Source organism: Nonomuraea sp. NPDC051298 (genome assembly GCF_055586305.1).
This window is the reverse complement of the sequence record NZ_JBVJIM010000028.1, coordinates 1-56,161: the sequence shown is the minus strand read 5'-3', so window position 1 is coordinate 56,161 and position 56,161 is coordinate 1. Positions and strand designations below refer to the sequence as shown.

Genomic DNA, 56,161 nt, shown 5'->3' with positions numbered 1-56,161 from the left:
CGTCGGCGGCCGGGAGCCGTGCCATCCGGGGGCGTGACGAGCACGTCCTCTTGTGGCGGGCGGGTGCGTCAGCGGGATGGGTACGTCCCTCCGGGCGGGTGTTCAGCGTGACGGGCGCGGGGTGGTGGGCGTGTCTTGTTCAGGCCGTGGTGAGGACGTGTCCGGGGGACGGCCGGACGACAGGAGCGACTCGGCGGTCGCCGTACGGGCGTAGAGCACGTATCGGCCCGTGCGGTGCGCTGTGCAGAGCCCTGCCTTGCGCAGTGCGGTGAGGTGTTGGTTGACGCCGGGCTCGGAGAGCCCGGAGCGCTGGGCCAGGTCGCGGGTGGAGGCGGGCTGGTCCAGCTCGGCGAGCAGCCGCGCGCGCGTCCTGCCCAGTACGGCGGCCAGCGCCGCGGGCGGGTCCAGGTCGCGGCGCTCCCAGAGCGTGGCGATCCCGCGCGGCGGGTAGCGGACCGTCGGCTGGTACGGCGGCGTGGTGACGGAGAAGATCCGGGGCGAGACGAACACGCACGGCACCAGCAGCAGCCCGAGGCCCCGCAGCGAACGGCGTCCCGACACCGAGCGGTGCCTGATCCGCAGGGTCCCGTCCTGCCAGGTGACGGCGTCGTCGAGGTCGGTCAGCATGCGCTGGACGCCGCCCCCGGCCAGCAGCCGCGCCCGGTAGAGGATCTCCCCTTCCAGCAGGGCGCGCAGCCGCGGCCAGTACGGGGCCACGGCGGCCTCCCAGTAGGCCCCGACCTCCGCCGCCAGCCGTTCGAGCCCCCGCTCCGGATCGTCGTAGAGCGCTTGGACGCGTTTCGTACGGGGACCGGGGATCTCGTCCAGATCCGCGCGGACCCGGCCGGCGGCGGCGCGCATCGTGGCCAGTTCGAGATCGAGGTCTGGCAGGGACGTCGACGGCGGCGTGCAGGTGAAACCCGCGATGACGGCGGTGGGCACCGGGACGAGGTCGGACAGCAGCCGCCAGTCCACGTCCTGGAGGCGGCGGCGGACCCGTTCGGCCCAGGGGCGCAGGAGCGGGTGCGCCTGCGGATTCTTCACCACCCGGACGCTGGCCACGACCTCGCCGAGCGGGGAGATCGCGAAGCGGGTGTTGGCGACGTCGTGCGCCGTGAACGCCAGGTCGAGGCTCATCGGATCGAGCTTCCCACTCGGAGGGTCATTGGATTAGCTTCTCACTTAATCGATGGCGCTCTGGAGTGATGCCCGGGGACGCTGGCGGACATGTTGGCACCTGTCATGGAAGAGCCGCTCCTGCGCTCGCCCGGATTCCGGAACCTCTTCGTCGCGAACGCGGTCAGCCAGCTCGGCAGCCAGATCAGCTACGTCGCCCTGCCCCTGCTCGCGGTGACCGCACTGGGAGCGGGCGCGGGCGAGATCGGTCTGCTGGCCGCGCTCGGCACGATCACGGTGCTGGTGCTCGGGCTGCCCGCCGGGGCCTGGGTGGACCGGGTACGGCGGCGGCCCGTGATGATCGCCGCCGACCTCGCGCGGGCCGGGGCGCTGCTGTCCGTGCCGGGGGCGTGGTGGGGCGGGTCGCTGTCCATGGGACACCTCTACGCGGTGGCGGTGCTGGTCGGCGCGGGGACGCTGCTGTTCGACGTGGCCTCGCTGAGCCTGGTGCCGGGGTTGGTGGGTCGCGGGCGGCTGACGTCCGCGAACTCGCTGCTGGTGGGCACCAGCTCGGCGATGGACATCGCGGGCCGCAGCGCCGCCGGGGTGCTGGTGCAGGTGGCGGGCGCGCCGCTGGCCGTGCTGGCGGACGCGCTGAGCTACCTGTGGTCGGCGGCCTGGCTGCGCGGCGTTCCCGAGCCGGGTTCGACGGCGCCACCCCGCCAAGACGCGGCCGCACGGGAGCCGACCGTCCCGGTCGTGCGGGAGGTGGTGGTGCGGGAGTCGCTCGGGCGGCAGATCTCGGCCGGGGTGCGGTTCCTGTTCGGCGAGCCGGTGCTGGTGGCGGCCCTCGTCCAGGGCGCGATGGCCAACCTGGCCTTCCCGCTCTGCTCGGTGCTGCTGCCCGTGCTCATCGTCGACCAGCTCGGCTACCCGGAGTGGGTGCTCGGGGCGTACCTGGCCGTGGGCGGGCTGGGGGCGCTGGCGGGCTCGGCGAGTGCCCACCTCATCGGCCGCCGTCTCGGCACGGGCCGGGCCACCTGGCTCGTGAGCCTGGCCACGGCGCCGGCCTCGCTGCTGATCCCGTTCCTGGACCGCGGGCCGTGGCTGTGGGGCGCGGCGGCGGCCTGGTTCGTGCTGACGTTCCGCACGGGGGTGAACAACGTGCTGCTGGTCAGCCTGCGGCAACGGGTGACGCCCGACGACCTGCTCGGGCGGATGACGGCCACGATGCGGCTGCTGCTCATGGGCGCGGTCGGCCTGGGCGGGCTGCTGGCCGGGGCGTTGGGTGAGATCTGGGGCGTACGCTCCGCGCTCGTGACGGGAGCGCTGATCATGGCGGTGAGCTGGGTCCCGATCCTCCTGTCGCCGCTGCGCCGCCAGCCCTGAGCCCACTGGTGGCGGCCGGCGGCGATCCCGGTCACGTCGCCCGGCTCGGCGGCGGCAGGGGAGTGGAGCAGGTGGCGTGCCGTACGAAGGCGAGCCCGTCGAACTGCTCGGCCAGCACCGCCGGCATGAACGCGAACTTCGCGGCGAACCGCCCCGCCACCGCGCCGAAGCCGCGGACGTGGTTGGTCGCCGCCAGCCACCCGGCCACGGCCTCCGTACGGTCGCCGCCCCGCAGGTCCACCAGGTAGTCGCCGGGCCGGGCGGCGGCCAGCCGCGCCTCCACGAAACGCGGAGCCCTGACGAGCGGGACGCTGAACCGACCCGGCCGCCCGCTTCTGACCAGCCTGCCGAACCGCGACCGGCGGGCACGGAACCCGCCCGCGCCGAACAGCGCCCCGAGCGCGTAGTACGCCGCGCCGTGCTCCACGGCCAGGTGCCGTCCCATGGTCGGGACGGCGCCGTAGCCGGGGCCGCCCTGCCTGTCCCTCATGACGTGGCCGTTGTGCGCCCACAGCGCGATGCGGCCGCCGGGCTCGGCCGCGAGGAGGTGGTTCACGTTCTCGGCCATGTGCTGGTCGCGGGCGAAGCCGAGCGTCCGCTCGGGGTCGGCGTGCCGCCACGGCCGGGTGGACAGCTCGGCGAACTGCCGGACGATCCTGGCCGGCTCGCGGGCCTCTTCCGGGCCGTGGGCCGCCACGTGGTCCTCCAGGCGGCGCGCGGCCTCCTCGGCCCGCGGGCCGGGTGGCTCCCGGCGCCGGTCCCACGGCTCGTTCCAGCGCCACTGGGTGAGTTCGCCGAGCGGGGTGAGCAGTTCGGCGGCGTCCCCGTCGAGGTGGGACCGCAGGGCTCGCAGCGCCGCGGCCGGGTGCTGCGGGTCGATTCCTGCGAAGCGTACGCGGTGGGCGGCGGTGCGGTTGTGCTCGCGGAGCCGTTCGAGCACGGTCAGCATCTCGGCGGTGTCCAGCGTCCAGAACCCCAGCCCCGCCAGGGCCTCGCGCGGGTCGCCCGTCCCGTCGCGTACGTAGTCGTCCACGGCCCGCGCGGCGGCGGCGCTGGCCTCGATCGCCAGCGTCGTGAAGCCGAGGTCCCGGATGAGGAACTCCGTCACCCGCCACCTGAGCTGGAAGAACTCGGCGCTGCCGTGCGTCGCCTCGCCCAGCCCGACCACGCGCACCCCGTCGAGTACGTCGCGCAGCGGGCGCAGGCCGGCCGTCCCCGAGCCGGGCTCGCGGCCGTCGAGCGGGATCGCCCGCCCGGCCAGCCACTCGGTCACCTCGTCGGTCATCGCGAATCCCTCATCCTCCCGTGGCCGTGCGACCCCCGATCAGCGTGGTGGTCGGCCTTCCGCCGGTCAAGCGGATCCCCCTCGGCCCCTGGCGGTGGCCGCCCAATGTTCTATGCTTTACCTACTTGGAGACTGGGTTTAGCGGCAGAACAGGATGGCACACCGATGAGCCTGCAGTTCCTCTGGTACGTCCCGAACCAGGTCCAGCCCGGGCACCGTGGCGACGACGTCGTGACCGGCCACAACAGCCTGGACACCCTCACCAGCCACGCCCTGGCCCTGGAGGAGCACGGATGGGGCGGGGCACTCATCGGCACCGGCTGGGGGCGGCCCGACACGTTCACGGTCGCCACCGCGCTGGCGGCGCGGACCACGACGTTCCAGCCGCTGATCGCGGTGCGGCCCGGCTACTGGCGACCGGCCCACTTCGCCTCCGCCGCGGCGACCCTCGACCACCTCACCGGCGGCCGGGTGCTGATCAACATCGTGTCGGGCAAGGACGCCCTGGCGGCGTACGGCGACAGCGAGGGCGACCAGGGCCACCGCTACGCCCGTACCAAGGAGTTCCTCCAGATCGTGCGCAGGCTGTGGACCGAGGAGGACGTCACCTACCGCGGCGACCACTTCGGCGTCACCGGCTCCACACTGGAGATCCGCCCCGTCGTCCGCGGTGAGCGCCGGCATCCCCTGCTCTACTTCGGCGGCGCCTCCGAGGCCGCGGAACGGGTGGCCGCCACCGAGGCCGACGTCCAGCTCTTCTGGGGTGAGCCGCTCGACGGCGTGGCCGCGCGCATCGAACGGCTGAAGGACCTGAGCGAGAGGCTCGGCCGGGAGCACCCGCCGCTGGAGTTCGGGCTCCGGGTCACCACGCTGATCAGGGACACCACCGAACAAGCCTGGGCCGACGCCGAGGCCAAGGTCGAGCGGATGGCCGAGGGCCGGCTCTCACGCGACGTGAACTGGGGGGCCGCCGTCGGCCAGCGGCGGCTGCTCGACCTGGCGGCGCGGGGGGACGTGCTCGACGACAACCTCTACACGGCCCCCGGCAAGTACGGCGGCGGCGGCGCGGGCACCACCTGGCTGGTCGGCTCGGCCGAGGACGTGGCCAAGTCGCTGCGCAACTACCAGGCCCTCGGGATCACCCATTTCGTCCTGTCCGACACGCCGTACCTGCCGGAGATCAAGCGCCAGGGCGACCAGCTCCTCCCGCTGCTACGCGGCTGACGGCGGCGCCGGGCCGCGGCCTCAGGGCTTACCTCGTGGTAACCACGCACTTCAAAGTGCGTTCTTGTGGCTGGTCAGGGGCCCGATGGACAGTGGTCCGCATGAACACGAACACGAATACGACTACCGAACGCGTCACCGTCCTCGGTCTGGGAGCCATGGGGCGCGCGCTGGCGGGCACGCTGCTCGCCGCCGGTCACGACGTGACGGTGTGGAACCGCACTCCGGGGAAGGCGGACGGCCTCGTCGCGCGCGGCGCGCGGTCGGCGGCGAGCGTGGCGGAGGCGGTCGGGGCCAGCCCCCTGACGGTCGTGTGCCTGCTGAACAACGTCAGCGTCCACGAGACGCTCGAACCGGTCGCGGGGAAGCTGGCCGGCCGCACGCTGGTCAACCTCACCAGCGGCTCCGCCCAGCAGGCCCGTGAGCTGGCGGGCCGGCTCGGGGAGCACGGCGTGCGATCCCTCGCCGGTGGGATCATGGCGGTGCCCCCGATGGTGGGGACGGAGGGGGCCGTCATCCTCTACAGCGGCGACCGTGACCTGTTCGACCAGGTCGCCCCCGTGCTCAGCCCGCTCGCGCGTCCCCATTGGGTGGGCGAGGACCCCGGCTTCGCCGCCCTGTACGACATGGCGGCGCTGAGCGGCATGTACGGCATGGCCGCCGGGGCCATCCACGCCGTGAAGCTGATCCACGCCGAAGGCGGCGACGTGGAGACGTTCAAGCGAGAGGTGCTGGCCCCCTGGATGGAGCTGACGCTCCCGCTCATGGTGGCCGGGGCCACCGTGAGCGAGGAGGTGCCGGAGGAGTACAACGCCGACATGCAGGCGGTCGGCCTGGAGACCATGCTCGCCGCCTCCGCCACGGCGGGCGTGCCCGACGAGCTGGCCGGCCACCTGCGCGCCTCGCTGTGGGCCATGCGCCGCGCCGCCCTCGCGGCCGGCTGAGGCCGGAACACCACGTCCGGCCTGGCCGGGCTCGCGCCCCCCGCGCGCCGGGTGGCCCACCGTGGTGTGGCGGGCCACCCGGCGCGGTCAGGTGGCGTAGTCGGGGGTCATGGTGGCGGCCAGGGCGAGGTGGGTGGCGGCCTCCTCGTGCCTGCCCTGCCGCTGGAGCGTACGGCCCAGCAGGTGGCGGGCGTAGGAGTCGTCGGGGGACTCCGCCACCAGCGACTCCAGCGCCGTGCGCGCCCGGTTGAGCTGGGCCGACCCGAAGTACGCCCGCGCCGCCAGCATCCGCACCCCCCGGTCGTCGCCGTGCTCCCGCATGAGGGGGCGCAGCAGCGTCAGGGCCCCGAGCGGGTCGCGCCGGCCGAGCAGCGACTCGGCGTGGCGCAGCCGCTCCACCTCGGCGGGCAGCCGCCGCGGGGTCTGCGCGCTCGCCTCCTCCAGGAACGCCCTGATCGCCTCGGGCGGCTGCGCGCCCTCCAGCGCGAGGTCGCCCACGACGATGGTCGGCGAGGTGTGCACGCCCTTGGCCTTGCCGATGAGCAGCAGCTCCCGCGTCAGCTCCGCGCCGGGCGGCATCGGGAGGGCCGCGCCGGAGCCGGTGTGGCCCGCGGTGTGCCCCGCCTCCTCGCCCAGGCCCGCCTCCTCGGCCAGGCCCGCCTCCGTGGCGATCTCGGTCAGGACGGCGGGGTCGCTAATGTCGCGTACCTCGACGAAGTGCGCGTGCAGCACCCGCTCCACGACCCGCTCCTGCAGCCCGGCGCCGCCCTTCTCGTACGCCAGCGCGATCAGCCGGTGCGCCTCCAGCGTGCCGGCGGGCGCCGACGGGTCGACCTGGTACGGCCGCCAGACCACCTCGACCGCCTCCCCCTGCCATCCGGCGAGCGCCTTCTCCAGCCGCCGCCTGCCGACGTGGGCCCAACCGCTGACGACGTCCGCCCAGATCTCGATTCGCATGCCGGGCACTGTATGCGACAACTGTCTATTAGTCAACAGGTGTCGCATAGTCGATGAATGTCGTATAGTTGCCGCCGTGAACCCGGATGATCCACGCGCGCAGCGCACCAGGGCCCGGCTCAAGGCGGCCGTGCTCGACCTGGCCGCGCAGCAGGAGCTGGCCACCATCACCGTGTCCGCGCTGGCCAAGCGCGCCGAGGTGAACCGGGCGACGGTCTACCTGCACTACCCCGACGTCGACGCGCTGATCACCGACGCCATGGAGGACGCCGTCGCCGCCGTCGCCAGGGCCGCCGCGCTGTGCCCGCTCGACGCGCCCCGCGACCGGGCGCCCGAGCCGCTGGGGGAGCTGTTCGGCCACGTGACGGCCAACGCCACCCTGTACGCCCGCATGCTCGGCCCCCAGGGCAGCGCCCGGTTCGCCGCCCGCATGCGCGAACGCCTCACCGGCGAGCTGACCGGCCGCTTCGCCGACGGCCGGCGTCCCACGGGATGGGGCGACGTGCCGGTGGACGTGCACGCCGCCTACCTGGCCGGGGCCCTCGTCGGCGTGATCGCCCACTGGGTGGCGGAGGATCGGCGGGGCGGCGCCGAGGGTGCGGCGCTGGCGTTCTGGCGGCTGTTCCGCACCGGCTCGCAGGCCGTTCCCGGAGATCGCTGAGCCCTCCGGAGGGCGTGCGGGCCCGGTCTGGACGAGTGCCGCGCCACCCCGGACGTGCGCGGGGCGGTGACCGGGTGCTCCGGCGGATGGCCGATAATGGCTGCGGTCGAACATCACCGAGAACTCGTGCGAGACGGAGCGCGAGGGATGGGGGTCCGTATGCGTGTCACCCCGTGCCTTCGGGCACGTCCGAGCCTCGGGTGAGTTCCGCCATGCTGCCCGATGACCTCAGGGCCGCTCTCGACCAGGCCGTGGCCCGCTTCTCGCCGCAGGAGCTGTCCGGGTCCGTGGCCCGGCTCACCGAGCGCTACCGCGTGGACGGCGTCTCCACCGGCGGCAACCACCTCCGCTCCCCGGCCGACGTCGCCGCCTACGCCGCCTACCGCATGCCCGCCACCTACGCCGCCGCGGCCACGGCCATGCGCGCGGCGGCGGCGCTGACACCCGGCTTCGAGCCGCGTACGCACCTCGACGCCGGCGGCGGCACCGGGGCGGCGATCTGGGCGGCGGGCCAGGTGTGGCCGTCCCTGGAGAAGGTGACGGTCATCGAGCACGACCCGGACGTCATCGAGCTGGGCCGCCGCCTGGCCGCCCGCGGACCGCAGGCGCTGCGCGGCACGACCTGGACGCGGGCGTCCCTGGGCCCCGGCCTCGACCGGCCCGCCGCCGACCTGGTCACCATGTCGTACGCGCTGGGCGAGCTTCCCGAGGCCGACCGCCCCGCCGTGGTGCGCGGGCTGGCGGACGCCGCCGCCATGGTGATCATCATCGAGCCCGGCACCCCCGTGGGCTACGCCACCGTCGCCGCCGCCCGGGAGGCGCTGGTCGCCGGCGGCCTGACCATCGTCGCCCCCTGCCCCCACGACGGCCCGTGCCCGATCCGGCAGGGGCGCGACTGGTGCCACTTCTCCGTCCGCCTGCCCAGGAGCGCCCTGCACCGCCGCATGAAGTCGGGCACCCTCGGCTTCGAGGACGAGAAGTTCTCCTACGTGGCCGCCACCGCCGCCCCGTGGCCGCGCCCCGCCGCCCGGGTCGTACGCCATCCGCAGAAACGCAAGGGCGTGGTCTCCCTGCGCCTGTGCGACGACGGCGACGCCCTGCGCGACGAGATCGTCTCCAAGCGGCAGGGCGACCTCTACCGCCAGGCCAGGGACGCCGACTGGGGCGACCCCTGGCCGCTCGCGGACTGACGGCCCCCCGGAGCGGGTGCGCGCGGCGCCCGGTCCGCCACCGGCCGTAATCGTCCCGTCCGCTCCGGCAGGGAATTCCGGAAAGATCAGATTCCGGCGCCCGGCCGGGGCCATCCTGGAGGGGTGCAGATGACTGACCTCCTTCACTCCCTCTATGCCCGGCGCCTGCGCCGACAGGTGACGGCGGGCCCCCTGCCCCGCCACGTCGGGCTCATCATGGACGGCAACCGGCGCTGGGCCAGGCAGATGGGCATGGCCAACCTCAGCATCGGCCACAAATACGGCGCCGAGCACATCGCGGACGTGCTGTCGTGGTGCGAGACGATCGGCATTCAGCACCTGACCGTGTTCCTGTGCTCGACGGAGAACCTCCAGCGCCGCGGCGACGAGGAGGTGGCCTACCTGCTGCGGGTGATCGAGCAGATGGTCGCCGACCGCTTCGACCGCCCCGACGCCCGCTGGCGGGTCCACGTCGCCGGGATGCTCGACATCCTGCCCGACACCACCGCCCGCGCGCTCAAGAGCGCCGTCGAGGCCACCCGCACCTGCTCGACCGGCTTCCACCTCACCCTGGCCATCGGGTACGGCGGCCGCCAGGAGGTCATCGAGGCCCTGCGCGAGCTGCTGTACGAGCGGGCCGAGGCCGGGCAGTCGATGGTGGAGCTGGCCTCGTCCCTGACCGTGGACGACATCGCCCCCCACCTCTACACGGCCGGGCAGCCCGACCCCGACCTGGTCATCAGGACCAGCGGCGAGCAGCGCATGTCCAACTTCCTGCTCTGGCAGTCCGCCTACTCCGAGCTGTACTTCTGCGAGGCGTTCTGGCCGGCCTTCCGCGAGATCGACTTCCTGCGCGCGCTGCGCAGCTTCGCCGCCCGTCAGCGGCGCTACGGCGGCTGAGCCGGCGTGAGCGCCCGCCCGCCTTTATTCGGTTGCCAGGCGGGCCGCTCCGCTGATGAGGTGTCCCGGTGAACGATGCTGAGGTGCTCGCGGCCTTCGACGGCGAGTTGCGGCGGGAGGCCATCCCCGACGGTCCAGGCAGCGTGGTCGAGCGTGACGGTCCCGTGGTCCGCCAGGTCGGTCCCGAGCTGGGCTGGAACGGCGTCCTCTGGTCCGATCTGGGCCCCGGCGACGCCGACGCGGCCATCGCCGCGCAGGTGCGCCGTTTCGGGGCGCTCGGCCGCTCGTTCGAGTGGAAGCTGTACGGCCACGACCGGCCCGCCGACCTCGACCGCCGCCTCCTGGCCGCGGGCTTCGAGCCCGAACCGGCCGAGACGGTCATGGTCGCCGAGGCCGCCGGGATCGCCGTCCCGCCCGTGCTCCCCGACGGGGTGGCGCTCGTCCCGGTGACCGGCGCGCGCGAGGTGGCGCTGCTGGCCGACGTGCACGACCTGGCCTTCGGCACCACCCACGCCGCCGTCAGGGAGCACCTGCCCGGCCAGATCGCCGCGGGCGCGGTCGTGGCGGTCCTGGCCATGGCCGGTGACGTGCCCGTCAGCGCGGCGCGGATGGACCTGCGTCCCGGCACCGGGTTCGCGAGCCTGTGGGGCGGCGGCACGGTGCCGCGGTGGCGGGGCCGCGGCGTCTACCGGGCGCTGGTGGCCCACCGGGCCCGCGAGGCCGTCGCGCGCGGCTACCGGTATCTGCAGGTCGACGCGTCCGAGGAGAGCCGTCCCATCCTGGCGCGGCTGGGCTTCACGGCGCTCACCACGACGACGCCGTACGTCCATCCCTGACTATTCTGGACCGGTCCGCACCTCCGCCTCCGCGACGAGGAGACCCACACCTTGCCGGGAACGAACCCGCGCGACCTCGGCCTGCTGGCCGACTGTTCGAGCTGCTTCGGGCTGTGCTGCGTGGCGCTGCCGTTCTCGGCGTCGGCCGACTTCGCGATCGACAAGGACGCCGGGCGGCCCTGCCCCAACCTCGACGACGGCTTCCGCTGCTCGATCCACGCCCAGCTCAGGGGGCGCGGGTTCGCGGGGTGCACGGTGTTCGACTGCTTCGGGGCCGGGCAGAAGGTCTCGCGGGTCACGTACGAGGGGCGGAGCTGGCGGGAGGCCCCGGGCACGGCCCGGCAGATGTACGCGGTCTTCCCCGTCATGCGGCAGCTCCACGAGCTGCTGTGGTACCTGGCCGAGGCGCTCGAGCTGGAGGCCGCCCGGCCGGTGCACGGCCCGCTGCGCCGGGCACTGGAGGAGACCGACCGGCTCACCCGGGAGGGCGCCGACGCGCTGGAGAAGCTCGACGTGGCCGCCCACCGGGCCGGGGTCAACGAGCTGCTGCTGAAGACGAGCGAGCTGGCGCGGGCCGGGCTGGGCGGCAGGGAGCGCCGGGGCGCCGACCTGATCGGGGCCCGGCTGAAGGGCGCCGGGCTGCGCGGCGCCAACCTGCGGGGGGCCTATCTGATCGGCGCCGACCTGCGCGGCGCGGATCTGCGGCGGGCCGACCTGATCGGCGCCGACCTCAGAGGGGCCGACCTGTCCCGCGCCGACCTCACGGGCGCCATCTTCCTCACCCAGGCCCAGGTCAACGCCGCGAAGGGCGATCCGGCCACCCGCCTGCCCGCCGCGCTCACCCGCCCCGGCCACTGGACGGCCGCGCCGGGGGGACGTCCCCGGCCAGCTCGGCGGCCAGGCGGGTGATCTGGCGGCGCATCTCCTCGTTCTGCCCGTAGCCGGTGTGGGCGCCGATCGCGGGCAGCGGCTGGCCATAGAGGAAGCGGCTGGTCGGCGGGTCGGGGAGCCGTACGTCCACCTCGCCGCCCGTCTCTCCCGGCACGCCGACCGGGCCGCCGATGTAGTCGGTGTCGCACCAGAAGTTGCGCCAGCGGGCCACCTTGATCCCGGGCCCGTGCGCGAGCCGCCGGAACAACGCGTCGTCGAAGTAGGCGGGGAAGCCCCACGCGTACAGGGCGCGCAGGGGTGAGCCGAAGGTGACCAAGGCCACTCTGTCGCCCACGGGACGGGAACGGGGCTGGGCCAGCGCGGCGACGGCCAGGATCGTGCCCTGGCTGTGCGCGGTCACGAGCGGGACGCCGCCGTTGTCGTGCAGCCACCACAGCCGCCGCTGCAGCTCGGGGACCGCGCGCTCGGCGTACGAGGGCGGCGCGAGCGGATGGGTGTGCCGGGGCCAGAACGTGGCCACGTCCCACAGGACGCCGATGACGCGGCGGTGGCTCTCGTCCTTCCAGCCCAGGCGCAGCACCGCGAGCAGCAGGGCGGGCAGCAGCATGGCGGCTCCCGCGCAGACGCTGGTGAGCCAGTTGGCGTTGGTGGGCGTCTCGCCCCACCACCACATCCGCGACTGGATCCACACGAGCACCATGGCGCCGACCACCGTGATCGCCGTGAGCAGCAGGTCGACGTCGCGCGGCACCCTGGCCAGCAGCCGCGCCCCGGCCACGCCGCCGGGCCAGCGGCGCACCAGCCGCCGCTGCCACTCGGGCGCCTCGTCGCCGGCGACCGCCGAGACCCACCACTCGGGGTGCGCCCCGGGCGCGGCGTCGCGCAGGGAGTACTCGTCCACGACGGCCCGCCTGCCGGTCCGTGCGCTGATCCACCAGCGGATGCCCTGGTAGAGCAGGAAGCAGGCCAGCAGGAGCAGGGGGATGGCGATCAGGTACGGCGTGGCGTTCCTGATCATCGGGAACACCGCGATCGGCGTCTCGGGGCCGGCGGCCGCCGGGACGTTGAGACAGCCGCCCTGGCGGGGGTCGTGGCAGGGGCGCAGCGTGCCCAGCCACTCGGCGACGATCAGCAGCGTCGCCAGCAGGACCGTGTTGAGCAGCGCGACGGCCAGCCCCATCACCACGAACGGCGCCGCCCACCGGAAGCGCCCGCCCGGGTCCGTCGCCGTGCGGTTCTCGGTGCGGTTCGCGGTGCGGATGCCGACGGCGCCGACGACCAGGCCCAGAGCGACGCCGGTCCAGATCCAGGCGTAGTCGGTCTCCCAGACCGACAGCAGGGCGACCCCGCCGGCGAAGGCGACGGGCGCCAGGACCGTGCGCGCCGCGGCGCCCGGCCAGTCCTTCCTGGTCCAGACCGCGGCGGCGAGCGTGGCGGGGACGAGGAAGAGCGTGACGAAGACGCCCGCGTACACCCAGCCCAGGAACGCCTGGAGGCCGGGCAGCTCGTGCGGTACCGTCCCGAACGGGTTGCCGGGCGGCCGTCCGGCGGCCAGCAGCGCGGCCCCCGCCAGCGCCGCGACCGCGACGCCCAGCAGCACCCAGGAGAGCCGTCGCCCGAACGCGGCGGCCCTGTCGGCGCACCCGGTCACGGCGCACCCGCCGACGACCGCCGCGGGGACGGCCAGGGCGGGGGCCAGCCACGGGCCCTCCACCGGGCTGACGTTGTGCACGGTCCAGGTGACCAGGGCGGCGACGAGGGCGATCGACCCGGCGACGTGCAGGCGGGTGAGGGCGCGGGCGTGGTCGACGCCGTTCCAGAACCCGGGGTCCGACAGCCCCAGGAACTCGCCGCCCGCGTCTTCTGGCGGACGCGCGTCCTCCTCCGGGGCGGGTGGTTTGACCTGGTCGTAGCGGTTCTGCGAGGTGTGCGCGAGGACGTACAGGACGGCGATCACCAGCAGCGGCACCACCGCGCCCACCAGGATCCGCACCGCGGGCAGCTCCGGCGGCAGCACCCAGGACGGCCACCGCGCGCACTCCCGTGAGCCGCCGCACTGGTAGGCCACGTAGTCGATGGGGATGGCGGCGGCCAGCACCACCAGGTTGAGCGTCAGCCCGAAGGACGCCAGCCAGGTCGCCCACCGGAAGAGACGGAAGCGCACCGGGCGGCCGGGCAGCCACGGCGGGAACATCCAGGCGGCCATGTTGGCCATCGCGAACGGCAGCAGCACCAGCCACAGCACCCGCCAGGAGCTGCCGGACGTCAGCCCGCCCCACGAGTACGCCTCCACGTGCCGCCCCTCGCGGTCGGCCGTGCGGTAGAAACCGGCGATGCGGTCACCCGCCACCTGCATGGGAGTGGGGTCGTCGAGCAGCGACTGCGGCGACGTGCCGCCCACGCCGTGCAGGCGCAGCTCGGTGACTCCGGACAACCCGTCGGGACGCCGTCCCAGTCCTTCCACGGCCATGATCGCGCCACCTCTTCCTCGGCGGGTCCTCTCATGATGAGACCGCCGGGCGCGTCGCGCACGAGTAATGTTCGCTGATCGTTCAGTAGGCCGTCGGCGAGGGGTCACCGTGATCGCCGCGCGGGCCTACACGATCGGTATCGGACCAGTCCATAATCCTTGATCAAGACTGGCCACAATGCTGGAGGAATTTCGCATGCCGAGCAAATCCCTGTCCCTCCTGACCGCCGGCGCCGTCGTGGCCGCCGCCGCGATCGCCGGCACCGGTACGGCCGCCGCCCAGGCATCCACCTGCGCCGACGCCCCCACCCGGCCGGCGACGACCGGAGCGGTGTTCAGCGAGCCCGTGGGCGGGGACCCGACCGCCATCGTGCGCACCCTGTGCGGCCTCGTCCGGCAGACGCCCGCGGGGGCGAGCATCCAGATCGCGCACTTCGTGATGTCGGGCACGGCCGGCACCGAGTTCGCCGCCGAACTGGTCAAGGCCCACGAGCGCGGCGTCAGGGTGCGCGTCGTGCTGGACGGCGACCAGCGCGGCGCCGCCGTGGCCGGCCAGCTCGCGGCCGGGCTCGGCACCGACCTCGCCGCCCGTTCGTGGCTGCACGTGTGCACCGGCCCGATGTCGGGCGGCACCGCGGCCTGCATCGGGAACAAGGGCCAGCACAACAAGTTCTACCTGTTCTCGCGGGCCGGGCACGCCTCCAACGTGGTGGTGCAGTCGTCGGCCAACCTTACCGACCTGAACTCCACCACGTACTGGAACAACGCGCTCGTCCTCACCGGTGACAAGCGCCTGTACCGGGCGTACGACGGCTACTTCGCCGACCTGGCCGCCGAGCGCAAGAACCTCGACTACTACCGCGAGGTCCAGGCGCGCGGCGTGCGGGCGCACTTCTTCCCGAAGGCGGCGGGCGACCCCGTCGTCGACTACCTGGACAAGGTCTCCTGCGAGGGCGGGACGAAGATCAGGGTGGGCATGTCCGAATGGGACACCTACCGGATCGCCATCGCCGAACGCCTGCGCGACCTGGCGGGCGCGGGGTGCGGCGTCCAGATCGTGTACGGGATCATCGACGACGAGGTGAAGGCCGTGCTGGCGGCGCAGCCGTCGCTCGAACTGCGCGAGCTGGGCTCGGGCAGCGCGCTGCCGGGGCGCATCCACTCCAAGTACCTGCTGGTCGAGGGCTCGTACGACGGTGACAAGAACGCGCGCTGGGTCTTCACGGGCAGCCACAACTACAACGAGACCTCGCTGCGCCGCAACGACGAGACGCTGCTCAAGCTGAACGACAAGCGCGTCTACGACCAGTACGTGGCCAACTTCGAGCGGATGCGCGCCGCGGCGACCGCCGCCTGACCGCCCGGTCCGGGCGGGTTTGGCGCTCTCCTGGAGGGAAGCTCGCCCCCACGGGGCCGTCATCGGCTGGGGGCGTCATGGTCACTTCGCGCGGCGTGTTCCGGCGCAAGCCGGTGGAACAGATCGTGGCCGAGCACGAGGGGGAGCTGTCCAGGTCGCTCGGGCTCTGGCAGCTCACCGCCATCGGGGTGGGCGGCATCATCGGGGCCGGCATCTTCGCCCTGGCGGGCGCGGTCGCCAGGGAGAGCGCCGGGCCCGCCGTGCTGGTGTCGTTCCTCGTCGCCGGGGTGGCCAGCGCCGCGGCGGCCCTGTCGTACGCCGAGTTCGCCGGGCTGATCCCGAAGGCCGGCTCCGCCTACACCTACGGGTACGCGGTGCTGGGGGAGATCGTCGGCTGGTTCATCGGCTGGGATCTGCTGCTGGAGTACACCGCGATCGTCGCGGTCGTGGCCATCGGCATCTCCGGCTACTTCGGCTTCCTGGTGCGGCAGCTCGGGATCACGCTGCCCGGCTGGATGCTCGGCGCTCCGGGCACCGGCGCGGGGCACGTGGTGGACCTCTTCGCCGTGGCGCTGTGCCTGTTCATCGCGTTCCTGCTGAACCTCGGGATCCGCGCGGCGGCCAGGTTCGAGACGTTCGTGGTGGCGGTCAAGGTGGCCGTCGTGCTGCTGGTGATCGTGGTCGGGTTCTTCCACGTGAACACGGCCAACTACACGCCGTTCTTCCCGTACGGGGTCGGCGGGGCCATCACCGGGGCCGCCACCATGTTCTTCGCCGTGTTCGGCTACGACGCCATGAGCACCGCCGCCGAGGAGTCGCGCGACGCGCGGCGCCACCTGCCCAAGGCGATCATCTACTCCCTGCTCATCTCCATGGTGCTGTACGTGCTGGCCACGCTCGTGCTGACCGGCATGCAGCACTACCGGGAGATCGACCCGGAGAGCGGCTTCTCCTCGGCGTTCGCCTCGGTCGGGCTGCCGGGGCTGGCGACGGTGATCGCGGTGGGCGCGATCGTGGGCATCCTCACCGTCATGTTCACGTTCATGCTCGGCGTCACCCGCGTGTGGTTCGCGATGAGCAGGGACGGGCTGCTGCCCGGCTGGTTCGCCAGGCTGCACCCGGTGCGGCGGGTGCCCTCGCGCGTCACCTGGATCGTGGGGATCGCCTCGGCGGTGATCGCCGGGTTCCTGCCCATCCGGGAGGCGGCCGAGCTGACCAACATCGGGATCCTGCTGGCGTTCGTGGTGGTGTGCGTGGCGGTGATCGTGCTGCGCCGCCGGCAGCCGGACCTGCCGCGGTCGTTCCGTACGCCGTGGATGCCGGTGACGCCGGCCGTCGGCGTGGTCTTCTCCGTCTGGCTGATCACCTTTCTCGACCCGGTGACGTGGCTGCGCTTCGCCGTCTGGTTCGCGATCGGGCTGGTCGTCTACTTCGCCTACAGCCGCCGCCACTCCGCCCTCGCCTGAGCCGCGGGAGCGTGGGACTGACGGGGGCGGATCCCCGGGGCCCGCGCGTCACATCCGGCCGGTCCTGAACGTCACAGCAGTGACGGACGGAGACGACGAGGTGGAGCCCGATGACCGAGCACGAATTCCTGGCCACCCGCTTCGAGGCGCACAGGGGGCACCTGAAGGCGGTGGCGTACCGCATGCTGGGCTCGCTCAGCGAGGCGGAGGACGCGGTGCAGGAGGCGTGGCTGCGGCTGAGCCGTGCCGAGGCCGGTGAGGTGGAGAACCTGGGCGGCTGGCTGACCACCGTCGTCGGCCGGGTGTGCCTCGACATGCTGCGTACCCGTACCTCGCGGCGGGAGGAGCCGCTGGAGTTGCGCCTGCCCGACCCGGTGGTGAGCCCGGCCGGCGGGCCCGACCCGGAGCAGGCGGCGCTGGTGGCCGACTCCGTCGGGCTCGCGCTGCTGGTGGTGCTGGAGTCGCTCAACCCGGCCGAGCGGCTGGCGTTCGTGCTGCACGACATGTTCGCGGTGCCGTTCGAGGAGATCGCGCCGCTGGTGGGGCGTTCGCCGGCCGCGGCCAGGCAGCTCGCCAGCCGGGCGCGGCGGCGGGTGCGCGGGGCGGCGCCGGTGCCCGATCCCGATCTGGCGCGGCAGCGGGAGGTCGTCGAGGCGTTCGTGGCCGCCGCGCACCGGGGCGACTTCGAGGCGCTGCTGGCCGTGCTCGACCCCGACGTGGTGCTGCGGGCCGACGCCGGAGCGCGCCTGGAGGGCGGCTACGCCGAACTGCGCGGGGCGGCGAGGGTGGCCGGGCAGGCGCTCACGTTCCGCCGCTACTCGCCGTCGACCGCGCATCCGGCGCTGGTCAACGGGCTGGCCGGGGTGGTCAACACGGTGGACGGGCGGCCGTCGGCGGTGATGAGCTTCACGATCACGGGCGGGCGCATCGTGGCCATCGACATCCTGGCCGACCCGGTCCGGCTGGCCACGCTCGACCTGGCCGTGCTCGGGGACGCCTGAGCGGTCACTTGGCGGCGGGGCGGGCGCGTACGTGCATGCGCTCGCCCTGCGGGCCGAACAGGGCCAGCACCTCGGCGGGCTCGTCGCCGGGGTTGATGAACGCGTGCGGCGTACGCGTGTCGAACTCGGCCACCTCGCCCGCCGTCAGCTCCACGTCGTGCCGCCCGAGCAGCACGCGCAGCCGCCCGGACAGCACGTAGAGCCACTCGTAGCCCTCGTGGACCTGCTGCTCGGGCTCGTAGCCCGGCCAGCGCGGCGGGTAGATCTGCTTGAACGCCTGCAGCCCGCCCGGCCGCCGGCTCAGCGGGATGTACGTCATGCCGAAGCGCCGCTGCGGTCGCAGGTGCACCCGCGGGTCACCGGTCACCGGGGCGTCGATCAGCTCGTCGAGCTGCACCTGGTAGGCCCTGGCCAGCAGCAGCAGGAGCTCGAGCGTGGGCTTGCGCCCGCCCGACTCCAGCCGTGACAGCGTGCTGACCGAGATGCCGGTGCTCTTGGCCAGCTCCGCCAGCGTCGTGCCGCGCTCCTGGCGCATCGCGCGCAGTCGCGGGCCCACCGCCTGGAGCACCTCGTCGAGTTCCATGCGGACAAGCTTGCCATTTCGGCAACGAAGTTTGTCAATCCGGCCCGGTGTCGCCGAAGGTGTCGCAGTGCCCGACGGGCGCTGGAGCCGGACGATGGAGAGGAGACGCGGACATGGACGCGACGTACGACGTGGTGGTGATCGGGGGCGGGGCCGCCGGGCTGAGCGGGGCGCTCGCGCTCGGCCGGGCGCGGCGCAGGGTGCTGGTGATCGACTCGGGCCGGCCGCGCAACGCCCCCGCCGAGGGGGTGCACGTCTACCTGGGGCGTGAGGGCCTGTCGCCGCAAGAGCTGCTGGCGGAGGGGCGGCGGGAGGTGGCGGCGTACGGGGTGGAGGTCGTGACGGGCACCGTCACGGCGGCGAAGCGGCTCGCCGGGGGACCGTTCCGCGTGGACCTGGCCGACGGATCGGCCGTCGAGGCCGCCCGGCTGCTGGTGGCCACCGGCCTGACCGACGAGCTGCCCCCGATCGAGGGGCTGGCCGAGCGATGGGGCCGCGAGGTGCTGCACTGCCCGTACTGCCACGGCTGGGAGGTACGCGACCAGGCCATCGGCGTGGTGGGCGGCAACCCGCTGGCCGCGCACCAGGCCCTGCTGTGGCGGCAGTGGAGCGACGAGGTGACCCTCTTACTGCACACGGGGCCGGAGCCGGGGGAGGAGGAGCGTGAGCAGCTCGCCGCCAGGGGCGTCACCGTGGTGGAGGGCGAGGTGAGCGGCCTGACGGTGACCGGTGACCGGCTCGGCGGCGTGCGGCTGGCCGACGGGCGCGAGTTCCCCGTGCGGGCGGTCGCCGTCGGCACCCGGCTCACCGCCCGTATCCGGGGGCTGGAGGGGCTCGGGCTGGAGACGGCCGAGCAGGAGATGGGCGGCCACGTCATCGGCACGTACCTCCCGGCCGATCCCATGGGGAGGACCTCCGTGCCGGGCGTGTACGTGGCAGGCAACGTCACCAACGTGATCGACCAGGTCGTCTCCGCCGCGGCGGCCGGGGTGCGGGCGGGCGCCGCCGTCAACGCCGACCTGGTCGCCGAGGAGGCCCGCGCCGCCGTCGCCCGCAGCCGCGCCACGGGCGGGCAGGCCACGGCCGGGCAGGCCACGGCCGGGCAGGTCACGAGCGGGCAGGTCACGGAGGAGCAGTTCTGGGACGCCCGCTACGCCGAGAGCGCGCGCATCTGGAGCGGGAAGCCGAACGCCGTCCTCGTCCGCGAGGCGGCCGACCTGCCGCCGGGCCGCGCGCTGGACCTGGGCTGCGGGGAGGGCGACGACGCGATCTGGCTCGCGGGCCTGGGCTGGCGGGTCACCGCCGCCGACATCTCGGGCGTCGCCCTGCGCCGGGCCGCCCGGCACGCCGAGGAGTCGGGCGTGGCGGAGCGCATCGACTGGCAGCGGCACGACTTCGGTACGTCGTTCCCCGAGGGCTCCTACGACCTCGTCACGGCCTGCTACCTGCACTCGCCCCGCGAGATGCCCCGCGAGAAGATCCTGCGGGCCGCCGCGGCGGCGGTCGCCCCCGGCGGCGTGCTGCTGGTGGCCGGGCACGCGGGCCGGCCGTCCTGGGAACACGACGCCGAACACGAGGGCACGCACGACGGCGCCCACCACGACGCCCACGGACGGGATCGCGGTCACGGCCCGCACCCGGACGTGCACTTCCCGACGACCCAGGAGGTGCTCGAGAGCCTGGAGCTCGCGGAGGGCGAGTGGGAGGTGCTGCGCAGCGAGGAGTTCGAACGCACCCAGAACGGCCCCGACGGACGTCCGGGCACCCGCGCGGACAACGTGCTCAAACTCCGCCGGACGGGCGCGTAGCCCCTTTGGCCGCACCCTCTCCGGGGGGGTGCGGCCAAACAGATCTACTGAGTAAAGGCACCGGGCCGGGCGCGGTACGCCACGCCCTTGCCGGAAAGCCTCGTCGAGGGAACGGCCGCCGGGACGAAGGCCGACTCGCCCGGCCGCAGCGCCAGGTCGTCGCCGAGGCGGGCCTCGCCCTCGACGCAGAGCACGATCTGCGGCACCCCGCCGGGCAGGGTGTGCGCGCCCTCGCCGGTCAGCTCGTGGCGGGTGAGGGCGAACTCGGGTGCGGGCGGGCGGTAGTCGTACGCGCCGGAGCCGTCGTCCGCCGGCTCGACGAGGTACGGGTCGGACGGGTCGAAGCCGACCACCCGCAGCAACTCGGGCACGTCCACGTGCTTGGTGGTGAGCCCGCAGCGCAGCACGTTGTCGGAGCTGGCCATGATCTCGACGCCGATGCCGCCGAGGTAGGCGTGGGGGACGCCGGCGCCCAGATAGAGGGCCTGCCCAGGGCGCAGCCGGACGTGGTGCAGCAGGAGGGCGGCCACGACGCCGGGGTCGCCGGGGCAGGCGCGGGCGAGGTCGCCGTAGACGGTGAGGTCGTCGTCGCGGGTGTCGAGCAGGGCGCGTTCGGCCTGGTCGCGTACGGGGCGGGCGGCGTCGCCGAGCATCTCGGCGAACACGGTGCGCAGGGCGTGGGCGGGCTCGCCGGTGGTGAGGGCGTCGATCCAGGGGCGCAGGGCGGGCGCGCCGAGCCGGCCGAGGAGGGCGGCGGTGGCGGCGGGCTCGCGGAAGCCGCACAGCCCGTGGAAGGCGGTGAGCGCGCAGACCATCTCGGGTTTGTGCGAGGCGTCCTTGTAGGTGCGGGTGCGGTCGTCGATCGGGATGCCGCGGGCGTTCTCGTCGGCGAAGCCGGCCTGGGCCTGTTCGGTGGTGGGGTGGACCTGGAGGGAGAGCGGGCGCTCGATGGCCAGGACCTTGAACAGGTAGGGGAGCGCGGGGCCGAACCTGTCGGCGGTGGGCGCGCCGAGGGTGGCGGCGGGGTCGTGGGCGATGAGGTCGCCGAGCGGGATGCCGTCCACGGTCGAGGGGTCGCCGGGGTGGGCGCCCATCCACAGCTCGGCCTGGGGCTGCCCGGTGGGCTCGGTTCCGAACAGGCGAGGCAGGGCGGTGACCGATCCCCAGTCGTAGGGGCGGGTCGTGGTGGCCAGGCGCATGGGCGCGGTGGCCGGTGGGTGGTGCTGTGGCACGGCGTTCGGCTCCAATCGTCGTCTCTGGAGCCTAGAACGGGATCGCTCCCTGTGTGCCGCCGGGGCCGCGGAACCGGCTCGGCGGGCACGGCCACGAGCGGGCCACGTCAGCCGGTCGCCCACCCTGGAGGAGCTGTTCCCGCGTCATCACGACCGCGGGGACGGCGCCGCCCGGGTGGGCTGGAGGCCGGTGGACGGGCCGGTGGGCCGCGGGGTCAGCGGGCGCGCGGCCCGAGGATCACGGGCATCGTCCTGGTGCTGTTGCCCAGCAGCGTGTCGATGGGCGGCAGCTCGTCCACGGGCGAGGCGAGCCTCATGTCCGGGAACGCCGCGAACAACGCCCGCAGCGCGATCTCGCCCTCCAGCCGGGCCAGCGGCGCCCCGAGGCAGAAGTGCGGTCCGTGCCCGAAGGCCAGGTGCGGCGCCTGCGGCCGGGTGAGGTCGAACCGGTGGGCGTCCGGGCCGTACTGGTCGGGGTCGCGCCCGGTGGCGGCGAAGCAGGCCAGCACCGGTTCTCCGGCGCCCAGGCGCACGCCGTCGATCTCGACGTCGCGTACGGCGTAGCGCATGGGGAAGTACGCGATCGGCGAGTCCCACCGCAGCGTCTCCTCCACGGCCGCGCTGTAGGGGCACTGCCCGGCACGCAGCAGGCCGAGCTGGTCGGGCCGGCTGAGCAGGGCGCCGATGGCGTTGGTGATGAGGTTGACGGTGGTGACGTGCCCGGCGATGAACAGCAGCTCGATGGTGGCGAACAGCTCGGCCTCCGACAGCCGTCCGCCGTCCTTCTCGTGCAGTTCGAACAGGTCGGTGATGAGGTCCTCGCCGGGTGTGCCGCGGCGCTCCTCGATGACCTGGTCGAGCAGCTCGCGCAGCTCCTTCCGCAGCCCTGGCGAGTCCTCCAGGTCGCCGACCTGGGCGACGGCGTCGGTGAGGCGGTGCAGCTCGTCCTGGTGGGCGGGCGGGATGCCGATCAGCTCGGAGATGACCTCGCGCGGCAGCGGGTAGGCGAACTCCGGCCGCAGGTCCACGGGCTGGTCGGGCGGCTGTTCCGCGAGGTGGTCGATGAGCCTGGCGGTCAGCTCCTCGATGCGCGGGCGCAGGCCGTTGAGCCGGCGCTGCGAGAACGCGGCGGTCAGCGGCATCCGCAGCCGGCGGTGGCGCTCGCCCTCGGCGTTGAGCATGGACGTGTCGGTGACGATGCGGTCGATGGCCGTGCCGGGCGGCATGGCGTCCCGGCCGGTCCAGTGGTGCAGTTCCCTGGACAGGTCCGGGTGGGTCAGCACGCTCATCAGCGTGGCGTACCGGGTGGCGGCCCAGGCCGGTACGCCCTCCGCGGTGACCGGCACGAGCGGACCGGCCGCGCGCAGCCGGTCGTTGTCCCCGTGCAGGTCGTGGGTGGCCGGGTCGAGGACGAGACGGTCGTCATCGGCTACATCGGGCATCTCGGTCATGTGGTCATCCCGTTCGTCGTGGGCTGACCGCCAGCGCGGTCACGTCCATGCCGGGGTCCCGGTCGAGGTAGAGGTCGCGGACCAGTTCACCGGCGGCCGGCGCGTTGCACAGGCCGTGGCCGGAGAAGCCGGTGGCGTACAGGAAGGCCGGCGGGCCGGGCTGGTGGCCGATGAAGGCGGTCTTGTCGGGGCTGGCGTCACGCAGCCCGGTGACGGCGGTGTGCAGCGCGACCCCGGCCAGGCTCGGGTACGTCTCGGCGAGCCGTACGGCCACCTCGCGCCGCCACGTCTCGCGGTCGGGGCCCGGGTAGCCCATGCCGATGAGCAGGCGGTCGCCGCGCATGCGGATCAGCAGGCCGGTGGCGGCGTGCAGGGTGACCGGGATGTCGGGCATGGTGGGCGGCAGCGGGTCGGTGGTGAGCAGTTCCTGCTCGATCGGCTCGGTGAGCGGCATGTCCACCCCGGCGCAGCGGACCAGCGAGGCCGACCAGGCGCCGGCGGCGCAGACGATGGCGTCGGCGGAGATCTCCCCGTCGGCGGTCTGGACGCGTCCGGCCTCCGGGTCGATGGCGGTCACCGGGCACCCGGTACGCAGCGCCGCCCCCGCCTGCTCGGCCGCCCGCGCGTAGGCGGTGACGATGGCCGTGGTGTCGGAGATGTAGGCGTCGGGCGAGTACGCGGCCGCCACCAGCGGCAGGTCGCCGATGAGCGGGTTGCGTTCCCTGGCCTCCTCGGCGCTGACCAGGGCGACGTCCACCCCGGCGGCGAGCTGGGCGGGCAGGTCGGCCTCGAAGGCGGCCACCTGCTCGGCCTCGGTGAACAGCACCAGGTAGCCCACCTGCCGCAGCGGCAGTTCGGTGCCGGGCCTGGTGGGGAAGGCACGGTAGGCGTCGAGGCTGCGTACGGCCAGCGCGGAGCTGACCGGGTTCCCGGCGAAGTACGAGCGCACCACGTCGGCGGTGGCGCGGGAGGCGCCGGAGCCGAGCGTGCCGCGTTCCAGCAGGGTCACGTCGACGCCCGCCTCGGCCAGGTGGAAGGCGATGGACAGGCCGATGACGCCGCCCCCGATCACCACCACCCTGGAGCCGTTCGTGCCGGGGCCGGTCGTGTTGGGGCCGGTCGTGTTGGGGCCGGTCGCCTTGCGGCGGGGCGTGTCGGGGCCGGTCGCGCCGCGGCCGGTCATGCCGGGGCCGCCAATCTGCGCAGGTGCGCTCCCGCCTCCCAGGGGAACAGGTGCAGGTTCCAGCCGCCCAGGCAGTTGCAGTAGAGCGCCATGTGGGCCATGATCGCGATGAAGTCCTCGTGGCTGTCGAGCCGCTCCAGGCCCGACAGCAGCCGCTGGGTGAAGTCCCAGAGGCGGTCGAGGCCGCAGTAGCCGAGAAACTCGGCGGGCGTGTGGGCGAGCTGCCTGGTCATCTGGCGCAGCCACGGCATGGGCATGCCGTCGAGGGCGGCGCGCACGAGGCCGCCGTAGCAGCTGTAGCCGAGCGGGCGGGTCTCGCCGTTGACGAACAGCAGCGTGGTCAGCACCGTCTCGTAGCTGCCCGCGCCGGAGGGGATGCGGCCCTCGTGCAGGTCGAGCAGCTCCTGCGGCGGGGCGAGCCAGATGCGCTCGGTCTCGGCGTGCACCTCGGCCGCGAGCCGGTTGAGCTCGGGGTCGCCGATGGGCAGGCGGGGCAGGACGTGACCGCCGGGCTCGCCGGCGCGGCGCACCTCGGCGATGACGGGCTCCTTGGTGGTGTAGACCGAGTTCCACACCTCGCGGCCGGCCTCGGCCAGCGCGTCGAGGTCGGCTTCGACGACCTGGCCGATCGGGGTGGCGGTCATGGGCTCGGTCAGTTCGCCGTACTTGATGCCGAGGTGTTGCAGGCGCGAGCAGAACAGGGTGCCGTCGGGGACGGTGCGCCGGTCCACCTTGTACTCGGCGGGTGTGTGCAGCAGGGAGTGCACCGGGGCGAGGTGGTAGAGGTGGTATCCGGCGACCAGGGCGTGCCCCTGCAGGCTGCGGTAGGGCAGCGCGTCCCACAGGCACTGGGCCAGGGCTTTGTTGCGCTGGTCGAGTTCGGCGGCCACGGTGATGCCGATGCCGGGCCAGGTGATTTCTACACGCTTGGATTCGTTCACAGTACGTCACTCTAACGTCACGATTTGTGGCGATAGTGGGGAGGGTGGGGCTGTTGACCGGCACATGACCTCCGGCCGGGACGACCACCCGCTCGCCGGGACGCCTCAGGCGGAGCGGGGCACGGCCGCGCCGGCCGGCGGCGTCAGGCCGGGCCCGCCGGCCCAGATCGACGCGCCGTCCACGTACGGGCGGATCAGCGCCGACAGCGTGGGGTCGGCCCGGCCGGTCAGCTCGTCGAGCGCGACCTTGCGGGCCACGCCCGCCATGACGTCGGCGACCTGCACCCGCTCGTCCAGCTCCGAGTCGACCAGCCGCAGGCCCGCCATGCGCCCGCCCAGGATCCGCCGCATCTGCGCCACCCGCTCGTCGGTCAGCGTCGTCTGCCGGTCGTGCACGACGGAGACGGGCCCGCCGCCCGCGCCCCAGTACGTGACCGCCTGGACGATGGCCGGGATGAGCGGGTCGAGCGCGGGGAAGACGTAGGGGTCGGCCAGCAGGCGCTCGCGGAAGTCCGCCACCCGGGCGCGGGCCCGCCACAGCGACTCCATGATCTCGCCCGCCGCGCCACCGGCCCCACGCAGCTCCTCGACCAGCCGGAACGTCTCCTCGACCGAGGTGGTGACGCCCTGGCCGTTCTTGGCCCGCAGCAGGTAGTTGAAGGAGTCGAGCAGGGCCGCCCACCGCTCGGCGCCGAAGGCCCCCGGCCCCTCCCGGTAGAGGACGGCGGCGGTGGCCGCGGCGTGCGGGTCGAGGCCGAGGCGGGGCGCGTGGTCGTCCTCCAGCAGGCCGGTGACCTTGCCGGCGACGTAGAACAGCTTGTCGGTCAGGAACACGCGCACCTTGCCGAGCACGGGACCCTCCGGGCCGAGCAGCCAGAGCAGCGCCGCCCGGTGCTTGCCGCGCAGCACGTGGCCCGCCCGGTATTCGGTGGCCGGGGTCGGGGCCCTCTCGCGCAGCTCCGCGACGCAGGCGGTCGCGGTCTCGGCGTCCATCAGCACGCTGGCGTGCGCGAAGACATCGCTGTTGCCGCCGACGAGCTTCTCGCCCTCCGCGCCGGACTCGTCGCACGCGATCTCGAGGGTTTGCGACACGTTTGCGAATCTAGCCGGGGACCGGCCCGATCGCGAGGCAATTTCGGGCAGGCCACGGCAGGCTGGTGCTCAGTGCTCAGTGCTCGGGGGCGGGCTCGGCGGACGCCGCGGCGTGCACGGTGGTACGCGCGGCCGGGCCGCGGGCCGGGAGGGTCATGGTGATCAGCGCCGCCACCAGCGCGGCGCCGCACCCGATGAGCATGCCGATGCGGAATCCGGCCTCCGACGGCAGCGCCTGCCCGCCGAAGTCGGTGGTGAGCTGCGAGAGCACGAGCCCGATCACCGCGGCCGACACGGTGGTGCCGATGGAGCGCATGAGGGTGTTGAAGCTGTTGGCCGCGCCGGTCTCGGAACGCGGCACGGCGCTCATGATGAGGGCGGGCATCGAGCCGTAGGCGAGTCCGACGCCGACGCTGCACACGCAGGTGATGATCAGCATCCCCCAGGTGGAGCCGAGCAGCACCAGGGACAGGCCATAGCCGAGGGCCATGACGAGGCTGCCGGCGATCAGCGTGACCTTGGGGCCGCGGGCGGCCGACAGCCGCGCGCCGATGGGGGAGACGAGCATCATCATCAGGCCGGAGGGGGCCATCCAGAGCCCGGCGGCCAGCATCGACTGGCCCAGGCCGTACCCGGTGGCGCCGGGGAGCTGGAGGATCTGGATGACGATCAGCGACTGGGCGAACATCGAGAAGCCGACCACGATCGAGGCCACGTTCGTCAGCAGCACCTGGGGGCGGGCGGTGACGCGCAGGTCGACCAGCGGGTCGCGGACGCGCAGCTCCCACCACCCCCACGCGGGCAGGACGACCGCCGCGCCGCCCAGCAGCCCGAGCGTGACGCCGCTCGTCCAGCCCCAGTCGGCGCCCTTGGAGACGCCGAGCAGCAGGCACACCAGGCCCGTGCCGAGTCCGAGCGCGCCGAGCACGTCGACCCGGCCCTTGGCGGCGGGCGGGGTGAACGGCACCAGCCGCCAGATGAACGCGGCCACCACGAGACCCAGCCCCGCCGCGACCCAGAACAGCACCCGCCAGCTCGAGTACTCGGCGACCGCGGCGGAGATGGGCAGGCCCAGCGCGCCGCCGATGCCCATGGACGAGCTCATCAGCGCGATGGACGGGCCGAGCCGGTCGGGCGGCAGCACGTCGCGCAGGGCGCTGATGCCCAGCGGGATCAGGCCCATGCCCATGCCCTGGAGCCCGCGTCCGACGACCATGGGGGCGAGCGATCCGGCGAGGGCGCAGACGACGCAGCCTACGATCAGGGGCACCGAGCAGACGAGCATCAGGCGGCGCTTGCCGTACAGGTCGCCGAGCCGTCCCATCACCGGGGTGGTGACGGCCGCGGCCAGCAGCGTGGCGGTGATGACCCACGAGGCGTTGGAGGCGGAGGTGCCCAGCAGGGTCGGCAGCTCGCCGATCAGGGGCACCACCAGGGTCTGGGTGAGTGCGGCGACGATGCCGGCTACCGCCATTACGGTGACGATCCCGTTAGAACTTCCAAATCTGGACTTTTCCACTCGAATCCCCCCGTCTACTCTCTTAGTCATGAGCGGTGTGCACTCTACACATAATGTGTGACGTACATAGATTGTGGGGGTTACACAGTGTTGTGGGCGATATGCTGACGCGCATCGCATGTGGAGAAGGACCGTCATGGACAAGCCCACGCATCTGATCGAGTACGAGACCATGCTGCTCGGCCAGCACCGTCACCTCGACCGCAGCGCGTACATCCTGCTCAGCCGCATCCGGATGGAGGGCATGATGTCGATCGGCCAGCTCAGCGAGGCGTTCGGCCTCGACGTGTCCACGCTCAACCGGCACACCTCGGCGCTGCTGCGCTCCGGCCTGGCCGAGCGCATCGCCGATCCGGGCGGCGGCATCGCCCGCAAGTTCCGCCTGACCGAGGCGGGGGAGCGCTACCTCGACAGCGAGCGCGCCCGCAACATCAACGGCCTGGAGAAGGTGCTGGCCGGCTGGTCGGCCGACGACGTGGCGACCTTCGCCGCGTACCTCAAGCGGTTCAACACCGACATCGAACGCCTCGGCGGACGCCCCTGGCCGCGTCCCGAGCGCGGGCCCCAGCAGGGCACCGGCGCCCGCGTCTAGCGAACGGCCCGGGCGGGCACCTCAGGGCCGCCAGGAAACGCGGACGACGGTCTCGGCGCCGTCGTCCCAGCGCCACGGCACGTGGTGCCCGTGCAGGTGGACGCCGCCGATCCAGCGGTCGATCCCGTTGAGCGTCACGTGGTCCGCCGAGCCGGCCAGCACCTGGGCTCCGGCCTCGGTCAGGCGCAGGCCGGTGCCGGGCCCGACCGGGGCGTCCGCCGGTTCCGCGCGCAGGAGCGGGACAGGGGCGCGCGCCATCCGCTGCGTCGCCGCGAAGCACCAGGTGTCGCCCAGGTACGGGCGCGTCTCGCGTCCGCCCGCGCGGGCGAAGGCCGTCCCGGCGTCACCGGCCCCGTCGGCGACGGCGGCCAGGATCCGGCGCTCGGTGAGCGAGAGCCCGTCGCGGGTGGCCGGGTACTCGCGGCCGAGCCGGTCGAACGCCTCGCCCAGGAAACGCAGCTCGCCCGAGCGGCTGTCCGCGACGGCGCGCAGGCCGTCAGGGGACGGTGCCCGGAACGCGGCCCACGCCCGGGTGGCCAGCCGCAGCGCGTCCGGGGTGAGCCGGGCCCGCGCGTTCGTGAAAGGCAGCTCGCGCAACTGCGCGGCGGTGAGTTGCCCGAGGCCGCCGAAGCGGGCGATGCCGGGGTGCTCGCCGACGCAGATCAACGTGACGCGCCCGGCGGGCACGCCCAGCTCGGCCAGCCGGGCCAGGATCTGGATGATCTGCAACTGGTCGTACAGGTCGGCCTCGAACCACAGGACGTAGTCGCCGTCGCGGTTGGCCTCCAGCGTACGGTCCCGCTCGGCGAACACGGCGGCGATCCGCGCGTGGTCGCCCGCGTCCGCCCCGGCCAGGAAGGCGGCCCTGGTCCGGCGCAGCTCCTCGGCTCCCACCGCGGGCACCGGCCCCTCGTGCAGGACGTCCCGCCAGTACAGGACGCGCGGCGCGAGCCCGGTGCCGGGCAGGTCGGTGGCGTCGCCGTTGCTCACGTGCAGCGCGCCGGCCGGCCATGCGCCGCCGGAGGGCGCGTCGCCCGGCAACCCGGCCAGGAGGTGGCCGCGCGCGGTGGCGTACGACTCGCCGGTCTCGGCCATGTGGGCGCCCACGCGCCGGTTGAAGTCGGCGTGCTCGGTCATCGTCATCTCCCGTGGCATCGCCCGTGGACCCCGGCGACCGGCCCACTGTACCCGTCGAGCCGGGCGCCGGGCGGCCCGCGCGTTTCCCGCCGGCCGGGAGTCAGCCGGTCATCGGAGGCTCTCGTCGCGACGGACGCTCCACACGGCGGCCCCGGCCCCCAGGACGAGGATGCCGGCCAGCCAGAGGATGCCCTGGAGCGGCAGAGCGTCGACGACGGTGCCACCGGCCAGCGCGCCGAGACCGATCGACAGGTTGAACACCGCCACCCACAACGCGGACGCCTCCTCGACCGCCTGCGGCGCCGCCTTGATCATCCACGTCTGGAGGCTCGTGGAGACCCCGCCGTACACCAGGCCCCAGACCACGAGCAGCGTCACCCCGCCCGCGGCGGTGAGCCCCGCCACGGGATAGAGCAGCACGGTCACCGCCAAGGCGACGGTGATCGCGAGCACCGTACGGTGGAGCCGCTTCGCCACGGCGGCGCCGGCGGCGAAGTTCCCCACCATGCCCGCCACCCCGAACCCGAACAGCAGCGGCCCGACGAACCGCTCGTCGATCCCGGACAGGTCCCGCAGCACGGGACCGATGAACGTGTAGGCCGTGAAATGCCCGGTCACGATCAGGAAGGTCGCCACGATGCCGACCCTGACGCCCCGGTCGCGGAGCTGGCCGCCCAGCCGCCGCAGGGCGACGGGCCGCGCCGCGGCCAACGGCGGCAGTACCGCCAGCAGCGCGACCAGCACCACCAGCGCGAGGGCGCTCAGCGCGCCGAACGCGATCCGCCAGTCCGCCAGCCCGCCGATCACGGTGCCGAGGGGGACGCCGAAGACGTTCGCGGCGCCCACGCCGCCGAAGATGATCGCGGTCGCCCGCGGCACGTGCGCGGCCCGGACGAGCCGGACGGCCAGCCCGCCGGCGATCGCCCAGAACCCGCCGATCGCCACTCCGACCAGCACCCGGGAGGCGATCAGGAGCGGGTAGTCCGGGGCCAGGGCGGAGGCCAGGTTGGCCAGCGTCATGAGCCCCATCAGGGCGACGAGCAGGAGCCTGCGATTCATCCTGCCGACCAGCACCGGCACGACCGGCGCCGCGACGGCGGCGACGATGCTGGGGACCGTGACCATCAGCCCCGCCGCGCCCTCGGACACCGACAGCGCCGATCCGACGGGGGTGAGCAGCCCGATGGGTAGCTGCTCGGCCGTCACCAGCAGAAATGTGCCGAAGGCCACGGCGGACACCGCGATCCAATGATCCTTCGCCGGGGCGTCCCGCCCGGTCGTCGTGGGGTCCGTTGCCGTCACGTCGGTTCTCCTTCTCAGTCATCCGGTAGCTCAGCTCAGGAATGCGGTAGCTCAGTGATTCGGAAGCTCACTGATTCGGGAGCGATCGCTCCCGTATGACGGCACACCCTAGTACGGGAGCGAACGCTCCACAACGCTGGTAGGGTGGGACCATGGCACGGCCCAGGGAGTTCGACGAGCACGAAGTGATCGCCAAGGCGACCCGCCTGTTCTGGCGGCGCGGCTACAACGCCACGTCCGTCCGCGACCTGGGCGCCGAGCTGAGCCTCAAGCAGAGCAGCCTGTACCGGGCGTTCAACGACAAGCACACCCTGTTCCTGCGGACGCTGGACCACTACCGGGCGACCGAGTCCGCTCAGGCCGAAGAGCTGCTCGGCGCCCCCGGCCCCAGCCTCGACATCCTGCGGGAGTGGCTGATCTGGATGGTCGGCCACGACTCCGGCCTCGGCTGCTTCGTGGTCAACACGGCCACCGAGCTGGGCACCAGCGACCCCGAGGTCCGGCGGCAGACCGAGGCCGCGTTCGACGTCACCAGGAGGACCCTGGCGTCGCTGCTGCGCCGCGGCGTCCGCGACGGTGACCTGCCCGCCGCCCTCGACGTCGACGCCGCGGTGGAGCTGCTGTTCACGACGGTGCTCGGGCTACGCGTACGCGAGCGCGCCGGGCACGACCCCCGGCGCCTCGCCACGGTGATCGACTTCACCGTCGGCACGCTCAAGACGCTCACGACGTCCGCGACCTGACCCGCGACGCCCGCCCGTGCCGCCGGAGAAGAGGAGAACGATGATCACCGACCCGACGATCCTCCAGATCGGCCAGGCGGTGGAGCTGCATCACCACCGAGGCGAGCGTGACGCGGCTCGCCTCGAGTTCGCCCGGATCTGGGCGGACATCGACGGCGAGCGGGGTGACCCGCTGCACATCTGCGTCCTCGCCCACGCGATGGCCGACGTGCAGGACGACGTGCGAGAAGAGCTGACCTGGGACCTGCGGGCCCTGGCCGCCGCCGATCTGGTGACCGACGAGCGGGTGGCGCGGGCCGGGGTGACGCTCTCCGTGGCCGGCCTGTACCCGTCGTTGCACCTGAACGTGGGCGAGTGCTACCGCAAGCTGGGCGACCTCGATCGTGCCCGCGAGCACCTCCGGCAGGCGCGGGCCACGATCGGCGCGCTGGGCGACGACGAGTACGCGCGGCTCATCAAGGACGGCCTGGAACGGCTGGCCGGCCTGCTGAGCCCCGAATGACCCCCGTGCCCTTCCCAGGACGTCGAGGCCGCCGGCGCTTCCGAACCGGGCCGACATCTCGCCCGTCGCGACGCCGATCTGCCGTGTGAGGGGCGGGTCGCGCGATCGGGATGTGCGGGTATCTGGTGCTTTCGGGCGATGGAAGAGCGATGATGTCAGCGTGAACAAGGGCGGGTCGCGGTGGCGGACGCTGGTGGCCGGGGCGGGTTTGGCCGCGCTGGCCGTACTGGTCTTCGCCGTGCTCCGGGCCCTCGATCCGGCGGAGCAGGTCAACATCGCCGACCTGGCGGCCGTCCTGCTGGCGTCCGTCGCGACCGTCGCGCTGGTGGTCACCTGGGCCAAGGGCACGCCCCAGCAGGAACAGGAGCGGGAAGAGCGGCCCTCGCCTCCCGTGACCGCGCCGCCCGAGCCCCTGCTCGTGGCGGCGGACCAGATGGTCGCGTCCCCTCAGGGGCGGCGGCGTCACGTGGCGGCGGTGGTGGCCCTGGCGCTGGTGGCGGGTGCCGGTGTCTACTGGTTCACCTGGAACGATCCACCGGCCATCGCACGCGTCGCCGAGTTCCGAACCGCGGCGACCGAAACGGCGATCGACCCCGGCGGGACGTTCCTGCTCACCGTCGGCAGCGGCGACGTCACCACGTGGTCCCTTCCCGGCCGGAAAGCCGTGCCGCCGGTGCTGAAGCGCGAGTACACCACCGCTTTCCTGGCGCTCAGCCCGGACGGGAAGACGCTCGCCCTCGACGGCTACCCCGCCGACGAGAAGGGCGAGTCGTACTCCGTGGACCTCTGGGGCACGGCGGTCCGCCGGCCGGTCGGCGGTCCGCTGCTCACCGCGAGCCTCGACGACGAGGACGCCGTCATCCACTTCGAGTCCGCCGACGCCGGGGCCATCAGCCCGGATGGTCGTACGCTGGCCGTCGGCAGCTCCAGCGGGGTGCTGTCCTTCTGGGACCTGACGAGGGACAGCCGGATCGGGGACCCGATCGTGGTGCACGAGGACGACGGCATCGAGGCCGTCGCGTTCAGCCCCGACGGCAGGACGCTCGCCACCGGCGGCTTCCACGACGTCACCGTCCTGTGGGACGTGGCGAGCAGAAGCCGGATCGGGAACCCGCTCCAGGACAGCACCATGGTCAACTCGGTGTCGTTCAGCGCCGACGGAAAGCTGCTGGCCACCGGCAACCTGGACGGGGTGGGCCGCCTGTGGGACGTGGCGACCAGGGAACGCGTCGGATCTCCGCTGCCGGACGCCTACTCGGTGCGCTTCCACCCCACCGACGAGAAGATCCTGGCGACCGCGGGCCGCCACGGGAAGCCTCAGGCGTGGCGGCTGTGGAACACGAAGACCCGGAAGTCCGTCTCCCACCCCATCCCCGGGGCGGGCTCCTCCCTGTCGTTCACCTCGGACGGCACGGCCCTGGCCATCGGCGGCGACCAGTACGCCACGGTCTGGAGCATCCCGGGCATCCCCGGCGAACTCGCCCCCTGACCGGCCGGGCGCCGTACCGGCGAATGTGAGGCCCCCTCCCGGTCACCTCACTGAAGGGTCGCCGAGCGGGGCGTCGCCGTCGACGAGTTCGCACGGTGCCACGGGGCCGTCGGAGACGCGCGCCCAGATCGCCGCCACGACGCCACCCGCCTCGGGGCTGTCGTTCACGGCGAACTCCAGCACGCCGGTCTGGCCCGGCTTGATCTGCGCCGGGTCGATCTGGAAACCGGGCGTCTCGACGGTGGGCGGGAAGACGGCGAGGGGAGCCTGTTCCTTGGACAGCCAGTTCGAGCCGCGCGGCCGGTCGGCGCACCGCTTGCCCGCGGGCAGGTAGTCGACGACGATGTCGTAGCCCATGTTCCGCAGCTCGTCCTCGAGCGCTTCGGGGTCCTTGGCCTCGTTGATGGTGATGGTCACGGTGCCGTCGGGGTTCTTGGCCACGGCGTGTGCGGGGGTGCCGCCGAGCAGCAGCGGGAGGGCCACCGCGGCCGCGGCGGCCAGGCCCAGGGCGGGAGCCAGCACCGCCGGGCGCAGCGGCCCGCGCCGCCGCCTGGCGGGGGTGGGCTCGTCGTGGATCGCGGTCATGATGACCTCCTTGAGCAGGTGGTGACGGTCCTCGGGAAGGTCCCGTCCTTCGGGGAAGATGTTCATGGGTGCTCCGTGATGGACCGGACCGCGGTGCCGCGGTCACTTCTCCCTGTCGCGGGGGTCGAGGCGAGTTCCAGCTTCTTGCGGGCCCGGGACAGCCGCGAGCGCACGGTGCCGACCGGGATGCCGAGCGCCTCGGCGGCCTCGGCGTAGTCGAGTCCGGCCCCGGCGCACAGCAGCAGCACGTCCCGCTCGGGTTCGCGCAACCGTCCGATCGCCGCGCGCACGTCCTCCAGCCGCTGCGCGTCGGCGATCCGCCCGACCACCTCGTCGGCGAAATCCGGGACGGGGTCGGCGGGGGGCATCTTGGCCAGGGCGTCCTGGTGCCGCCGCCTGGCTCGTCGCAGGTTGCGGCCCACGTTGGTGGCCACTCCCAGCAGCCAGGGGCGCAGCGAGCCGCCGTCCGGGTCGAGCCGTTCCCGTAACCGCCACACCTCCAGGAACGTCAGCGACACCACGTCCTCGGCGGCCGACCAGTCGCCGACCAGCCAGTAGGCGTGGTTGTAGACGCTCGTGGCGTACTGGTCGAACAGCTCGCCCAGGGCCTGTTGATCGCCGTCCCGTAGGCGGGCGCGTATCTTCACATCCACACGAACTACTGTCGCGGGGACGCGGGCGAGTTCCCGGTCAGCGGGCGATCCGCCATTCCCGCGGCCTGCGCGGCCACCTGTGCCGGTGGGCCGTCACTCCGCCATCCCGGTCAGGAGGTGGTCGAGGGCGGCCTTGACGCGGTCGGGGGTCGCCTTGCCGGCGCGGAGGCGGTGGGCCAGCAGGGGGGCGGCCAGAGGGGCCAGGAGGGCGTCGGCCAGGCAGTAGGCGTCGGTGGCGGGCTCGGCCTGCTGGATCAGCCGCACCAGGTGGGCATGGTAGAGATCGTAGGCCCCGCCGAACCTGGCCAGCGGGCTCGCGGTCTCCGCCATGAGCAGCAGGTCGAGCTGCGCCACGGTGCGGTCGACCAGGGCGTGCAGGAACGCCCGGATGCGGGCGGGGGCGGGGGCTCCCGGGCCCAGCGGGGGCGGGCCTTCGATGAACGACGCCTGGAACTCCCGTTCGCGTTCGTCGATCAGCGCGTACGCCAGCCCTGACCGGTCGCCGAATCGGCGGTACAGCGTGCCGACCCCGACGCCCGCCGCGGCGGCGACGTCCGCCATCGCCAGCCCTTCCACGCCACGGGCCAGCACGATCTCGCCGGCCGCCGCGAGGATCTTGGCCCGGTTGCGGGCGGCGTCCGCTCGTTCGGTCCTCGGGCTCATGATCGTCTCCTTCGCCACCGGACCAGCCTACGGAACTCCGCCCCGGCTTCCCGCCGCCGCCACGCTTGCCATGCGGAATTGATTCCGGTTACGGTATATCCGGAATCAATTCCGGTAAAGCGCCTACTTGGAGGCACCGCATGGGACGCAATCTCGCGGGTGGGAGAGGCCCCGACCTCGCCGGGGCGCCCATCAGCGCCGACACCGGCACGACGGCATGAGCGCCATGGCCTGGCCCCTGCTCATCGGGGCCGCCCTGCTGGAGATCGTCTGGGCCACGGCGCTGGAGCGCTCCGACGGCTTCACCCGCCTGTGGCCGTCGGTCGTGGGCGTCGCCGCCGCCGTGCTGAGCTTCGTCATGCTCTCCTACGCCCTGCGCAGCCTGCCGGTGGGGACCGCCTACGCCGTCTGGGTCGGGATCGGCGCGCTGGGCGTGGCGATCGTCGGAATCCTCGCCCTGGGCGAAAGCGCCTCACCGCTCCGGCTGGCCTGTCTCGGCCTGATCCTCGCCGGCGTCGTCGGGCTCAGGCTGCTGACCGAGTGAGCGCGTGCGCGTTCAGTAACCGCGTTGCCAGTCGACGATGCCGCGCAGGGGTGTTCCGGCCCGGTAGCGGCGGAGGTTGTCGGCGAAGACGGTGACGGTGGTGCGGTTCTCGTCGGCTGATCCACCGGCGCTGTGCTGGGTCAGCAGCAGGTTCGGACATTTCCAGAGGGGGCTGTCCGGCGGCAGTGGCTCCTGTGCGGTGACGTCGAGGATGGCGCCGCCGAGTCGGCCCGCCCGCAGGGCGTCGATCAGGGCGTCCTCGTCGATGAGGCTGCCCCGCCCGGCATTGAGGAGGAGGGCTCCGGTCTTCATCAGCGAAAGGCGGCGGCGGTCGAGGAGGCGGCGGGTCTGAGGGGTGTCCGGCAGGACGGCGCACACGATGTCGGCGTCCGGCAGCGCTCGGTCCAGGTCGTCGATGGTGATGTCGCCGGAGTGCCGGCCGACCGTCACCACCTCGCAGCCGAACGGCGCCAGCAACGCCGCCAGGCGGCGGCCGATGGATCCGGTGCCGAGGATGAGCGCCCGCTGTCCGGTCAGGGTGCGCAGTCGTGGGCGGAGGGCGTCGCGGTTCCACAGCGCGGATCGTTGCCAGGCGGCCAGACGGTCGAGGCCGCGGTAGTGCGCGAGGATGCCTGCCAGGCAGGTCTGCGCGACCGGGTCGGCGAAAGCGCCGGGGAGATTGGTGCAGCGGACTTCGAGGCGTCCGGCCAGGTGGCCGTAGCCGTCCAGCCCGGTCGAGGCCAGTTGCAGCCAACGCAGTGTGGTGCTCGTGTCGATCCAGTCCGGGGGACAGTTGCCGAGCGCGATTTCCGCCGCGGCGAAGGCGTCGCGGTCAGGGATGGTCAGGCTGCCGGGATGTGCGATGTGCACCTGCTCGCCGGGGGTGGCGGCGTGGAGAGCCGCGATGTCGGACTCGGCCAGCGCCAGGTGGACGTAGATGCTCACCGTCGTTCACCGATCCTGTCGCGAATCTCGGTGTAGTGCTCTTCGAGAAGACTTCTGGCGCGTTCGACGTCACGGTCGAGAACCGCACGGTAGATCGCCTCGTGGTCGGCGCAGATCTCGGCGGGGGCGCGTTCGTGGATGTCCGGACGGGTGGCGAGGGCTTCGTGCAGGGCGACCCAGAACGCGTCGAGCACCTTGAGGAGGACTCGGTTCCCCGCGTCCTCGAACAGTGTGTGGTGGAATGCCCGGTCCTGCTGGATGACGTCATGTCCGCGCCGGGCCTGCTCCCGCATGTCCTCGACAACGCGGCGGAGGCGATCCCTGGTGGCCTCGGTCATGTCCGTGATCGCACGTTCAACCAGGCCGGTCTCCAGCACGCGCCGAATCTCCAGCAGTTCCGACAGTTCGTCGAGATCGAAGAGCAGGCTGTAGGGCAGGGTCTCGGCCAGCGCCGACAGGGAGAAGGGCGTCACGTAGACGCCGCTTCCCCGCCGGGTCTCCAAGATCCCCAGGGACATCAACGCCTTGACGGCCTCCCGCACCGAGTTCCGGCTGATGCCGAGTTGCTGCGCCAGGTCCCCCTCGGACGGCATGGCGTCTCCAGGGCGTAGCCGGTTGTCGATGATGTAGCCGCGCAACGCCTCCTGTACGGACTCGTGGATCGTCGACGGCTTGGCCAGCCGCGCGTCCCGTGTTCGGCGAGAGGCGGGGAAGGCAGGCCAGTCATGCCCACGATCGCCGCCGTTCGGCCCGTTTTGCTCAGCGCTCCGTACGCGGGGCCGGACAACGTCGAGGTCATGCGGCACCTGTCCACCGGGTGGCGGACCACCGGTCTGGTGGAGGTCACGCTCTCCGACGGGTCGGCCGGGCTCGGGGAGGCGTACCTCGCCGTGTTCGCTCCGATGGTGTTCGCGGAGACGGTGAGACTCATCGAGCCCTACCTGCTCGGAACCGACGCCCTCGACGTGGCCGCCCGCTACCGCGACGCCTGCGAGGTCACCGGCTACTGGAGTCTGTCCGGGGCCGCCCGGCATGTCGTGGGAGCGATCGAGACAGCCCTCTGGGACGCCAAGGGCATCCACCTCGGGGTGCCGGCATATGAGCTGCTGGGGGGACACCCCGCGCCGAGCGTCAAGCTCTACGGCAGCGGCGGCGACAGCGCGACCACCACGGGCATGGAGGCCGAACTCGCCGCGGTCGCCGACGCGGGCCTCGACCTCATCAAGATCCGCGCCCGTCACCACGAAGCCGAAAAGGTCGTCTCCACCGTCGAACTCGCGCGGCGGAGCGGCATCGAGGTCGCCGTGGACATGTGCCAGAACCTCGCCGTACCCGGTGGATCGGCCGCCGACGCGCTCGACTTCCTCTCCCGGGTGGCGGCCCCGCCGGCATTCCTGGAAGAACCACTCGGCCTCGGCAGGACCGATGAGTACCCGTGGCTGCGCGAGCGCAGCGCGGTGCCGATCGCCGGCGGCGAGATCGTCACCAGGCCGGAAGAACTCGGCCACCGAGTCCGCGCCGGCTACTACGACCTCGTGCAGCCCGACGCCACCGTCATCGGCGGAATCGGCGCGGTGCTGGAGGTCTTCGAGTCGGCCTCCGCCCACGACACGACGACCGTCGTGCACTGCTGGGGAAGCGCGGTCGGCATGGCCGCGAACTACCACGCGGCGCTCGCCCGCGGCGGCGCCCTCGCCGAATGGCCGCTGCCCCGCTACCCGCTCCGTACCGACCTGCTGATCGAACCCTTCCGGATCAAGGACGGCGAACTCATCGCACCCACCACCCCGGGGCTGGGCGTGCGTCTCACGAACGACATCGAACGCCGTTACCCGTTCCGGCCCGACGCGGTGTACAAATGCCTCGTACGTTGACCGTGCGCGCACCGATCACCCCCCGGACGAGAGATCGTGCAGATCTCGTTGAGGCCGCTGCTCCCTTCCCCCTCGTGGTCATCCGGCGACCTTTCGCCTTCGCCCATGTGTGAACGCGGCCGGTCCGCGCGCCAGGAATTTCTCCTGGACGCGGGCTGTTCAGGAAACTGACTGTTTAACTTTCAACAGATCTGGAGGGGTCATGCCAGCCATCACCGCCGACACCCTGACGCTGCCCCGCGTCGTCCTGACCGATCCCGCCGCGGCCGTCCAGCGCCCCGTCCGGTCGGTGACCACCGCGCCCAGCGGCTTCGAGGGCGAGGGCTTCCCGGTACGGCGCGCCTTCGCCGGGGTCTCCGCCGCCGACCTGGACCCCTTCATCCACATGGACCAGATGGGCGAGGTCGAGTACGCCCCCGGCGAGCCCAAGGGCACCCCCTGGCACCCGCACCGCGGCTTCGAGACCGTCACCTACATCATCGACGGCGTCTTCGACCACGAGGACTCCAACGGCGGCGGCGGCACGATCACCGACGGCGACACCCAGTGGATGACCGCCGGCTCGGGCCTGCTGCACATCGAGAAGCCCCCGGAGCACCTGGTGGTCTCGGGCGGGCTGTTCCACGGCGTGCAACTGTGGGTCAACCTGCCCCGGGCGCACAAGTTCCACCCGCCGCGCTACCAGGACATCCGCGGTCGCCAGGCGGCGCTGCTCGCCTCCGCCGACGGCGGCGCGCTGCTCCGGGTGATCGCCGGTGAGCTGGACGGCCACCAGGGGCCGGGCATCACGTTCACCCCGATCACGCTGGTGCACGCCACGGTCAGCCCCGGCGCGACCCTGGACCTGCCGTGGAACCCGGCCTACAACGCCCTCGCCTACGTACTGGCAGGTCAGGGCACGGCCGGCACCGGGCACGCGCCGATCCGCAAGGGTCAACTGGCCGCCTTCGGGCCCGGCGGCGCCCTGACGGTGGCCGCCGACCGGCGCCAGCCGCAGGCCGAGCCGAACCTGGAGGTGCTGCTGCTCGGCGGGCAGCCGATCCGCGAGCCCGTCGTCCACTACGGCCCGTTCGTGATGAACAACCGCGCCGAGATCCTGCAGGCGATGGAGGACTACCAGGCGGGCCGCCTGGGCGTCGTCCCCGCCGCCCGGATGCCGCACACCGGCGGGCAGGAGCAGTCGGGCTGAGCGACGGACCCCTTGGCGGGCGGCCCCCCGGTCGGGGGCCGCCCGCCTCCGGGCGGGGTCACGCCTGCGGCGCGGTCCAGATGCGGCTGCGCAGGTCCATGCCGCGGATCACCTGGATGCGCCACGGGTCGAGGCGAAGGACATGGAGCTTGGGGTCGGCCGGCGATCGCCAGAAGTTGCCCAGCTCGTACCCGGCGCCGCGCGGGCTGGTACGGCGGTAGAGGTCCCATACGTGGCGCTTCACCTCCACGTCCTCGACCCAGGTGGCCACGGCCTCGATGGCGACCGAGTTGTTGCCCGGTTTCCAGTAGGAGAAGGACGTGTGCGGGTTGCCCGCCAGGTGGGCCGCCTTGACGGGGGTCTTGTAGGTGGCCAGCCAGCCGAGCGGTCGCCCGTCCACCTTCTCCCAGATGGGGATGAGGACGCGGGTCCGAGGGCGGTTGCCGGCGTCGATGGTGACCATGGTGGCGTAGACCGTGGTGCCGATGAAGGCGTTGAACTCGCTCTCCAGCTCCGCGAACGACGTCATCGGGCCGCCCCCTTCCGCAGGCCGAAGGCGCTGACGACGGCGGCCAGGACCGCGGCGACGATGGGCACGGCCAGCGCCGCGCGGTAGCCGTCGAGCAGGTCGGCCGTGGTGCCGCCGGCCGTGGTGGCGACGATGACCGCGGTGCTGGCGGCCAGCCCGAGCGCGGCGCCGAACTGGAAGGACGTGTACAGCAGCCCACCGGCCACGCCCTGCTCGCTCTCGTCCACGCCGTCGGTGGCGACGATGGTCAGCGGCCCGTACGCGAGCGCGAACGCCACCCCCAGGACGATCATCGTGGGGAACATGGCGAGGTAGACGGTGTCCAGCCCGATCGGCAGGAACAACACGTACGACAGCAGGGCCAGGACCAGCCCGGCCACGATGACCTTGGCGTTGCCGAAGCGGTTGACCAGCTTGGGGGTGAGCGTCGGGGCGAGGATGGCGTCCGCGCCGATGGCGAGCATGGCCAGGCTGGTCTCCAGCGAGCTCCAGCCGCGCAGTTCCTGCAGGTAGAGCACCGCGATGAACTGGAAGCCGAAGAAGGCGCCGGCGAACAGCAGGCCGGCCAGGTTCGCCCGTACCAGCGGCGCGGAGCGCAGCATGCCCAGGCGCAGCAGGGGAGCGGCGGACCTGCGCTCGATCATGATGAACAACACGATGAGGACGAGTCCGGCCGCGAGGGTCCCGACGGTCCACGCGGCGCTCGCGTGGGCGGCCCGTTCGACGCCCAGCACCAGCAGCATGATGGCGGCGGTGATGGTGAGCGCGCCGAGCACGTCCACGCCCCGTTCGCTGGAACGTTCCGCGGGAGCGGCGGGGATCAGCGGCACGGCCAGGACGAGGATGACCAGGGCCAGCACGGCGGGCGCGAAGAGCACCAGCCGCCAGTCCACGATGGCCAGCAGGCCACCGAGCACCAGCCCGAGCGAGAAGCCGCCGGCCGCGGTGCCGGAGTAGACCAGGAGCGCCTGGTTGCGCTGCGGCCCTTCGGGGAAGCTGGTGGTGATGATCGAAAGCCCCGCCGGGGTCATGACCGCCGCGGCGACGCCCGCCACGAATCGGGCGGCGATGAGCATCCAGCCCTCGGTGGCGAACCCGCCCAGGGCGGAGACGACGAGGAAGACCCCGAGCCAGATCAGGAACATCCGGCGGCGGCCGAACAGGTCGGCGGCTCTGCCTCCGACCAGCATGAACCCGCCGTAGCCCAGGACGTAGGCGCTGATCACCCACTGCAGTTCGCCGGTGGACAGGCCGAGGTCGCTTCGGATGGCGGGCAGCGCCACGTTGAGCATGGCGACGTTGATGCCCTCGAGGAAGATCGCCCCGCACAGGACGAACAACATTCCCCAGGAGCGGGGCGTCAGTCGCAGCGACGACGAGGGGGATTGAACGGTATCGGTCACAGGAATCTCTCCCATGGTTCTGTTTGGTAACAAAGGAATCTTGCGTCACCATGGGGAGCTATGGAAGACGGCACTTCAAAGGCACTCGGTTACTGCACGGGAACCGAGGATGACCAGGCCAGACAGTGGGACGTCCGAGCCGACTGCGACGTACGGCAGATCCTCGACAGGGTCGCCGACAAGTGGTCGCTGCTGGTGATCGCCCTCCTCGACCGCAGGAAGATGCGGTTCACGCAACTCCGCCGCGCGGTCGACGGCGTCAGCCAGCGGATGCTCACGGTCACGCTGCGCCACCTGGAGCGGGACGGGCTCGTCCGGCGCACCGTCTACCCGGTGGTGCCGCCCCGCGTGGAGTACGAGCTGACCCCGCTCGGCATCTCGCTGCACGAGGTGATCACGTCGCTGGTGATCTGGACCGAGGAGCACCAGCAGGAGATCTCCGCCGCCCGTTCCGACTACGACGAGAAGGCCGCGTCGGAAGAGCACGAACTCCAGCCCGCGACCGGCTGACGCCCGATCCGGACGGTGGCGGGGGCGTGGCGCCGCCCTGCGGTGGCGGGGGTGTGGCACCGCGCCGCGCCGCCCCGCCCCGTGACGAGGAATGCCGCCCGCCCGGTGGGCAGGCGGCGTTCCGCTCGGCTACGGCGTCAGCAGCGCGGAGCCACGGCGTCGATCTTGCCGCCGAAGTCGTTGTCGTACACCCGGCGGTAGTCGCCGTTGCGCACGATGCGGGTCTCCTTGCGGTCGGGTACGTGGATCCAGTTGATGAAGCACCCGTCGGCGTGGGCCTGGAAGGAGCCCACGTTGTCGTGCAGCGCTGGCGGCACGTCCACGTAGCCGTTGCCCGGGTTCCAGCACCAGTGCGCCCCCGAGTAGTTGCGCCCGCTCCACAGGCAGATGTCGCCGGCCCTCGCCTGCGCGGTGGCGGGCGGGGTGGTGCAGGCGAGCGTGACGAGCGCGATCGCGCCCGCGAGCGCGGCGGCCCTGGTCCTGTGTGTCGTTCTCTTCATCGTCGTCCTCCTGACGGTGTTGGCGGGGCCGCGTTCCGGCCCTGTCACAGCATGTAGTCGGACGCGTACGTTCTGCATCTGTCTGGAGCGATGCAAGATCTGACGCGAGGTCGTCAACATCTGACGTACTGGTCAGACCCTCGCCCCACTACCTCGTCGGCGTCGAGCCCTGTCCCGCCCGCGCGGGGGCGGCGTTGATCTGATACCTCGCGTGCAGTTGAATGATCGGATGCAGGCAGGGCGGGTGGTCTCCCCGGTTCTCGTGGGACGGGAGAGGCAGCTCGCGCGGCTGGCCGCGCTCGTCGCGACGGCCCCCGCCCTGGCCGTGATCGAGGGCGAGGCCGGCATCGGCAAGTCGCGCCTGGTGGCCGAGCTGCTCGGCGGATCGGCGGTGGCGGGCCTGCGGGTGCTCGGCGGGGCCTGCGTGCAGATCAGGGAACCGTTCCCGCTGGGGCCGATCGTCGAGGCGCTGCGGGGACTCGCGCCCGATCTGGCGGGGGCGGACCTGTCGCCGGTCGCCGGAGACCTGCGCGAGCTGCTGCCCGAGCTGGCCGCCGTGCTGCCGGAGACGCCGCCGCCGCTGGACGACCGGGCGGCCGAGCGGCACCGGGTCTTCCGCGGGCTCGTCGAGGTGCTGGCCGCGCTCGGCCCGGCCGTCCTGGTCGTCGAGGACCTGCACTGGGCCGACGGGCAGACGGTCGAGTTCCTGACCTACCTGATGTCCGTGCTGCCGGGCACGCTCCGGGTGGTGCTGACGTACCGGGGGGAGGAGGCGCCCGCCGCGGTACGCGCGATCACCGCGCGCACCTCCGACGCGATCAGCGGCGAACACCTGGTGCTGCCGCCCCTCGACCCCGCCCAGACCCGGGTCATGGCCTCGGCGATCCTCGGGGCCGACGAGGTGACGGCCGAGTTCGCCGAGCACCTGTGCGTCAGGGCGTCCGGGCTGCCGCTGGCCGTGCAGGAGCTGCTCGCGCTGCTGCGCGCCCGCGGGACGCTCATCAGGTGGGAGGGCGGCTGGGCGCGCAGGGCGCTCGACGAGCTGGACGTGCCGAGCGGGGTACGCGTCTCGGTGCAGGAACGGGTCGCCGGGCTCTCCGGCGGGGCCAGGGAGGTGGCGGAACGGGCCGCCGTCCTGCAGGTGCCGGTGCCCGTCGGCCTGCTGGCCGCGGGCGACACCGAGGCGTTCGACGAGGTGCTCGGCTCGGGGCTGCTCGCGGAGAGCGACGGCCTGGTGGGGTTCCGGCACGTGCTGGCCGCGCAGGCGGTCCACGAGGCCATCCCGCTCGGCCGCCGCCAGGCGCTGCACGCCGACGCCGCGGACACCGTACGGAGGCTGCGGCCGGTGCCGCTCGGACGTCTCGCGCACCACCTGCGCCAGGCCGGCCGGGCCGGGCAGTGGGCGGAGGCCGCCGTCGAGGCGGCCGACCAGGCCGTCCGCCTGGGCGACGACGCCGAGGCCGCGCGCCTGCTGGAGGACGTGCTGCGGCACACCGACCCGCCCCCGGCCCGGCGGGCGGAGCTGACGGTGAAGCTCGGCTGGGCGGCGCTCGAACTGCTGCACCTCCCGCCCATCGCCGACCTCGTCGACGCCGCGCTGGAGCAGGACGTGCCCCGCCCCCTCCGCGGCACGCTCCGCTTCCTGCTCGCCCTGGTCCTGGAACGCACCCGCACCGACGCCGCCCTCTCCTGGGCCCCCTTCGCCCAGGCCGTCGACGACCTGGGCGACCAGCCGGGACTGGCCGCCTGGGCCATGGTCGGAGTGGGCCGTCCGGGCGGCCGGCTGCCGCTCGACGAGGGCAGGACGTGGCTGGAGCGGGCGCTCGCCACCCTGCCCGCCGTCGCCGACCCCGCCATGCGGATGCTGGTGCTCGGCAAGATCGCGATGATCTTCGTGGAGGTCGGCGATCCGCGCTGGGCCGAGCTGGTGGACGACCTGCGGCGGGAGACCGGCGGGCGCGGGCTGCTGCGCCGCGAGGTGAACGCCTACCGTTCCATCGGCGGCGCGGCCCTGTTCAGCGGGCACCACCGCGAGGGCCACCGCCTGCTGACCGCGGCGATCGAGGACGGCGCCGAGCCCGACCTGCGAGGGCGGATCGAACTCCGCTGCCTGGTGAACCTGGCCGCCGCCGACTACGTCGCGGGCTCATGGGACGGGCTGGCCGCGCGGCTGGGGGAGCTGCGCGACCACTTCGGCGACGAACCGCACGAACGCAACCTGGTGGACATCGTCACCGCCTGCCTGTCCGCGGCCCAGGGCCGCCAGGAGGCCGCGCTCCCACCGCTGCTCGACGCGATCGCCGTGGCCCACGCGCGCGGGCAGTTCGACGATCTCGTCCTGCCGCTGACCATGCTGCTCAGGCTGGCCGCCGCCCGGGGCGAGCCGGAGCCGGTGATCGCGACGGCCGCCGAGGCGGCGCACCACTGGGAGGCGGGCGGCCTGTGGCCGGTGTCCGTCCGTACGCTGCCCGCGCTGACCGAGGCGCTGCTGGCGGCGGGCCGCGCGGCGGAGGCCGCGGACGTGGTCGCGCAGCACGCGTCCCGGCTGGCCGGGCTGGACGCGCCGCTGGCCGTACCGGCTCTGGCGCAGGCCCGCGGCCTGCTGGCCGCGAATGGCGCCCGCTGGGAGGAGGCGGCGGACGAGTTCGCCGCCGCGGCGGACGCGTTCGAGCGGCTCCCGGCGCTGTACGAGGCCGCGCAGGCGAACGAGCACGCCGCCGCCTGCCTCTTCGCCCTGGACGACCCGGCCGCCGCCACCCGGCTCGGCCGGGCAGTCACGGCGTACGCGGGTCTCGGCGCGCGCTGGGACCTGGACCGCGCGTCCGGCCTGGGCCGCAAGTGGGGTATCCGCCCGCCCACACCCGCACGAAACCGCCTCGCGCAGGACGGCTCCACACAGAACGGGCCCGCGCAGCATGGGTCGGCCTGGAATGGGCCGATGTGGAGTGGGCCGGTGCGGAATGGGCCAGAGTGGAGTGGGCCGGTGCGGCAGGGCGGCGACCAGGTGCTGTCGGCCCGCCAGGAACAGGTGGCCCGGCTCGCGGCCGAAGGGCTGACCAACCAGCAGATCGCCCGGGAGCTGTTCCTGTCGCCGAAGACCGTGGACAAGCATGTGAGCGCGGCCATGCGCAAGGTCGGCGCGCGGTCGCGGACGGAGCTGGCCCGCCACCTCCCCCCGCACCACTAAATCCCGCAATTGGGGATTTTTCCCCATAGGGCACCCCATACCCCACCCCATCCGGCTGCCGCCACAATTCCGGCATGCCCGAAACCGCAACCGACCCCGGCGAGCCGGACCCGGACGGCCCCGCCCCTTACCTCCGTCCAGGCCCTGCACCTGATCTCGCGCCCGGCCCTGACCTCGCGTCCGGTTCCGGTCCCGACCCCATATCCGGCCCCGACGAACCTGCCGGACCCGCCGACGCCGTTCACGTCGAGGCGCAGGAACCGTCCCGGCCTCCCGACGGCTTCGAGCCCGTCTGAACCCCCCTCCCAGAAAGGCCACCATGGCACTGCCCCGCCCCCCGTTAGCGCGCCGCACCGGCACCGCCACCCTGATGACCACCGTGGCGACCACCACGTTGATCATGGGACTGGCGACCGTCCCCGCCTCCGCCTCCGAGCCGACCGCCCCCACCCCCGCCGCCTCCTCGGCCACCCAGGACGGGACGCGGACCGTCGCCCTGACCGGTGTCCGCGCCAAGGAGGTCGTCGTCACGCTGATCACCGGTGACAAGGTCCGGCTGACCCAGGACGTCGCGGGCAAGTATCGCGTCGACCCCGCCTCCGGCACGCGCCAGAGCAGTGGCGGTCCGGTCAACCTGTTCACCCAGTTCACCCCGGACGGCGTCTTCGTCCTGCCGGACGACGCGCTGGCCGCCGTCCAGTCGGGGCTGCTGGACAGGCGGTTGTTCGACGTCAAGTATCTGGCGGAGAACGGCTACGCCGACGACGTGACCAAGCGGCTGCCGGTCATCGTCCAGTATCCCAAGGAGCAGTCCGAGGCGTCGATCAAGCGCTCGGCCGCCGCCGTCCCCGCCAGCGAGCCCACCCAGACGCTGGACAGCATCCACGCCTCGGCCCTCGACGTCGAGAAGGCGGAGGCGGGCACGTTCTGGGCGGCCGTACGCGCCCAGCAGCAAGGGCCGGCCGGGACCGCGGCCACGCTGCGCGGCGGCATCGCCAAGATCTGGCTGGACGCCAAGGTCAAGGCCGACCTGGACGTGAGCGTACCGATGATCGGCGCGCCCAAGGCGTGGGAGGCGGGCTACGACGGGACCGGGGTGACGGTCGCGGTCCTGGACACCGGCGCGGACACCGGCCACCCCGACCTCGCCGGGAAGATCGCCGACAGCCGGTCGTTCGTCCCCGACCAGCCCGTCCAGGACGGGCACGGGCACGGCACCCACGTCGCCTCGACGATCGCGGGCAGCGGCGCCGCCTCGGACGGCAGGTACAAGGGCGTCGCCCCCGGCGTGCGGCTGGCCGTCGGCAAGGTGCTCGACAACTCGGGCTCCGGCCTGGAGTCGTGGATCATCGAGGGCATGGAGTGGGCCGCGCGCAGCGGGGCCAAGGCCGTCAGCATGAGCCTCGGCGGCAACCCCAGCGACGGCACCGACCCGCTCAGCCAGGCCGTCGACGACCTGACCGCCGAGACCGGCACGCTGTTCGTGATCGCCGCGGGCAACCTCTCGAACCCGGAGAGCGTGAGCGCGCCGGGCGCGGCCGACGCGGCGCTGACCGTCGCGGCGGTGGACAAGAACGACCGGCTCGCCGGATTCTCCAGCCGCGGGCCGCGCATCGAGGACGGCGCACTCAAGCCGGACATCGCGGCGCCGGGCGTGGACATCGTGGCCGCGCGGGCGTCGGGCACCGTCATGGGCTCCCCGGTGAACGAGCGCTACACCAGTGCCAACGGCACGTCCATGGCCACCCCGCACGTGGCCGGCGCCGTCGCGATCATGGCGCAGCGGCACCCGGACTGGACGGCGCAGCAGCTCAAGGCCGCGCTGATGTCCACCGCCAAGGACGACGGCTTCACCGTGTACGAGCAGGGCGCGGGCCGGGTGGACCTGGAGCGGGCGATCCAGCAGCAGGTCTTCGCCGCCACCGGCAGCGTGGACTTCGGGCTGCTCGACGACTCCGGAGCGGCCAGGACGGGACAGGTCTCGTACACCAACCTGGGCGACCAGCCGGTCACGCTCGTGCTGAGGGCGGCGATGAGCGGCGACGCGAAGCTCAGCGTCGCGGACGCGACGCTGACGATCCCCGCGGGCGGCACGGCCGCCACCACCGTCACCCTCGACCCGGCCGGGCTCGGCCTCGGGACGCACAGCGGGGCGGTGACGGCCGAGGCCGACGGCGTCCGGCTCACCACACCGGTGGGGGCGGTGCGCGACGTGCCCAAGTTCGACCTGACCATCCGCACCCTGGACCGGGACGGCAAGCCGCGCACCCCCGAGGCCATGAGCGTCGTGGACGTCGACGGGACCAAGGGCGAGCTGGGCCCGTATCACGTGAGCGACGTGGGCGTGGTCGTGACCAGGGTCCCCGCGGGCACCGTCAGCGTGCTGAGCGTGCTGGCCTGGGTGGACGGTGACGACCGGTCCAACCGGGGCTGGCTGTTCGACCCCGAGCTGACCATCAACGGCGACACCGAGATCACCTTGGACGCGCGCAAGGCCACGGAGATCAAGTTCGACGTTCCGAAGACCGCGGAACCGCTGAACAACCACTACGACCTCTTCTTCCAGCGGACCCTGCCCAACGGCCAGGTCTACGGCGGCACTCTGACCGCCGGCCGCCCCATCGCGTCGTGGGAGAAGGTGTGGGCGCTGCCGACCAAGAAGGTCACCAAGGGTGCCTTCCGCTTCACCGGCCAGTGGGAGCTGGGCGTGCCCGAGGTCAGCATGACCATGCGCACGTCGAAGAAGCCCACGACCCTGCATCCGGTGACCAGGGTCCACATGGTCGACTCGGGGGAGATCCACCGCGGCTACGTCCCCTTCGAGGGCACGAAGGAGTCGCGGGTGGTCGACGGCGGCAAGGGCCGTCCGGAGGATCTCGCGGGCAAGGACCTGCGCGGCGCGCTCGTGCTGGTCGACGCCGAGATGGCCGAAGGCGTCATGGGGCCGGAGTGCGGCCTTCAGGTCGAGCGGGTCGGCCCGATCAGGGACGCCGGCGCCGCCGGCATCCTGGCCTTCAACGAGGCGCCCTCCGGCTGCGCGATCCCGCTGGCGATCTCGCAGAAGCCGTTCACCGGCCCCATGCTGCCGGTCGGCCTCCCCGTCGCGTACGTCTCGAACGCCGAGGGCGTCAAGGTGCGCGAGGCGGTGGCGCGCGGCCCGGTCACCATCCAGACCGTGGGCACGCCGAACACGCCGTACTCCTACGTGTTCAAGCCGTACGGTGAGGGCCGGATCCCCGACTCGATGAGCTACAAGATCACCGATCGCCAGCTCCACCAGGTCGACATGGACGTGCACGCGGGGCCGTACACGAAGTACATGAACTGGCGGCACTCGTGGAAGACCGACGACGTCACGTACACGGTCACCAACACGAACCTGCTGCACTGGTCCTACCCGTTGCCGAACCGCAGGTCCCAGTGGGTCTGGCCGCTCGACCCCGAGATCCTCAGCTCGGCGGGCCTGTCCGGGCTGCTGCCGTCCGAACCGGGTGCGGAGGCCGAGGAGACCCGCTTCCGGGTCGACGTGTTCGACAAGCCGGGAACCACCAGTCAGGAATGGTTCGCCATGCCGAGCACGCCGGGCGCCTCGACCGCCTCGGACAAGGTGTACAAGCTGAGCGATCCGGCCGCCGCTCCGCTCAAGAAGCTCCCGATCGGGCTGAACTGCTCGATCTGCGTGCACGACGGCAACCTCTGGGTGACCCCGTCGATGGTCAGCGGGGTCGGGGACCGGCGTGACGACGGCGTCGTGTTCGGCGACATCCAGCCACGGTACGAACTGCACCTCTACCGCGACGGCAAGGAGATCCCGAACGCGCCCGCCGAGCCGTTCGACCGGCTGCCGCGCTACCCGCTGCCCGAGGAGGAGGCCACCTACCGGCTGACGGCCAAGAACGACCTGCAGGACATCGAGTGGACGTTCACCGCCCCGCCGGGCGAGGACCCGGCGCGTCCGAGCGTCAACTGCTTCTCCTGGTGGATCGACGGGCCCGTCGAGCAGTGCCGCAGCGTGCCCGCCGTCTACGTCAGCTACGACCTCGGTGACACCCTGTCCAGCGAGAACACGGTCGCGGCCGGGCGCAGGCACACCTTCGAGCTGGAGGCGTACCACGGGCCTTCGGGGGCGAAGCCGCCGGCGATCGCGGGCGTACGGCTCTGGACGAGCACCGACGACGGCGCCACCTGGCAGCCCGCCGACCTCAGGCGGGGCAGGGACGGCACCTACACCGCCAGCGCCAGGTACCCGGCCTTCCGCGACACCAAGGGTGCGGTGAGCCTGAAGGTGGAGGCGTGGGACGCGGCCGGCAACCGCGTCAAGCAGACCGCGCTCCGCGCGTTCAACCTGCGCTGACAACCTGCGCTGACAACCTGCGCTGACAACCTGAGGTGACCGCGGCCGCGCAACGAGGCGACCGCGGTCACCTCGGGTGCCGAAGGCTCGTGGTGTCGAGCTGTCACAGGGGCGGCCCGCCAGCGTGCGTCTGCGGGTCCGCAGGCTGCCCTCTCCGATGGCGAAGATGAGCGCCCACCGTCGCCACCCACCTCAGATTGATCCTTGACATCTGTTCTCGGCCTTGGAGTCGGTGGCGGAGGAATGCCATGAGGGCTTCGGGCGAGGCGATGAACGACTACGAGACGCACGTGCCACGCCTCTCATGAGCCTGGCCGGTGACGAGTGGCCGTGCGTCGCGTACCTCATGGGGAACCCACACGGTCGCACAGCGAATGTTCCACCACGACCCCGCGATCATGCTGAGCGCCTCGCCGCGTACCGCGCTCAGCGCGGACGCGTCCGGTGTCGAGACGTTGCGGATCGACCAGTCCTGCTCACTCCGGCGGCGTCAAGGACCTGGTACGGGCGGGCAGGCGCAGGACGAACCGGGTCCCGCTGGGGCTGTCCTGCACGGTCAGGGTGCCCTCGTGGGCCTGGGCGATCTGCCGGGCGATCGGCAGTCCGAGGCCGGTGCCGCCGGGGTCCCTGGTGCGAGAGGCCTCCAGGCGGGTGAACCGCTGAAAGACGACCTCTCGATGCTCGGGGGCGATTCCTTCGCCGTCGTCGCGCACCTCCAGCACCGCGCCGGTGGCCTCTTGTGTCAGGGTGACGGTGACGGAGGAGGCGGCGTGCCGTTCGGCGTTGTCGAGCAGGTTGTTCAGCAGCCGCGTCAGCTCGGTACGCGAGCCGTCCACCATCACGCCGGGCGTGAGCCGGTGGCGCAGGTCGGCCTTGGCGGGGCGGCGTTCCATCTCGCCGGCCACCAGCTCGGTCAGGTCGATCGGCTCGTGCCGGCAGGTGACGCCCGCGTCCAGCCGGGCCACCTGCAGCAGGTCGCGGACCATGGCCTGCATGCGTTCCACGCTGTCCTGCAACGCGTCGGCGGTCCGCGGCCAGTCCGTCCGGTGCGGGTCGAGCAGCGCCTCCTCGATGCGGATGTGCATGGCGGTCAGCGGGTTGCGCAGGTCGTGGGAGACATCGGAGGCGAAGCGGAGTTGTTTCTCCACGGCGGCCTGGGCGCGTTCCAGCGTCCGGTTCGCGGTCTCGGCCAGATTGCGCAGCTCATCGCGGTACTTCGGCACGGGCACCCGGTGCCGCAGGTTGCTGGAATCGGTGATCTGGGCGAGGTGGCCGCTGATGGCGTCCACGGGTCGCAGGGTCTTGCCCACGATCCGGTAGCTGCTCACGGCGGTGGTCGCGACCAGCAGCACGCAGCCGGTGGCCAGCGGGATGATCAGCTCCGGGCCGACGTACCAGGGGGTGTGGGGGATGGCCATGTCCAGCTCCCATACGCCGTCCTGACGGTGGAAGGGGTAGGCGAGCACGATCATGCACCGGCCGGGGAAGATTCTGCCGTCGCACGAGGTGGTGGCGGCATAGGCGTCGGGATCGGGGTTCAGGTCCGTCATCGGCGGCTTGTCCGCCATGTCGCGGGTGGCCGCGACCATGGCGCCGGCCGGGTCGAACACCTGGATCGCCTGCCCGGGGCCGCTTCCGCGCAGGTCGGGGATGCGCTGCCGCATCTGCGCGCCCAGGATCACGGCCTCGGCGAAAAGCTGGTCGGTCCGGCGGTCGATGGTCGCCTGACGGACCACCACCACGATGAACACCGCCATGGCAGCGCACAGCAACGCGGCGACGGCGCTCGCGACCGCGGCCAGACGGGTCCTGATCGAGCTACGCTGCCACCAGCTCACTCTGATCACCCCCTACGTGATCAGAAGCACTGTGATACCCCTGCCATCGATGCTTACCGCTTCAAGGAAGACCAACGACCAATAGGTGGTAAACGTCAGCACCAATGCATGAAACGCACATAACATGGCATAGCCGACAACGGTCACACGCGCGGGTCCATCATGGCGCGAGAGGACCGGCGTCGTCGCTGGCCAGGTCGATGCCGGACAGCAGGCCGGAATCGACGCGCAGGGCAGGCCACGGCGGAGGAGCACCGGGCGCAGGGCGAGGACGGCGGCAACCGAGCGGAACAGGCGGGCGGCGTCGGCGATACGGGTGGTGTCGCCCACGCCCGCCTCGTGCAGCAGCTTGGCGAACCCGGCGCGGTCGAGGGAGAGCAGGCGGCTGGAGGTGGCAGGGCCTTCGTAGGCGGGGGTGCCGGCGGCCAGGAGGGCAGCCAGGGCGTGCCGCTGGCGGGCGCCGGTCTGTTTGTTGGTGGAGCGCCGCAGGTAGATGCGGTCAGCCGTGTCCGGCGTCCGCGGGGTGGCCGCTGGTGAAGGCGCGGGCGATGAGCAGGGCCCGGCGCGCGCTGGTGGGGGCGTAGCCGCTCTGCTCTCGGGTGTCGTCCCGCGAGTCCAGCTCGACCGGGCCGTCGGCCTCGTTGACGCGCTCCAGTTGCAGAGCCTCACGCCCCAGGGAGTCGGCGACCTCGCCCAGGAAAGCCCCGTCCTGCACACGCATGGCCTCTACAGCGGAACGGATCTCGGCGACCTCGTCGCGGATCCGCGCGATTGAGCAGGGCCATGATGTCGCCTTCGGCGGGCCGGGTGACGGGGGTCTTCGCGCCATCCTAGGGGCGAGAAGGGGAGGCGTAAGTCTGGATCGGATCCGATTGGATCGGTGCGCTGTTTGCGCAGGTGACGACTGCGTCCTGATCGGATCTGCCGACGGGGGTGCAATCGGTCCAATTCCACCCACTCGTTGTTCGACCTGCACTCACGGGGCGTCACATCATGTGACACCAACTGCACTCTCTGCGTGGCTCTTACTCGCCCCCGAACACGGCGACGCCGTTGCCGAAGAACGTATAGTCCCTGCCAAAGCAGACGACGATGTGCCCGGCCTCGTCCACGGCAATGGCTGTCACAGCCTCGGGGACGTGAAGGCGGGGACCGATCTGCCGGCGAGTGGTGAGGTCCCACACCTCCGCCACAGGGCCACTCGCGGTCACGGCGACGGGGTGGCCGTACACCGATGCCACCGTGAGTATCTGCACGTTGACGGCAGGCAGTTTGCCGAGGAGCCGACCCGTGGTCAGCTCCCACAGCCGCACCGGCACGTCCCCTTCCCGGTTCCAGTTCACCTCGCTCGCGGTCAGGGCGACCGGCTGACCACCGACCACGGTGGTGGCGAGCTGCCGCACGGGCGGGCCGTGACGTTGAAGAGAAGGGGCACTGATCTTCCTGTTGGTGGCCAGCCCTCGAACCCGGAGGGCACCGTGGAAGGAACCGGCCACGGAGACGGGCGTGCCGTCGACCACGGCAGTGTCGACGGCGCGGACCCAGCGATGGTGGCTGACGCCGGGCGCGCCGACCTGCTCACCGGTGGCGAGATTCCACACCCGTACGGTCTTGTCGGCACCGGCGGTCACAGCGAAGGGCTGCCCGGTGGCCGAAGACGTGGCGACCGAGCTGACGGCGGCGGTGTGGCCGGTCAACGAAGCGCCGAGTTGCTTGCCGGCGGCCAGATCCCAGATTCGGACGGTGCAGTCGTCGCCGCCGGTGACGGCAACGATGCGGTCGTCGACGACGGCGGTGGCGAGCGCCCGCACCGGGCCGGTGTGCCCCGTGAGCGGCTGCCCGAACGGCCGACCCGAGGTCAGGTCCCACAGGCGGACGCTGTGGTCGTCGCCGCCGGTGACCACCACCGGCTGTCCGTCGACCACGGCTGTGGTCACCGCCCGCACCTGCCGGCGGTGGCCGACGGCGGACTTCGCGGCCTCCAGCCCGAACCGCAGGTCCCACACCCGCACCGTGCCGTCGCTGCTGCCCGTGACGGCGACCGGTCGGCCGTCGAGCACGGTCAGGTCGACCGACCACACGAAGTCGGTGTGCCCGGTGAAGACGTGTAATTGCTTCCCGGTGGTGAAGTCCCAGAGCCGCACGGTGCGGTCGACACCCGCGGTGACCGCCACTGGCCGGCCGTCGAGCATGGTGAAAGTGATGTCGCCCACCCCCCGCTCATGGCCTGCCCAAGGTTCACCGATCAACTGACGGGTGGTCAGGTCCCACACTCGCACCGTGCCGTCGTATTCGCCTCCGGTGACGACCACCGGCCGACCGTCGAGCGTGGCGGTGGCCAGTGTGGACACGCTGTCCTTATGAGCGGTGATCGGTTCACCGAGCTGTTCACCAGTGGCCAGATCCGATACCAGTATCTGCCCGAGGGAGCCGCTCGACACCACCACCGTCCTGCCGTCCAGCTCGGCCGTGGCCACTTTCGTCGCCATGTAGGCGTGGCCGGTGAACGGTTCACCGAATTGTTCACCGGTGGCCAGGTCCCACACCCGCACCGCACCGTCGAAGCCGCCGGTGACCGCCGCTGGCCGGCCGTGGAGCGTGGTTGTTGCGACCCCTCGCACGATCGCGTCGTGCGCCGTGAACGGGCTGCCGATCTGCTGGCCCGTGGTGAGGTCCCACACTCGTGCCGACTTGTCGTTGCTGGCAGAGACGGCGACTGGCCGACCGTCGAGCGTTGCGGTGGCAAGTCCGTACACCGGGCCCGTATGCCCGGTGAGCGGGCCACCGATCTGTTGCCGGGTGGCGAGGTCCCACAACCATAACGAGCCGTCGCGAGAGGTGGAGACGACAACGGGCCGACCGTCGAGGACCGCAATGGCAACCGTGAACACGTCACCATAAGACGCCTGCCCGAGGGGCGGTATGGACGCTACTTCCCCGGTCGACCGCCAAGCCCATCGCAGGCCCCACCCCTTCGCGTCGCCGAACGGCGCTGACACCACGGACGTCTCACGCTCTGACATGGCGGACACAGTACAGCCGGGGTACGACACCGACAGGAGACGGACGCCGCAGGCTTTGCTTCATGTTCCAGACCGCACCGTCGCTCCCCCACGAAAGGGCACACCCACATGAACATCGCGCTCACACGACAGTGCACGACACCCAATCCACCCCAACAGGAACTGGACCGCGACCTGTTCACCAACCACACGCACGGCCGGTCGACGCGCGAGCGCGACGACGAGCGCGACCGCTAGGCCGATCACCAGGTCCCACCACCAAGCGCCGGTCATGGTCGTTCATCGTCTCCTGCGGAAACAGTGAGGAAACGCCCGCCCCCTTACAAAGAGGGTTTCGAACGGTCGCCGCCGAGACCCTCAGGGTCTCGGCCGGTGCCTCCGGGATATTCCCTCGAGGAAAGGATCATCGATGATTCACGCTCTATCGGTCCGCGTGGCCGGTCTGGCCTGCGCCGTGCTGACGCTGAGCGTCGCCGCCGCGCCCGCCACCGCCGCCGCGTCAGGGCTGAGGCCCGAGCTGGGGGACGTTCAACAAGCGATGCGGTCCCTTGCCGGGACCGCCGGTGTCGTAGGGGCCATCGGGGAGGTGTACGTCGACGGGAAGCGCGTCGGCGAGGGCTCGGCCGGCTCGCGCCTGATCGACGGCAAGGGAGGTCGGATCCCCAGCGACTCCCGCTACCGGATCGGGTCGCAGACGAAGCGGCTGACGGCGGTCGTGGTGCTCCAGCTGGTCAAGGAGGGCAAGATCGACCTGGAGGACAAGCTGGCCGACCTCCTGCCGGAGGTGGCCGAACAGGACGCCGTGGCACGGGCCGGCGAGATCACCGTACGCCAGTTGCTGCGGCACACCTCGGGCATCCCCAACTGGTTCGACGGCAAGCTGGTCGATCTCTACGACTTCACGACCTACTACCCGCCGCTCGACCTGGTGAAGATGTCACGCGACCAGCCTCGCACCGGAGAGCCGGGAGAGAAGTACCACTACTCCAACACCAACTACACGCTCCTCGGTTTGATCATCGAGAAGGTGGCGGGCAGATCGCTGGCCGCCGAGTTCGCCCGCCGGCTGTTCGAACCGCTCGGGATGAGCCGTTCGTACCTGC

Annotated in this window: 50 protein-coding genes; 25 read left to right on the top strand and 25 right to left on the bottom strand. The window is 72.6% G+C overall.

Annotation, left to right across the window (positions count from 1 at the left end):
* Positions 1-102: 102 nt before the first annotated feature.
* The gene (locus tag ACZ6S0_RS44895; protein ID WP_465925716.1) at positions 103-1,137 is read right to left on the bottom strand and encodes an ArsR/SmtB family transcription factor; all 1,035 of its coding nucleotides are present in this window, start codon (positions 1,135-1,137) and stop codon (positions 103-105) included.
* A 90-nt stretch (positions 1,138-1,227) separates the two neighbouring features.
* Between ACZ6S0_RS44895 and ACZ6S0_RS44890 the strand changes: the two genes are divergently transcribed.
* The gene (locus tag ACZ6S0_RS44890) at positions 1,228-2,505 is read left to right on the top strand and encodes an MFS transporter (protein WP_465925715.1); all 1,278 of its coding nucleotides are present in this window, start codon (positions 1,228-1,230) and stop codon (positions 2,503-2,505) included.
* Between the two features lie 31 nt (positions 2,506-2,536).
* Here ACZ6S0_RS44890 and ACZ6S0_RS44885 read toward each other — a convergent pair whose 3' ends face one another.
* Positions 2,537-3,790: an erythromycin esterase family protein gene (locus ACZ6S0_RS44885; protein ID WP_465925714.1), complete on the bottom strand. Its 1,254-nt coding sequence runs from the start codon at positions 3,788-3,790 to the stop codon at positions 2,537-2,539.
* A 165-nt stretch (positions 3,791-3,955) separates the two neighbouring features.
* On the opposite strand from ACZ6S0_RS44885, the gene ACZ6S0_RS44880 reads away from it, so the two are divergent.
* Both ACZ6S0_RS44880 and ACZ6S0_RS44875 read left to right on the top strand, forming a co-directional pair.
* The gene (locus tag ACZ6S0_RS44880; protein ID WP_465925713.1) at positions 3,956-5,014 is read left to right on the top strand and encodes an LLM class flavin-dependent oxidoreductase; all 1,059 of its coding nucleotides are present in this window, start codon (positions 3,956-3,958) and stop codon (positions 5,012-5,014) included.
* Between the two features lie 101 nt (positions 5,015-5,115).
* The gene (locus ACZ6S0_RS44875; protein ID WP_465925711.1) at positions 5,116-5,958 is read left to right on the top strand and encodes an NAD(P)-dependent oxidoreductase; all 843 of its coding nucleotides are present in this window, start codon (positions 5,116-5,118) and stop codon (positions 5,956-5,958) included.
* Between the two features lie 87 nt (positions 5,959-6,045).
* Here ACZ6S0_RS44875 and ACZ6S0_RS44870 read toward each other — a convergent pair whose 3' ends face one another.
* Complete coding sequence (locus tag ACZ6S0_RS44870) at positions 6,046-6,915, bottom strand: DsbA family oxidoreductase (RefSeq protein ID WP_465925709.1); 870 nt, start codon at positions 6,913-6,915, stop codon at positions 6,046-6,048.
* Between the two features lie 76 nt (positions 6,916-6,991).
* Here ACZ6S0_RS44870 and ACZ6S0_RS44865 point away from each other — a divergent pair, with 76 nt between their 5' ends.
* From ACZ6S0_RS44865 to ACZ6S0_RS44845, 5 genes are all read left to right on the top strand, one after another.
* A complete protein-coding gene (locus ACZ6S0_RS44865; RefSeq protein ID WP_465925707.1) occupies positions 6,992-7,576 on the top strand; it encodes a TetR/AcrR family transcriptional regulator in 585 nt (194 codons plus the stop codon).
* 212 nt (positions 7,577-7,788) lie between these two features.
* Positions 7,789-8,766 carry a small ribosomal subunit Rsm22 family protein gene (locus ACZ6S0_RS44860; protein WP_465925705.1) on the top strand — a complete coding sequence of 326 codons (978 nt, stop codon included), beginning with the start codon at positions 7,789-7,791 and terminating at the stop codon, positions 8,764-8,766.
* A gap of 123 nt (positions 8,767-8,889) precedes the next feature.
* Positions 8,890-9,666, top strand: coding sequence for a polyprenyl diphosphate synthase (gene uppS / locus ACZ6S0_RS44855; RefSeq protein ID WP_465925703.1), 777 nt, complete (start codon positions 8,890-8,892; stop codon positions 9,664-9,666).
* A 68-nt stretch (positions 9,667-9,734) separates the two neighbouring features.
* A complete protein-coding gene (locus tag ACZ6S0_RS44850; protein ID WP_465925701.1) occupies positions 9,735-10,502 on the top strand; it encodes a GNAT family N-acetyltransferase in 768 nt (255 codons plus the stop codon).
* Between the two features lie 51 nt (positions 10,503-10,553).
* A complete protein-coding gene (locus tag ACZ6S0_RS44845) occupies positions 10,554-11,411 on the top strand; it encodes a pentapeptide repeat-containing protein (RefSeq protein ID WP_465925699.1) in 858 nt (285 codons plus the stop codon).
* On the opposite strand, the gene ACZ6S0_RS44840 is transcribed toward ACZ6S0_RS44845, so the two are convergent.
* Positions 11,341-13,863: a hypothetical protein gene (locus ACZ6S0_RS44840; RefSeq protein WP_465925697.1), complete on the bottom strand. Its 2,523-nt coding sequence runs from the start codon at positions 13,861-13,863 to the stop codon at positions 11,341-11,343. The genes ACZ6S0_RS44845 and ACZ6S0_RS44840 overlap by 71 nt on opposite strands.
* A gap of 196 nt (positions 13,864-14,059) precedes the next feature.
* On the opposite strand from ACZ6S0_RS44840, the gene ACZ6S0_RS44835 reads away from it, so the two are divergent.
* From ACZ6S0_RS44835 to sigJ, 3 genes are all read left to right on the top strand, one after another.
* Positions 14,060-15,220: a phospholipase D-like domain-containing protein gene (locus ACZ6S0_RS44835; RefSeq protein ID WP_465925695.1), complete on the top strand. Its 1,161-nt coding sequence runs from the start codon at positions 14,060-14,062 to the stop codon at positions 15,218-15,220.
* Between the two features lie 77 nt (positions 15,221-15,297).
* Positions 15,298-16,686: an amino acid permease gene (locus ACZ6S0_RS44830; protein ID WP_465925693.1), complete on the top strand. Its 1,389-nt coding sequence runs from the start codon at positions 15,298-15,300 to the stop codon at positions 16,684-16,686.
* Positions 16,687-16,796: 110 nt separating this feature from the next.
* Positions 16,797-17,687, top strand: a complete 891-nt coding sequence (gene sigJ / locus ACZ6S0_RS44825) for an RNA polymerase sigma factor SigJ (RefSeq protein WP_465925691.1) — start codon at positions 16,797-16,799, stop codon at positions 17,685-17,687.
* A gap of 4 nt (positions 17,688-17,691) precedes the next feature.
* On the opposite strand, the gene ACZ6S0_RS44820 is transcribed toward sigJ, so the two are convergent.
* A complete protein-coding gene (locus ACZ6S0_RS44820) occupies positions 17,692-18,270 on the bottom strand; it encodes a helix-turn-helix domain-containing protein (protein WP_344873976.1) in 579 nt (192 codons plus the stop codon).
* A gap of 113 nt (positions 18,271-18,383) precedes the next feature.
* Between ACZ6S0_RS44820 and ACZ6S0_RS44815 the strand changes: the two genes are divergently transcribed.
* Positions 18,384-20,078, top strand: a complete 1,695-nt coding sequence (locus ACZ6S0_RS44815) for an FAD-dependent oxidoreductase (protein ID WP_465925688.1) — start codon at positions 18,384-18,386, stop codon at positions 20,076-20,078.
* 44 nt (positions 20,079-20,122) lie between these two features.
* On the opposite strand, the gene manA is transcribed toward ACZ6S0_RS44815, so the two are convergent.
* The 6 genes from manA to ACZ6S0_RS44785 all read right to left on the bottom strand — a co-directional run bounded on the left by manA (position 20,123) and on the right by ACZ6S0_RS44785 (position 27,451).
* Positions 20,123-21,310, bottom strand: a complete 1,188-nt coding sequence (gene manA / locus ACZ6S0_RS44810; RefSeq protein ID WP_465925686.1) for a mannose-6-phosphate isomerase, class I — start codon at positions 21,308-21,310, stop codon at positions 20,123-20,125.
* A gap of 215 nt (positions 21,311-21,525) precedes the next feature.
* Positions 21,526-22,761 (bottom strand): cytochrome P450 family protein, encoded by a 1,236-nt coding sequence (locus ACZ6S0_RS44805; RefSeq protein ID WP_465925684.1) that lies wholly within the window; start codon positions 22,759-22,761, stop codon positions 21,526-21,528.
* Positions 22,762-22,765: 4 nt separating this feature from the next.
* Entirely contained in the window at positions 22,766-23,944 is a 1,179-nt protein-coding gene (locus ACZ6S0_RS44800; protein ID WP_465925682.1) for an NAD(P)/FAD-dependent oxidoreductase, read from the bottom strand.
* Complete coding sequence (locus ACZ6S0_RS44795) at positions 23,941-24,885, bottom strand: cucumopine synthase-related protein (protein ID WP_465925680.1); 945 nt, start codon at positions 24,883-24,885, stop codon at positions 23,941-23,943. The genes ACZ6S0_RS44800 and ACZ6S0_RS44795 overlap by 4 nt, the downstream gene beginning before the upstream one ends.
* 105 nt (positions 24,886-24,990) lie before the next feature.
* Positions 24,991-25,977 carry a hypothetical protein gene (locus tag ACZ6S0_RS44790; protein WP_465925678.1) on the bottom strand — a complete coding sequence of 329 codons (987 nt, stop codon included), beginning with the start codon at positions 25,975-25,977 and terminating at the stop codon, positions 24,991-24,993.
* Between the two features lie 76 nt (positions 25,978-26,053).
* The gene (locus tag ACZ6S0_RS44785; RefSeq protein ID WP_465925676.1) at positions 26,054-27,451 is read right to left on the bottom strand and encodes an MFS transporter; all 1,398 of its coding nucleotides are present in this window, start codon (positions 27,449-27,451) and stop codon (positions 26,054-26,056) included.
* Positions 27,452-27,632: 181 nt separating this feature from the next.
* On the opposite strand from ACZ6S0_RS44785, the gene ACZ6S0_RS44780 reads away from it, so the two are divergent.
* Positions 27,633-28,088 carry a MarR family winged helix-turn-helix transcriptional regulator gene (locus ACZ6S0_RS44780; protein ID WP_344873957.1) on the top strand — a complete coding sequence of 152 codons (456 nt, stop codon included), beginning with the start codon at positions 27,633-27,635 and terminating at the stop codon, positions 28,086-28,088.
* Positions 28,089-28,109: 21 nt separating this feature from the next.
* Here ACZ6S0_RS44780 and ACZ6S0_RS44775 read toward each other — a convergent pair whose 3' ends face one another.
* Complete coding sequence (locus ACZ6S0_RS44775) at positions 28,110-29,225, bottom strand: hypothetical protein (RefSeq protein ID WP_465925674.1); 1,116 nt, start codon at positions 29,223-29,225, stop codon at positions 28,110-28,112.
* Positions 29,226-29,333: 108 nt separating this feature from the next.
* Positions 29,334-30,527, bottom strand: a complete 1,194-nt coding sequence (locus ACZ6S0_RS44770; RefSeq protein ID WP_465925672.1) for an MFS transporter — start codon at positions 30,525-30,527, stop codon at positions 29,334-29,336.
* 152 nt (positions 30,528-30,679) lie between these two features.
* On the opposite strand from ACZ6S0_RS44770, the gene ACZ6S0_RS44765 reads away from it, so the two are divergent.
* The 3 genes from ACZ6S0_RS44765 to ACZ6S0_RS44755 all read left to right on the top strand — a co-directional run bounded on the left by ACZ6S0_RS44765 (position 30,680) and on the right by ACZ6S0_RS44755 (position 33,261).
* Positions 30,680-31,270 carry a TetR/AcrR family transcriptional regulator gene (locus ACZ6S0_RS44765; RefSeq protein ID WP_465925670.1) on the top strand — a complete coding sequence of 197 codons (591 nt, stop codon included), beginning with the start codon at positions 30,680-30,682 and terminating at the stop codon, positions 31,268-31,270.
* A 40-nt stretch (positions 31,271-31,310) separates the two neighbouring features.
* Positions 31,311-31,772, top strand: coding sequence for a tetratricopeptide repeat protein (locus ACZ6S0_RS44760; RefSeq protein ID WP_465925668.1), 462 nt, complete (start codon positions 31,311-31,313; stop codon positions 31,770-31,772).
* A gap of 160 nt (positions 31,773-31,932) precedes the next feature.
* Positions 31,933-33,261, top strand: a complete 1,329-nt coding sequence (locus ACZ6S0_RS44755) for a WD40 repeat domain-containing protein (protein WP_465925665.1) — start codon at positions 31,933-31,935, stop codon at positions 33,259-33,261.
* 42 nt (positions 33,262-33,303) lie between these two features.
* Here the strand turns inward: ACZ6S0_RS44755 and ACZ6S0_RS44750 are convergent, their stop codons facing one another.
* The 3 genes from ACZ6S0_RS44750 to ACZ6S0_RS44740 all read right to left on the bottom strand — a co-directional run bounded on the left by ACZ6S0_RS44750 (position 33,304) and on the right by ACZ6S0_RS44740 (position 35,162).
* The gene (locus ACZ6S0_RS44750) at positions 33,304-33,912 is read right to left on the bottom strand and encodes a hypothetical protein (RefSeq protein WP_465925663.1); all 609 of its coding nucleotides are present in this window, start codon (positions 33,910-33,912) and stop codon (positions 33,304-33,306) included.
* On the bottom strand, positions 33,909-34,499 hold the full coding sequence (locus tag ACZ6S0_RS44745; RefSeq protein ID WP_465925661.1) for an RNA polymerase sigma factor: 591 nt from the start codon (positions 34,497-34,499) through the stop codon (positions 33,909-33,911). Before ACZ6S0_RS44745 ends, ACZ6S0_RS44750 begins: the two co-directional genes overlap by 4 nt.
* 93 nt (positions 34,500-34,592) lie before the next feature.
* Positions 34,593-35,162 carry a TetR family transcriptional regulator gene (locus tag ACZ6S0_RS44740; RefSeq protein ID WP_465925659.1) on the bottom strand — a complete coding sequence of 190 codons (570 nt, stop codon included), beginning with the start codon at positions 35,160-35,162 and terminating at the stop codon, positions 34,593-34,595.
* Positions 35,163-35,289: 127 nt separating this feature from the next.
* On the opposite strand from ACZ6S0_RS44740, the gene ACZ6S0_RS44735 reads away from it, so the two are divergent.
* Entirely contained in the window at positions 35,290-35,706 is a 417-nt protein-coding gene (locus ACZ6S0_RS44735; protein WP_465925657.1) for a DMT family transporter, read from the top strand.
* A gap of 12 nt (positions 35,707-35,718) precedes the next feature.
* Here the strand turns inward: ACZ6S0_RS44735 and ACZ6S0_RS44730 are convergent, their stop codons facing one another.
* Positions 35,719-36,651, bottom strand: coding sequence for a D-2-hydroxyacid dehydrogenase (locus ACZ6S0_RS44730; RefSeq protein WP_465925655.1), 933 nt, complete (start codon positions 36,649-36,651; stop codon positions 35,719-35,721).
* Complete coding sequence (locus tag ACZ6S0_RS44725) at positions 36,648-37,457, bottom strand: FadR/GntR family transcriptional regulator (RefSeq protein WP_465925653.1); 810 nt, start codon at positions 37,455-37,457, stop codon at positions 36,648-36,650. The genes ACZ6S0_RS44730 and ACZ6S0_RS44725 overlap by 4 nt, the downstream gene beginning before the upstream one ends.
* Between ACZ6S0_RS44725 and ACZ6S0_RS44720 the strand changes: the two genes are divergently transcribed.
* On the top strand, positions 37,377-38,525 hold the full coding sequence (locus tag ACZ6S0_RS44720; RefSeq protein ID WP_465925651.1) for a mandelate racemase/muconate lactonizing enzyme family protein: 1,149 nt from the start codon (positions 37,377-37,379) through the stop codon (positions 38,523-38,525). The genes ACZ6S0_RS44725 and ACZ6S0_RS44720 overlap by 81 nt on opposite strands.
* A 202-nt stretch (positions 38,526-38,727) precedes the next feature.
* On the top strand, positions 38,728-39,714 hold the full coding sequence (locus ACZ6S0_RS44715) for a pirin family protein (RefSeq protein ID WP_465925649.1): 987 nt from the start codon (positions 38,728-38,730) through the stop codon (positions 39,712-39,714).
* A 58-nt stretch (positions 39,715-39,772) separates the two neighbouring features.
* Here the strand turns inward: ACZ6S0_RS44715 and ACZ6S0_RS44710 are convergent, their stop codons facing one another.
* The gene (locus ACZ6S0_RS44710; protein ID WP_344873933.1) at positions 39,773-40,243 is read right to left on the bottom strand and encodes a pyridoxamine 5'-phosphate oxidase family protein; all 471 of its coding nucleotides are present in this window, start codon (positions 40,241-40,243) and stop codon (positions 39,773-39,775) included.
* Positions 40,240-41,646: an MFS transporter gene (locus tag ACZ6S0_RS44705; RefSeq protein WP_465925646.1), complete on the bottom strand. Its 1,407-nt coding sequence runs from the start codon at positions 41,644-41,646 to the stop codon at positions 40,240-40,242. The genes ACZ6S0_RS44710 and ACZ6S0_RS44705 overlap by 4 nt, the downstream gene beginning before the upstream one ends.
* A 60-nt stretch (positions 41,647-41,706) precedes the next feature.
* Here ACZ6S0_RS44705 and ACZ6S0_RS44700 point away from each other — a divergent pair, with 60 nt between their 5' ends.
* Positions 41,707-42,156 (top strand): winged helix-turn-helix transcriptional regulator, encoded by a 450-nt coding sequence (locus ACZ6S0_RS44700; RefSeq protein WP_465925644.1) that lies wholly within the window; start codon positions 41,707-41,709, stop codon positions 42,154-42,156.
* Positions 42,157-42,293: 137 nt separating this feature from the next.
* Here the strand turns inward: ACZ6S0_RS44700 and ACZ6S0_RS44695 are convergent, their stop codons facing one another.
* Positions 42,294-42,656 (bottom strand): peptidase inhibitor family I36 protein, encoded by a 363-nt coding sequence (locus ACZ6S0_RS44695; RefSeq protein WP_465925642.1) that lies wholly within the window; start codon positions 42,654-42,656, stop codon positions 42,294-42,296.
* Positions 42,657-42,885: 229 nt separating this feature from the next.
* Between ACZ6S0_RS44695 and ACZ6S0_RS44690 the strand changes: the two genes are divergently transcribed.
* The 3 genes from ACZ6S0_RS44690 (at position 42,886) to ACZ6S0_RS44680 (ending at position 50,197) form a co-directional block, all read left to right on the top strand.
* Positions 42,886-45,843 (top strand): helix-turn-helix transcriptional regulator, encoded by a 2,958-nt coding sequence (locus ACZ6S0_RS44690; RefSeq protein ID WP_465925799.1) that lies wholly within the window; start codon positions 42,886-42,888, stop codon positions 45,841-45,843.
* 74 nt (positions 45,844-45,917) lie between these two features.
* On the top strand, positions 45,918-46,139 hold the full coding sequence (locus ACZ6S0_RS44685; RefSeq protein WP_465925640.1) for a hypothetical protein: 222 nt from the start codon (positions 45,918-45,920) through the stop codon (positions 46,137-46,139).
* A gap of 23 nt (positions 46,140-46,162) precedes the next feature.
* Positions 46,163-50,197, top strand: a complete 4,035-nt coding sequence (locus ACZ6S0_RS44680) for a S8 family peptidase (protein ID WP_465925638.1) — start codon at positions 46,163-46,165, stop codon at positions 50,195-50,197.
* A 476-nt stretch (positions 50,198-50,673) separates the two neighbouring features.
* Here the strand turns inward: ACZ6S0_RS44680 and ACZ6S0_RS44675 are convergent, their stop codons facing one another.
* The 4 genes from ACZ6S0_RS44675 to ACZ6S0_RS44660 all read right to left on the bottom strand — a co-directional run bounded on the left by ACZ6S0_RS44675 (position 50,674) and on the right by ACZ6S0_RS44660 (position 55,058).
* Positions 50,674-52,035 carry a sensor histidine kinase gene (locus tag ACZ6S0_RS44675; RefSeq protein ID WP_465925636.1) on the bottom strand — a complete coding sequence of 454 codons (1,362 nt, stop codon included), beginning with the start codon at positions 52,033-52,035 and terminating at the stop codon, positions 50,674-50,676.
* 12 nt (positions 52,036-52,047) lie between these two features.
* A complete protein-coding gene (locus ACZ6S0_RS44670; protein WP_465925797.1) occupies positions 52,048-52,524 on the bottom strand; it encodes a recombinase family protein in 477 nt (158 codons plus the stop codon).
* 10 nt (positions 52,525-52,534) lie between these two features.
* A complete protein-coding gene (locus tag ACZ6S0_RS44665) occupies positions 52,535-52,756 on the bottom strand; it encodes a hypothetical protein (RefSeq protein ID WP_465925807.1) in 222 nt (73 codons plus the stop codon).
* Positions 52,757-53,060: 304 nt separating this feature from the next.
* Positions 53,061-55,058, bottom strand: a complete 1,998-nt coding sequence (locus ACZ6S0_RS44660; RefSeq protein WP_465925634.1) for a WD40 repeat domain-containing protein — start codon at positions 55,056-55,058, stop codon at positions 53,061-53,063.
* Between the two features lie 108 nt (positions 55,059-55,166).
* On the opposite strand from ACZ6S0_RS44660, the gene ACZ6S0_RS44655 reads away from it, so the two are divergent.
* Together ACZ6S0_RS44655 and ACZ6S0_RS44650 are read left to right on the top strand one after the other, a co-directional pair.
* Positions 55,167-55,295, top strand: a complete 129-nt coding sequence (locus ACZ6S0_RS44655; protein WP_465925632.1) for a hypothetical protein — start codon at positions 55,167-55,169, stop codon at positions 55,293-55,295.
* 172 nt (positions 55,296-55,467) lie between these two features.
* Positions 55,468-56,161 (top strand): serine hydrolase domain-containing protein (locus ACZ6S0_RS44650; protein WP_465925630.1); only part of this gene is annotated, 694 nt, incomplete at its 3' end.

Bases quoted from the DNA above. Each gene is read 5' to 3' on its own strand.
- ACZ6S0_RS44895 (WP_465925716.1), bottom strand. From the start codon at position 1,137: ATGAGCCTCGACCTGGCGTTCACGGCGCACGACGTCGCCAACACCCGC.
- ACZ6S0_RS44890 (WP_465925715.1), top strand. From the start codon at position 1,228: ATGTTGGCACCTGTCATGGAAGAGCCGCTCCTGCGCTCGCCCGGATTC.
- ACZ6S0_RS44885 (WP_465925714.1), bottom strand. From the start codon at position 3,790: ATGACCGACGAGGTGACCGAGTGGCTGGCCGGGCGGGCGATCCCGCTC.
- ACZ6S0_RS44880 (WP_465925713.1), top strand. From the start codon at position 3,956: ATGAGCCTGCAGTTCCTCTGGTACGTCCCGAACCAGGTCCAGCCCGGG.
- ACZ6S0_RS44875 (WP_465925711.1), top strand. From the start codon at position 5,116: ATGAACACGAACACGAATACGACTACCGAACGCGTCACCGTCCTCGGT.
- ACZ6S0_RS44870 (WP_465925709.1), bottom strand. From the start codon at position 6,915: ATGCGAATCGAGATCTGGGCGGACGTCGTCAGCGGTTGGGCCCACGTC.
- ACZ6S0_RS44860 (WP_465925705.1), top strand. From the start codon at position 7,789: ATGCTGCCCGATGACCTCAGGGCCGCTCTCGACCAGGCCGTGGCCCGC.
- ACZ6S0_RS44840 (WP_465925697.1), bottom strand. From the start codon at position 13,863: ATGGCCGTGGAAGGACTGGGACGGCGTCCCGACGGGTTGTCCGGAGTC.
- ACZ6S0_RS44835 (WP_465925695.1), top strand. From the start codon at position 14,060: ATGCCGAGCAAATCCCTGTCCCTCCTGACCGCCGGCGCCGTCGTGGCC.
- ACZ6S0_RS44830 (WP_465925693.1), top strand. From the start codon at position 15,298: ATGGTCACTTCGCGCGGCGTGTTCCGGCGCAAGCCGGTGGAACAGATC.
- sigJ (WP_465925691.1), top strand. From the start codon at position 16,797: ATGACCGAGCACGAATTCCTGGCCACCCGCTTCGAGGCGCACAGGGGG.
- ACZ6S0_RS44820 (WP_344873976.1), bottom strand. From the start codon at position 18,270: ATGGAACTCGACGAGGTGCTCCAGGCGGTGGGCCCGCGACTGCGCGCG.
- ACZ6S0_RS44815 (WP_465925688.1), top strand. From the start codon at position 18,384: ATGGACGCGACGTACGACGTGGTGGTGATCGGGGGCGGGGCCGCCGGG.
- ACZ6S0_RS44805 (WP_465925684.1), bottom strand. From the start codon at position 22,761: ATGACCGAGATGCCCGATGTAGCCGATGACGACCGTCTCGTCCTCGAC.
- ACZ6S0_RS44800 (WP_465925682.1), bottom strand. From the start codon at position 23,944: ATGACCGGCCGCGGCGCGACCGGCCCCGACACGCCCCGCCGCAAGGCG.
- ACZ6S0_RS44785 (WP_465925676.1), bottom strand. From the start codon at position 27,451: ATGGCGGTAGCCGGCATCGTCGCCGCACTCACCCAGACCCTGGTGGTG.
- ACZ6S0_RS44780 (WP_344873957.1), top strand. From the start codon at position 27,633: ATGGACAAGCCCACGCATCTGATCGAGTACGAGACCATGCTGCTCGGC.
- ACZ6S0_RS44775 (WP_465925674.1), bottom strand. From the start codon at position 29,225: ATGACCGAGCACGCCGACTTCAACCGGCGCGTGGGCGCCCACATGGCC.
- ACZ6S0_RS44765 (WP_465925670.1), top strand. From the start codon at position 30,680: ATGGCACGGCCCAGGGAGTTCGACGAGCACGAAGTGATCGCCAAGGCG.
- ACZ6S0_RS44760 (WP_465925668.1), top strand. From the start codon at position 31,311: ATGATCACCGACCCGACGATCCTCCAGATCGGCCAGGCGGTGGAGCTG.
- ACZ6S0_RS44750 (WP_465925663.1), bottom strand. From the start codon at position 33,912: ATGAACATCTTCCCCGAAGGACGGGACCTTCCCGAGGACCGTCACCAC.
- ACZ6S0_RS44740 (WP_465925659.1), bottom strand. From the start codon at position 35,162: ATGAGCCCGAGGACCGAACGAGCGGACGCCGCCCGCAACCGGGCCAAG.
- ACZ6S0_RS44720 (WP_465925651.1), top strand. From the start codon at position 37,377: ATGCCCACGATCGCCGCCGTTCGGCCCGTTTTGCTCAGCGCTCCGTAC.
- ACZ6S0_RS44715 (WP_465925649.1), top strand. From the start codon at position 38,728: ATGCCAGCCATCACCGCCGACACCCTGACGCTGCCCCGCGTCGTCCTG.
- ACZ6S0_RS44710 (WP_344873933.1), bottom strand. From the start codon at position 40,243: ATGACGTCGTTCGCGGAGCTGGAGAGCGAGTTCAACGCCTTCATCGGC.
- ACZ6S0_RS44700 (WP_465925644.1), top strand. From the start codon at position 41,707: ATGGAAGACGGCACTTCAAAGGCACTCGGTTACTGCACGGGAACCGAG.
- ACZ6S0_RS44695 (WP_465925642.1), bottom strand. From the start codon at position 42,656: ATGAAGAGAACGACACACAGGACCAGGGCCGCCGCGCTCGCGGGCGCG.
- ACZ6S0_RS44690 (WP_465925799.1), top strand. From the start codon at position 42,886: ATGCAGGCAGGGCGGGTGGTCTCCCCGGTTCTCGTGGGACGGGAGAGG.
- ACZ6S0_RS44685 (WP_465925640.1), top strand. From the start codon at position 45,918: ATGCCCGAAACCGCAACCGACCCCGGCGAGCCGGACCCGGACGGCCCC.
- ACZ6S0_RS44680 (WP_465925638.1), top strand. From the start codon at position 46,163: ATGGCACTGCCCCGCCCCCCGTTAGCGCGCCGCACCGGCACCGCCACC.
- ACZ6S0_RS44665 (WP_465925807.1), bottom strand. From the start codon at position 52,756: ATGCGTGTGCAGGACGGGGCTTTCCTGGGCGAGGTCGCCGACTCCCTG.
- ACZ6S0_RS44660 (WP_465925634.1), bottom strand. From the start codon at position 55,058: ATGTCAGAGCGTGAGACGTCCGTGGTGTCAGCGCCGTTCGGCGACGCG.
- ACZ6S0_RS44655 (WP_465925632.1), top strand. From the start codon at position 55,167: ATGAACATCGCGCTCACACGACAGTGCACGACACCCAATCCACCCCAA.